Raw genomic sequence first — 56421 nt, forward strand, 5'->3', positions numbered from 1 at the left:
GGCCGCGATACATGCCGGTCTTCAAGTCGATGTGATGCGGGCGGCGCATCTCGCCGGAATTCTTGTCCTCGACATAGGTCGGGGCCTTCAGCGCATCGGCCGAACGGCGCATGCCGCGCTTGGACGGCGAAGTTTTTCGTTTTGGCACAGCCATGGAATTGCTCCATCTATCGGTAAAGGCCCGGCATGCTCTCGTTGAAGAGCCGTGCGATCCGGACCGGAATCTGAGAAAGTCGGCGAGCCTATACACGGCAAAGCCGCGATTGACCAGCCCGCCGCGAAATTTTTTGGATGATGCGGCGCTATGCCCGCCGATCCGTCAGCGGCGCTCCCGGGTAAGGCCTATTCGAGGCAACGCACATAGCCGCCGGACTTCGCCGCCCGCCGCTGGATCGTGCTGGCGAGCCGCTTCAGGCCGGGGCCTGGCCTGGCCGGGTCGCGGGCGGCCGGATTGGGCAGCGTCACCGCCAGCAGGGCTGCCTGGCGCGGCGTCAGCTCGCTGGCCGAAACGCCGAAATGGTGCTGCGCGGCGGCCTCTATACCGTAGACGTTCGGCGCCCATTCCGCGATGTTCAGGTAGATTTCCATGATCCGCCACTTGGGCATCACGATGTCGAAATAGACCGCCAGCGGCAGTTCGAGCGCCTTTCGCACTACCGAGCGGCCGTTCCACAGATAGAGGTTCTTCACCGTCTGCATCGGGATCGTGGAAGCGCCGCGCGTGGCCTCGCCGGCCAGCGCATCGTCGAGCACCACCTTCAATTCGCCGAGGTCGATGCCGTGATGCCCGCAAAACTGTCCGTCCTCCGACATGATGACGGAATGGGCGAGCACGGGCGTGATGTCTTCAAGCGGTACCCAGCGCCGGTCGTAGCCCGAAAACGTCGCCAGATCCTTGAGCATCAGCGTCGAGACCGGATGCACGAAGGGCAGGAGATAAACGAATGTCAGGACCACCGGCAGAAGCGCGAGCACGATCGCGCCCGTCACGGCGCGGCGAACCCACAGGCCTGTCGTGGCGCGCGATCTTCGTCTCCGCTTCGGCGCCATCGCCAGCCTCTCGGTCTCGGGATCGACTATCGGTTCGTCCAAGCCGCCTGCCTCTGCCTCTCTCTTGCACCCGGCATAATGGTGCTTGGCCTCCCGCGCAATGTCCGAGCCGGCAACAGGCGCGATTGCGGACGCTTGACCGGGTGCACGATTGCCGTAAACGGTCGAATCATGACGATTTCAGCCGATTTGCCGTTCGAGGCCATTCTCGAAGCGCGCGCCGAAGCGGTCGAGGCGCTGTTGCGGCGGCTGCTCGACGACCGCGCCCGCAGCGGCGAGATCGCGCGGCCGGCCGGCCTGATGGCGGCGATGCGGCACGGCGTGCTCAATGGCGGCAAGCGGCTGCGTCCTTTCCTGATGCTGGAAAGCGCTGCCCTCTTCGATCCCGAATCCGACAGCGATGCCGCGCTGCGGGCCGCCGCGGCGCTGGAATGCGTGCATTGCTACTCGCTGATCCATGACGATCTCCCGGCGATGGACGATGACGATCTGCGCCGCGGCCAGCCGACCGTCCACAGGGCCTTCGACGAGGCGACCGCCATCCTCGCGGGCGACGGCCTGCTGACGCTGGCCTTCGACATACTGGCCGATGACACAGCGGCCGAACCGCTTTCGGCGCAGACGCGGCTCGACCTTGTCCTTGGCCTTGCGCGCGCCGCAGGCGCCGGCGGCATGGTCGGAGGACAGGCGCTCGACCTGCAGGCGGAGCGCACGCCGCCGGACGAGACCGGCATCATCACGCTGCAGGCGATGAAGACCGGCGCATTGATCCGCTTTGCCTGCGAGGCCGGCGCGATCGTCGGCGGCGCGCCGGCGCCCGATCGCGAACGCCTGGCCGAATTCGGCTCGGCCATCGGACTGGCCTTCCAGCTTGCCGACGATCTCCTCGACCTCACCGCCAATGCCGAGACCATGGGCAAGGCGACGGGCAAGGACCAGGCGGCGGGCAAGGCGACGCTGGCGGCGCTACACGGTGTGGAATGGGCACGCAGCCAGCTTTCCGGCCTGATCGAACAGGCCCATGCGATACTGGAACCCTATGGCGAGCGTGCCGCGGTTCTGAAGTCGGCCGCAAGCTTCATAGCCGACCGGCGCAACTGACCGGCCTTTCCATCGCGCCATTACTTTCGGCTGCACGGGAAATAGTAGCCCAAAGCCTTGCGCTTGAACGTTTCTTTAATGGTAATGAGGCGTAATCCGGATCTGTAAAATTTTGCGTATGTGTCCGGAGAGTGCGTTGCCTGACTATTCATCGTTTATCCGGTCGATCCGGATCCGGTATCTTTCCGGGCTGCTTGCCTTCGCGCTGACCTCCGGCGCGATCATGTATGCGCTGAACGGCGTCAACGCCTTCCGGCACGATATAGACGAGATCAACGAGCAGATGGTCTCGCTCGCACGCGATCTGCGCAACGCCACCAACTTCGCCGAGACGACCACCACGGCATGGCGCGCCGAGACGCGCGACGCGCTCAAATCGGCCGCTCGCGGCCATGCTGAGCGCCTCAATTCCAGCATCGAGACGCTCACCGCGGCCGTTTCAAACGTCAGGTCGCGCTTGTCCAAGAAGACCGCGGACGAACTCGATTCCGCCTCCGTTAATGGCGACCTGTTCTGGTCGGCCCGCGATATGGTTCGCAATCTGGATGTGCTGGCCACGGCCCAGGCCCCGAATGAGGCCGCCAATCGCGAAATCGACAACCAGAACAAGTTTTTTGCCCAGCCGTCGCTGATCCGGGCAGGGACAGCGCTGGACGCCGAACACGAGCTGGTCGAGGCGCGCGGCAACAGGCTGCTGCTTTGGGCGAGCACCGCATTGCTGGCTGTGCTCGCGAGCGTCGCCATCTGGATATTCCGTCCGATGGAAAAGGCTATCCGCCGAGCTTTCGCCCAATCCTCGGAATCGCTGTTCAAGGCCGAGGCGGCCGACCGCGCCAAATCCGAATTCCTGGCCAATATGAGCCACGAGATCCGTACGCCGATGAACGGCGTGCTCGGCATGGCCGAACTGTTGGCCAAGACCGAACTCACGCCGCGCCAGAAGACATTCACCGAGGTCATCGTCAAATCCGGCAATGCGCTGATCACCATCATCAACGACATTCTCGATTTCTCGAAGATCAACGCCGGCCAACTGACGCTCGATCCGGCACCGTTCCGGCTGGCCGAGGCGGTCGAGGATGTGGCCACGCTGATGTCGGCCCGCGTCGCCGAGAAGAACCTCGAACTGATCGTCCGTGTCGATCCGCGCCTGCCCAGCGACCTTGTGGGTGACGTCGGCCGCTTCCGCCAGATCGTCACCAACATGGTCGGCAATGCGGTGAAGTTCACCGAAAAAGGCCACGTCCTGATCGACGTCTCCGGCGAGGTGGTCGACGAGACGGTCCAGCTCAAGGTTCGCGTCGAGGATACCGGCATCGGCATACCGGCCGACAAGCTCCAGACCGTGTTCGAGAAATTCGCGCAGGTCGACGGTTCGTCGACCCGCCGCCATGAAGGCACCGGGCTCGGGCTGGCGATCGCCGCGCGGCTGGTCGACCTGATGGGCGGCACGATCGGCATCGAGAGCGAGGTCGGCCGCGGCTCGGTGTTCTGGTTCGCCGTGCCGCTGCCGGCGCATGCGGCAGGCACGAAGAACGAGATCGTTCCGGTCGACGTCACCGGCGCGCGCGTTCTGGTTATCGACGACAATCCGGTCAACCGAGAGATTCTGCTCGAGCAGTTGAGAAGCTGGGGTTTCGACTGCGCGGCTGCTGAAAGCGGCGCCGTGGGCCTCGCCTTCCTCGACCGCGCCAGTCAGCTCGGAGCGGCGATCGACTGCATCATCCTCGACTACCAGATGCCCGGCATGAGCGGCGCGGACGTCGCCAAGGCGATAAGCTCCGACGTTCGGCTTTCCAGCATTCCCGTGGTGCTCTTGACCTCGGTCGACCATATCGATTTCGGCCGGCTGGTCGTCGAATACGGTATCGCCGCGCATCTCACCAAGCCCGCCCGCTCGGCCATGCTTCTCGGCACGGTGATTGCGGTGATCCAGCGCGCCCGCACCAATGTCGGCAAGGCGCATTTCGTCCGCGAGCCCGTACAGCAGTTGCAGAACGCCGTCGCGTCGGCCTTCACAGCGCTGCGTGGCGGGCCGGCCGCCAGTTCCGAACGCGATGCCGCCCTATCGGGCAATGCGCCGCTCGACATTCTGGTCGCCGAGGACAATGAGGTGAACCAGATGGTGTTCGGGCAGATCCTCTCCGGCCTCGGCCTCTCCTACCGCATCGCCGCCAATGGCCGCACCGCCGTCGAGATGCACCGTTCGCTGCAGCCGAAGCTGATCCTTATGGACGTCTCGATGCCGGAAATGAACGGCTACGAGGCCGCTTGCGCCATCCGGGAGTTCGAGAAATCCACCGGCGCGCACATCCCGATCATCGGCGTCACCGCGCATGCGCTGAAGGGCGACCGCGAGAAGTGCCTGGAAGCCGGCATGGACGACTACATCCCGAAGCCGGTCTCGCCCGACCGCCTCGGCGCCAAGATCGGCTCGTGGCTCAGCGAGACCGCGCTGGCGAAAACGGCTTAGTTTCAATGGCTTGCGAAGAGGCCGCCGGCTCTACCGGTTCCTCACCACGATACATGATCCGCCGGCGCCGCGCAGTTGCTGGCAGATGATGTCGGCATTGGCGCGGTTGTCGACGCCGATCCTCACGGCATAGATGCCGCGGCGGCCGATCGGCGTGCGCACGCGGCTAACGACCGGCTCGTAGTCGGCGAGCAGCGCGGAAAACCGCCCTTTCAGGCGCTGCCACTGCTTTATCGCGGCTGCGCGGCGGAAATTTCCCGCCACCTGGACGCCCCAGGGCTTGATGTTGACCGTCGCCATGGCGGTGACTGTGGATTGAATCACCGGCAGACGCCTGCATGCATCGCGAAAAGATTTTTTCGGATCAATGGGTTGAACGTTTCCGACGTAGCCGGTCTCGGAAAATTTGTACACAAAGTCGCCCATGATGTCGAAAACGTAGTCTTCGGTCTCGATCGGCAGGAATCCTCCGGAGTTTAGCCAGCGCGAGACGCGGTTCTCGCCGGCATTGTAGGCGGCCGCCGCGAGCCCGAGATTTCCGAAGCCCGATTTCAACTCGCCGAGGTATCGTGCGGAGGCCGGTATCGCCTTCTCGATGTCGAAGCTGTCGTCGAGCCCGCGCAGCGCAGCCGTGCCCGGCATGAACTGCGCGATGCCTTCGGCGCCGGCCGGGCTGACCGCGTTGGGGTCGAACCTGCTCTCCTTCCAGATCAGCCGCGCAAAAAAATCCTTGGGAAGGTTGTTACGCTCGGCATGGGTTTCGATCAGGTCGCAGACCCGGTCGATCGTAACAGGCGGTGGGCCGAGCGCCGATGACGGCTCGGCCCCAGCCGGAGCGCCGGCCGCAAGAACTGCCGTGTAGGCCAGGCACAGCTTTCGCCGGGCGACCCGCATCTTCTATTCCGCCGCGGCCTTGCCGCCGCGGCCGAAGCGCTGCTCGATATAGTCAGCGACCATCTTTTCGAATTCTTCGGCGATATCGGGGCCGCGCAGCGTGGCGGCCTTCTTGCCATCGATGAACACCGGGGCGGTCGGCATCTCGCCCGTGCCGGGCAAGGAGATGCCGATGTCGGCGTGTTTGGATTCTCCCGGCCCGTTGACGATGCAGCCCATCACCGCGACCTTCAACTCCTCGACGCCCGGATATTTCTCGCGCCAAAGAGGCATGTTCTTGCGCAGATCCGCCTGGATGTTCTGCGCCAGTTCCTGGAACACGGTCGAGGTGGTGCGGCCGCAGCCGGGGCAGGCCGCCACTGTCGGCACGAACTGGCGAAAGCCCATGGTCTGCAGAAGTTCCTGCGCCACCTGCACCTCGCGGGTGCGGTCGCCGTTCGGTTCGGGCGTCAGCGAGACGCGGATCGTGTCGCCGATGCCCTGCTGCAGCAATATGCCCATGGCCGCCGAAGAGGCGACGATGCCCTTGGAGCCCATGCCGGCCTCGGTAAGGCCGAGATGCAGCGCATGGTCGGAGCGCTTCGCCAGTTCGGTGTAGACTGCGATCAGATCCTGCACCTGGCTGACCTTGGCCGACAGGATGATCTTGTCGCGAGAAAGCCCGATCTCCTCGGCCGCGTGTGCGGAAAGCAGCGCCGACTGCACGATCGCCTCTCGCGTCACCTCCTGCGCGGTCAGCGGCGAGCCCTCCTTATGGTTCTCGTCCATCAGCCGGGTCAGAAGGTCGGCGTCGAGCGAACCCCAATTGACGCCGATGCGCACCGGCTTGTTGTAGCGGATCGCCATTTCGACGATGGCGCCGAACTGCTTGTCCTTCTTTTCCTTGAAGCCGACATTGCCCGGGTTGATGCGGTACTTGGCCAGCGCCTCGGCGCATTCGGGGTGATCGGCAAGCAGGCGGTGCCCGATATAGTGGAAATCGCCGACCAGCGGCACGTTGACGCCGAGCCGATCGAGCCGCTCGCGAATGCCCGGCACCGCGGCGGCGGCCTCGTCGCGGTCGACGGTGATGCGCACGATCTCGGAGCCGGCGCGGTGCAGCGCCGCGACCTGGCGAACCGTCTGGTCGACATCGGCTGTATCGGTATTGGTCATCGACTGGACGACGACCGGCGCACCGCCGCCGACGATCACGCCGCCGACATCGACGCCGACCGATTTGCGGCGGGCAAAGGGGGCGGAAAAATACCCGGTCATTTGGCCGGCCTCTTAAGCGAAAAATTCCGCCATGAGGTGGAGGACGGCGCTCATTATGTCAATGGCGAAGTAGCTTTGCAGGTCAGAGCGCGAGGTCCCAGGTCTGGCCGACAAGGTCCTTGCCGAAGGAATGGTGGCGCTCTTCCCCGGTCAATTGGAAGCCTGCCGCCTGATAGATGCGGCGCGCCGAGACGAGCACATCGTTGGTCCAGAGCGTCAGGGTCTTGTAGCCTTTGGCGCGCGCGAATCCGATGCACTCGTCGACCAGCCGGCGACCGATGCCAAGACCCCGCGCCGAAGGCTCGACATAGAGCAGGCGCAATTTCGCCACCTCGGCGGATTTGCGCATGAGAAAGACCGATCCGACCACTTCGCCCTCACGCTCCGCGATCCAGGCGTTCTCGTATTCCGGGTCGAACGACTTGACGAAGCCGGCGAGAATTTCGGCCGCCAGCGCCTCATAGCTTTCGTTCCAGCCATATTCCCGGGCGTAGAGGACACCCTGACGGTGGATGATCCAGCCGATATCGCCGACCTGTAGCGGCCGCAGGATGTAAGGCGTTGACGGTTCCCGATTTTGACCGAGCAGACGCTGCACCCTTTGCATGGCCGCAACAACGGCCTCGCGATGTTCGGCGGAAAGCCGGCCGAGCAGGCCCGCAACTTCTTCCCGCGACGCCCGGTCAAGGGGCTCGAATGCCTTGCGGCCGGCGTCCGTTATCGACAGCACGGACTGCCGCGCATCCGTCGGCGCCGGCGCCCTGGTCACAAACCCGCGGCTTTCGAATTTCTTCAGCAGGCGGCTGAGATAGCCGGCGTCCAGCCCCAGGTCGCGGCCGAGATCGGTTGCCGTCAGGCCGTTGCGGTGGGCGAGTTCGTAGAGCACCCGCGCTTCGGTCAGCGAAAAGGCGCTTTTGTGCAGCCGCTCCTCCAGCAGGCCGATCTGACGCGTGTAGAACCGGGTAAACGCCCGCACATCCGCGATCTGCTCTTTGGATGGCTGCTCTTTGGTCGGGATCGAAACTTCGGTCATCGGAGCCTCCGCTGCTCCGATCAATGTCACGCAAACAGTTGACTGAGTCAAGTAATTGCGCGGTGGCGTAGGCGGTTCAAAAACTTGTGACGACGCTGATGCCGAGGCCTTCGAACCTGTCCATGGCCATCAGCGCTTCCGGCACTTCGGCGAGGCTGATCTTGTGGCCGACAAGTTTTTGCGGCGAAAGCTTGCCGGTCGCGATCATGTCCATCATCGCGCCGTAGCGGAACGCCTGCATACCGTGGCTGCCGAGGATTTCCAGTTCGAACGCGATCAACTTGCTCATCGGCACCTGCGCCCTGGCGTGGTCGCCCAGCATCAGTCCGACCTGAACGTGGCGACCGCGCCGGCGCAGATTGGAGATCGAGTTGTAGCAGGTCACGGGGTGGCCGAGCGCGTCGATGGAGACATGCGCGCCGCCCTTTGTGATCTGCTTGACCGCGCGGACGACATTTTCGGTTTTCGCGGCGTTGACAGTGGCTACCGCGCCCATTTGCCTGGCGAAATCGAGCTTCTCGTCGGTCAGGTCGATTGCGACGACATTGGCGCCCATCGCGGTGGCGATCATGATGGCGGACAGGCCCACGCCGCCGCAGCCATGCACCGCGACCCATTCGCCGGGTTTGGTCCGGCCCTGGTCGACTATGGCGCGGAAAGAGGTAACGAAGCGGCAGCCGAGCGCGGCCGCCGTGGCGAAATCGAGCTCCTCCGGCAGGCGGACGAGGTTGGTGTCGGCGAAGTCGAGCGCGACATATTCGGCGAAAGAGCCCCAGGCGCTGAAGCCGGGCTGAAACTGACGCTCGCAAACCTGGTGGTTGCCCGAATTGCACTCGAAGCAATGGCCGCAGCCGGCCACGAACGGCACGGTGACGCGGTCGCCGATCTTCCAGTTTTTTACGTGCGCGCCGACCGCCTGGACCGTGCCGGCAAGCTCGTGGCCGGGGACATGCGGCAGCGTGATGTCGGGGTCGTGCCCCATCCAGCCATGCCAGTCGCTGCGGCAAAGCCCGGTCGCCTCGACCTTTACCACCACGCCGTCCGGCGTCGGCGTGGGATCGGGGACGTTCCGGATGGCGGGCGGCGTGCCGAACTGCTCGAAGACCACGGCTTTCATGTGCTTGTTCCCGACTGGCGCGTTGGACAATAGCCGGTATATCGCCCGGAGCGCCGGGGCACAAATGTCCCAAGTTGACGGGAAAGAGCGGATCGATCGTCATTGTCTGCTCTCCGGCGCGTAATGGAGGATGACAACACCTGACTTGAGCGTCCTCGTCTCCAGATGCTTCAGGGGTATCCGGTTCGGGCCGCCCTTGAAGAACGGCGTGCCTCTCCCGAGAATGACGGGGTTGATCCCGAGGTGATACTCGTCGATCAGGCCGTGCTCCATCAGGGTCGCCGTGAGGTCGGCGCTGCCGAACACGAAGATGTCTCCGCCGTCCCTGGTCTTCAGCTTGGAGACTTCTTCCGCGACATTGCCGTTGAAGAGCTTCGTGTTGTTCCAGTCGGCGCTTTTCAGCGTGCGCGAGAAGACCACCTTCTCGATCTTGTTCATGAAGTCCGCGATCCAGCCTTGCTCGGACGGCCAATAGGCTGCCATGAGCTCGTAGGTCACGCGGCCGAAGATCAGCGTGTCGGCCTTTTCCTGGGTCTCTCGAATGTAGTTCTCGAGTTCTTCTTCGAAGACGAACCAGCTGATGTCCCTGTCCGGACCTTCGAAGATGCCGTCGACGGTCACCATGTCCCATATGATCAGTTTTCTCATAGAACCCTCCTCGTCGTGTATCCCTTTGTGAATTCTCGGCCCTATCCCGCTAAGCGGAAGCGCATGTTGGTGATTTGCCCCGCTTCCGAGACCTCGGTCTTCTTCTCCAGCCTGACCGGCTCCGGGCCCTTCTGACTGAAGAGGCGGATGCCGTCGCCGATGAAGACTGGCGCGACATGGATGAGGACCTCGTCCACGAGCCCTAATTCGAACCGACGGGAAGTCGCAGCATTTCAGCGGGATGCGACGAAGCGTTCCAGTTTGCCCAGGGTTTGCAGTCCCAGTTCCACGGCACCGAAGCCCTTCGCCTCCTGGAACTCGGCAGCCGTGCTGAATACCATGCCCAGCGTTACCTTCGTTGCCCCGTCCTGATCCTCGAACGAGGCCCAGGCGTCGGCATGTTTCGGCCCGTTTTCGCCCCAATGCAGCGTATAGCCGATCCTCTCCTCGGGCCGGACCTCGTTATAGAGATGGTGGTTCGGGAAGACCGTGCCGTCAGGCGCGATCATGTCGAATACCCATTCGCCGCCCGCTCGCAAGTCGATCCTCTTCGTTCGACAGGAGAAGCCTTCCGGCCCCCACCATTGCGGCAGCGTTTCAGAGTTCATCCACGCGCCCCACACGATGGATCGCGGCGCCTGAATCACCCGCTGCAGCACCATGGTCCGTTCAGCCGCGCCTGCGAGGTTATCCAGCCCGGCGCCGAAGCCTTCCCGGTAGCCCGCCTCCATGTCCTGCGCCAGCGATGAAAGCTGCACCGTCACGACCAGCCGGCTGCGCTCGTGCGTTCCCGAGATATCCGCCGTCACCAGCGCGACCGATTGCGTCACGCCTTCGGATGAGATCACCTCGTAGTTCACGCTGCACAGCGCCGGCTGCAACGCCAGCCAGCCGCACTCGCAGCGGATGTCCGGATGGCCCTCTACCTTGCAGAGCGAGACCTCGCGTCCACCCACCCTGGTGTCGGCCTCCAAGAACTCCACGGTGACCGAGGGCGATGGCGCAGCCCAGATCGCCCGCGCGGCCGGGGCCGTCCATGCCTCCCACAGCACCGCCGATGGGGCGGCAATGTCCCGTTCGAAGGTGAGCGTCGCAAAGCGGCCCTTCCTATTATCAGGCACCGCACGGGTCGCACTGGTTGTAGCGAGGTTCTGTGTCATTCTTCGCTGTCCTTCATCATATTCATCACAAATGCATCGAACCGGTCGAGCCGAGCCTCCCAGATGGCCCGCTGTTCATCGAGCCATGTCCGCACCGGATCCAGAGCCTCGGGTACGATGGCGCAGGTGCGTATCCGCCCGTCCTTGGACGTGGTGATCAACCCTGCCTCCTCCAGCACGGAAAGGTGCCGCATCACCGTGGGCAGCCGCAGTCCCGTGGGGCCGGCCAGATCCGTTACCCGCGCAGGTGTTTCGGCGAGCCGGGTCAGGATCGACCGGCGGGTCGGGTCGGCGAGCGCGTGGAAGAGCAGCGAGAGATCAGGATCATGCTTAGCCATGTCGCTAACTATCGCCCATCTGCCGGTGACGCAAGCGAAAACTTCGTCAAGTAGCTAAGTTTTTTTCCGCCCAACGCGCCGAGTTCTTGGAGCAGGCGGCTTCCGTTGCCGAGTCCGCTGAGAAGTTGCTCGCAGCGATGCGAGCGCAGGCCCTGGAAAACGACGGCTCAAGTCGCGCAGCCGTCTTGTGCCTGTTCGCGACACCCGGTAGCGTTGCCGGCGATGGTTCCCCGAACGCGCGAGCGCAAGGGGTGAAAAGGGAACACGGTGCGGCTCTTTCGTTCGAGCCAATGCCGTGGCTGCCCCCGCAACTGTAAGCGGTGAGCAACGCTCGACAACGCCACTGATCAGACGATCGGGAAGGCAGAGCAATGCGGAGACCCGCGAGCCAGGAGACCTGCCATCGCGTGAGTACTCGAACCGGACGGGGTGTGCCGGGAGGAAATGACGTGCAGCGGTCTTCGGTCGGCACGATCAGCTTCCTTCCGTGATCTATCGGAAGGAAATGAGCGGTTGCAGAAGAACAATTCAGCCAAGCAGTGCGATTTCGTTGCGGTTTTCCGGCAGTCCGCCTCCGGAATCGGGCAGCGGCCATGACCGCGCCTTTGTTAACCGCACGCGCGCTCAGCTTTCGATCGCAGTCCGGGCGACTGCTCGTCGACAATGTCGATCTGCGAATAGCCGCCGGCGAGAGGCTGGCAATCACCGGACCGAACGGCGCGGGCAAGACCACGCTTTTGCGCATGCTTGCAGGCGCGCTCCGCCCGGCCAGCGGCGAGGTGCTTCTCGGCGACCGCCGTCTGAGCGACCTTTCCAGTGTCGAACGGGCGCGCAGCATCGCGATCGTCGGCCAGATCGACCAGCCCGATCCGCGTTTGTCGGTCGTCGACTACGTGTCGCTCGGACGTATCCCGCATTCCCCCAGCCGAAATAGACGCAACGAAGCCGAGATCGTGCGCAATGCGCTCGACCGCATCTCGATCGACCATTTCAAGGATCGCCCTATCGGCTCGCTTTCCGGTGGAGAGAGGCAGCGTGCGCAACTGGCCCGCGCCATCGCGCAGGAGCCGAAGATCCTCTTCCTCGACGAGCCGACCAACCACCTCGATCCCAGGGCGCGCGCCGAACTGCTCGATCTCGTATCCCGCCTGTCGATCACGGTCGTCGCGGTGCTGCACGATCTGCCCCTGGTCGCCTCCTTCGCCACCAGGGTCGCTGTCATGAACGAGGCCAGGCTTCACGCGCACGGCACGCCCCGCGAGACGCTGACGCAATCCGTCGTCCGGCAGGTTTTCTCGATCGACGTCTTCCGTTTGCGCCACCCGGCCGAGGATCGCGAACTGACGGTGTTCGACGTGCCAAAAATCCATCCTTTCCCATAACCGCACAAAGGAACCCGACATGAGGCGTTATTCCATTTCGCTCGCATTTGCGCTTTTCGCCGCCCCGGCATGGGCATTCCCGGTGACCGTCGACAATTGCGGAACACCTCTGACCTTCGAAAGCGCGCCCAAGCGCGCCGTCATCCAGGACCTCAACATGACTGAAATGGCGTTCGCACTGGGCCTGCAGCCCTCGATCGTCGGCCTGACCGGGATTACCGGCTGGTACAAGGTCGGCCCGGAATTTGCCGCGCAGCAGGGCTCCATTCCGGAACTGGCGCCAAAATATCCGACCATCGAGAACCTCGTGGCGGTTCAGCCGGATTTCTTCTTCGCCGGCTGGTATTACGGCATGAAGCCGGGTGGCGACGTGACCCCGGACACGCTCGCCCCCTACGGCATCAAGACGCTGGTGCTGACAGAAAGCTGCGTCCATCTCCAGAAGGACCGGCCCGCCGCCTCGCTCGACCTTCTTTTCGGCGACATGGAGAAGCTGGGAAAGATCTTCGGCAAGGAGCACGAGGCCGAAGCGCTGATCGCCAAATGGAAAAACGAGCTGGAAACGATCAAGGACAAGGCGCCCGCGGGTGAAACCCGGGTATTCCTCTACGATTCGGGCGAAGACAAGCCGTTCACGGCCGGCAAATTCGCGATTCCGACGGCGATGATCGAGGCGGCCGGCGGCAGGAACATCATGGCGGATCTGGAAACCAGCTGGGGCACGACCGATTGGGAGACGGTGGCGACGCGCAATCCCGAGTTCCTCATCCTGCTGGATTACCAGGATGACGCCGGATACCGGAAGCTGCTCGATTTCCTGAAGGCGCACCCGGCGATGAAGGAGACCGATGCGGTCAGGAACGAGCGGTTCGTCGCGCTGCGCTACGCCGAACTGACACCCGGACCGGCCAATATCGAGGGCATCCGCAAGATCGCCAAGGCAATGCACCCGGAAGCGTTTTGAGTCGGGCGATGAGCGCCAGATACCACCTGAGCATGGCGGCCGGGGCGGCTGCCATCGCCGCGCTGGCGCTGCTTTCGATCGCCTATGGCTCGACCGTCATCCCGGTTTCGGAGGTGATCGCCGCGCTGGCCGGCGCACTCGGTTTCGAGGGGGGAGACGTCTCCGGCCCGGTCGGCAGGATCGTCGTCGACCTCCGCTTGCCGCGGACGCTGCTCGCAATATCCGTCGGCTCCGGCCTCGGCATCGTCGGGGCTCTGCTGCAAACCGTGACCCGCAACGACCTCGCTGACCCTTTCCTGTTCGGCTTGTCCTCCGGGGCGGCCGCCGGCGCTGTCTCGGTCATCACCATTTTCGGTGACCGGTTCGGAGTCTGGACCTTGCCGGCGGCCGCCTTCACGGGCGGAATACTTGCCGCGGGCGTCGTTCTCCTGCTCGTCAGCCGCGTTCGCGGCCAGGGGCCGGAGCGGCTGATCCTCGCCGGCCTCGCCGTATCTTTCCTTTTCATCGCCCTTACCAACTACATGGTTTTCGCGGGCGACCAGCGCGCCGCGCACTCGGTCCTGTTCTGGACGATGGGCGGCCTCGGGCTCGCCCGCTGGGACAACATCTTTCTTGCGGCAGCCGGCAGCCTAACCATCCTGGCCTTCGCCCTCTACAACAACCGCAAGCTCGACGCGCTGCTGGCCGGCGAAAGCACAGCCGAAAGCCTTGGCGTCGACGTGGCGCGGTTTCGCGCCCTCGTCTTCATCGCCTCGGCATTCTCGACGGCGGTCCTGGTGTCGGTTGCCGGCGTCATCGGCTTCGTCGGCCTGATGATCCCGCATCTGGCAAGGCGCGCCGCCGGTCCGCTCCACGTCCGGCTGGCGGTCGCCTCCGCCGTGTTCGGCGCGGCGCTGATCCTGGCCAGCGACGTTCTGGCCAGGACCATGCTGCCGCCGCAGGAATTGCCGATAGGCATCGTCACCAGCTCGATCGGCGCACTCTTCGTGGTGGCCATGCTGCTGCGACGCGGAAGCTGACCGGCCTCCGCTTCGCAATTCTGCTGCAATGCAATATGTATATTGCGGCGCAATATCACGGAGAAGCATCATGACCGTCAGAAGGACTGCCATCGTCACCGGCTCGACCTCGGGCATCGGCCTGGCAATAGCCCATGCGCTTGCAGCCGAAGGCTGCAACGTCGTCGTCAACTCCTTTTCGGATACGCCGCAGGACCACGCGATCGCCGAGGCGATCGCCAAGGAGCATCCGGGCGAGGCCGTCTACATCAAGGCCGACATGTCGAATGCCTTCGAATGCCGGGCGCTGGTGGAGCGGGCGGCGGAGAAATTCGGCTCGGTCGACATCCTCGTCAACAACGCCGGCATCCAGCATGTCGCGCCGGTGGAAGAATTCCCGGTCGAGAAATGGGATGCGATCATCGCGATCAACCTCACTTCGGCCTTCCACACCATCGCAGCCGCTGTGCCCCTGATGAAAAAGGCCGGCGGCGGGCGCATCGTCAACATCGCCTCGGCGCACGGGCTGATCGCCTCGCCGTTCAAATCGGCCTATGTATCGGCCAAGCACGGCATTATGGGCCTGACCAAGACGGTCGCCCTGGAGCTGGCGCGCGACAAGATAACCTGCAATGCGATCTGCCCCGGCTATGTGCTGACGCCGCTGGTCGAGGCGCAGATTCCGGACCAGATGAAGGCGCACGGCATGGACCGCGAGACGGTCATCCGCGAGGTCATGCTTGACCGGCAGCCGACCAAGGAATTCGTGACCGTCGAGGAGATCGCGGCCGCGGTTTCGTTCCTGTGCTCGCCGGCCGCCGCCCAGATCAACGGCACGCACATCTCGGTCGATGGCGGCTGGACGGCGGAGTGAGATGGGGCATTCCCTTCTCCCCTTCCACGGGGAGAAGGTGGCCCGCCCCTCCGATAAACTCGGGAGGCCGGATGAGGGGCAGCGTCAACTGCCGAAAGTTTGCGCCGCCCCTCATCTGCCTGCCGGCATCTTCTCCCCGTTCACGGGGAGAAGGGCGCTTTCGCCACCGCTGCAACCACTTCCGCAACGCAGAAGGATGCATTCATGACCACCAACGGCCATGCCTCGGATAAAAAACCGATCAACATCGCGTTGCAGGGCGGCGGCTCGCACGGCGCGTTTTCCTGGGGCGTGCTCGACCGGCTGATCGAGGACGGGCGGCTGGAATTCGCCGCCATATCCGGCACCAGCGCCGGCGCGATGAACGCGGTGGCGCTCGCCGACGGCTGGGTGCGCGGCGGCGCCGATGGCGCGCGGCAGAAGCTTTACGATTTCTGGCGCGCCGTGGCGCAAAAGGGCCGCTTCAGCCCGGTGCAGCGCACGCCCTGGGATGTCGCCTGGGGCAACTGGTCGGTGGAGAACACGCCGGGCTATATCTGGTACGATGCGGTGTCGCGCATGCTTTCGCCCTATGTCGCCAACCCGCTCAACCTCAATCCGCTGCGCGATGCGGTCCGCGACGAGATCGACTTCGACAATGTCCGCGCCTGCAAGGCGATGAAGCTGTTCATCTCGGCGACGAATGTCGAAACCGGCCAGCTTCGCGTCTTCAACCCGGACGAGATCGACATCGACGTGATCATGGCCTCGGCCTGCCTGCCACAGCTTTTCCAGGCGGTCGAGATCGACGGAAAACCCTATTGGGACGGCGGCTACGGCGGAAATCCGGCGATCTATCCGTTCTTCAAGGCGACGGAGACCGAGGATGTGCTTCTGGTGCAGATCAACCCGGTGATCCGCGAGGGGACGCCGAAATCCGCCAACGAAATACAGAACCGCATCGACGAGATCACCTTCAATGCCGGGCTGCTGAGGGAATTCCGCGCCATTGCCTTCATCAAGGACCTGATCGCGGCCGGACGGCTGCCGCATGGCGAGTTCCGCGACATCCGCATGCATCGCATCGACGCGGACGAGGCGTTCAAGGATCTGTCGGCCTCTTCGAAGGTCAATGCCGAATGGGCGTTCCTCGAATATCTGCGCGATCTCGGCCGCACCGCCGCCAGCGACTGGCTCGAGGAGAACTACGATGCCGTGGGCGAACGGCCGACGCTCGACCTTTCCGGCGATCTCGACGAGGAGTACCGTCCTATGCGCAGCAAGGGTCTCGGCAAGCGGGTGCAGGAATTCATGGCGACGCACAAGAAGCCCGCAGCGGCACGGCGCAGGGCTTAGCGAATGCGTTAGGCCCGAATTGCGATCTCGACCACCCTGACCAGCCCGCGGGCGGCGACATGCTGCTCCTCGGGATCGGGAATGCGCATCTTCATGCCTTCAAGTCCGTCGAGCAGCAGAGCCGAGAGCAGCGGAGCCGACAGGCCCCGCGCCTGGAGGTCGACGCCGTTGCGCCGGGCTTCGTCCGCGACCGCGGCTTCCACGAGAGCGCCGAGCCGGCTGCGCCAGGTGGCATGGAGATCGCCCGCAAGCCTGCTCTTCATGTCGAGAATTTCGGCGCCGTGCGGGGACGCCGCGATGTGCCGCATCATCGCGATCAGGCACTCCTCGATCATCGTCATCATCCGCTCGGCGAAAGGCCCCTCGCGCCGCAGGATGACGCCTGCCTGCGCGACCGAACCTTCCAGAAGCTGCTCGGCGATGGCCCGGTAGATATCGGTCTTGTTCTTGAACAGGAGGTAGAGCGCCGGCCGCGACATTTCCGCCGCGCTGGCGATGTCGCCCATCGTCGTGCGTGAAAAGCCGTAGGCGAGGACGAGCCTCGTCGCGGCCTCGAGAATGCGGGCTCGCTTGGGGTCGGCGGGTTGGGCGTCTATCGTCATATTCTTCACTTCGTTAATTGTCTATTGACAAAATAACAGAATTTGTCAAGTTGTCAGAGATCGGCGTCTCGGCGCCCCCGGCAGTGGACGAAAACCAAGGGTATCCCCATGCGCCTCATCGTCGACGGAAAATCAATAGAGTTCGAAGCCGATCCTGAAATGCCGCTGCTGTGGGCGCTGCGCGATCTCGCTGGCAAGACCGGGCCGAAATTCGGCTGCGGCATCGCCGCGTGCGGCGCCTGCACGGTGCATATAGGCGGCGAGGCGGTGCGCTCCTGCTCGCTGCCGGTGGGCCAGGTCGACGGCGAGGTCACCACCATCGAGGGACTCGCGGCCAGCGGCAAGCTGCACGCGGTGCAGCAGGCGTGGCTGGACGAGCAGGTGGCGCAATGCGGCTACTGCCAGGCCGGCCAGATCATGAGCGCTGCGGCGCTGCTCGAAGCCAATCCCGACCCGACCGACCAGGACATAGACGAGGCGATGAACGGCAATCTCTGCCGCTGCGGCACATATCCGCGCATACGCGCGGCGATTAAGAAGGCGGCCGCCCTCAAGACGGCGGGGATATGACCATGGCCAGCGTGGCAAAAATCGCACGGCGGACGTTCCTCATCGGCGCGGCGGCTGTCGCCGGCGGCGTTGCGGTCGGCTACTGGTACATCTCCCGCCCCTATGCGAACCCGCTCGAAGGCGGGCTTGCCGAGGGCGAAGCGACCTTCAATCCCTATGTGAAGATCGCTCCCGACAACACGATCACGGTGATCGCGCCGCGCGCCGAGATGGGCCAGGGAATCTCCACGACGCTCGCGGCGCTGGTCGCCGAGGAACTGGATGTCCCGCTCGATATGGTCAAGGTCGAGCACGGCCCGGCATCCTTCGCCTACTATAACGCGGCCCTGCTGGAAGAGGGCGGTCCTTTCCCGTTCTACGACCAGAGCCTGATGGCGGAGACCGTGCGGGGGGCGCTCGGCGGCGTCTCCAAGGCGCTCGGTTTCCAGGGCACCGGCGGCTCGTCCTCGATCCGCGACGGCTTCGAGAAGATGCGGCAGGCGGGCGCGGCGGCGCGCTACGTGCTGGTCGAGGCGGCGGCAAGGAAGCTCGGCGTCGCCGCCTCGGAGCTCAGCACCGCCAATGGCGCGATCGAGCACAAGGCATCGGGCCGAGAGGTCGCTTATGGCGAGGTGGCCGCCGCTGCGGCCGCTATCGATCCGCCCGCGACTGTGCGGCTCAAGGACAAGGCCGACTGGAAGCTACTCGGCAAGCCGCAGCCGCGCGTCGACATGCTGGCCAAGGTGACCGGCGCGCCGATCTTCGGCATCGACGTGGTGCTGCCCGACATGCTCTTCGGCACGGTGAAGATGAGCCCCCGCTTCTGGACGAAGCCGGTCGAGGCCGACCTGTCGAAGGCGGAAAAGATGCCGGGCGTGGTGAAGATCGTGGCGCTGGAGACGAGCTACGGTCACGGCTTCGGCGTGGTCGCCGAAAACACCTGGGCGGCGTTCCAGGCGGCCGACGCCATTGAGGTCGAATGGGAGGCGGCCGAGTATCCGGCCGACAGCGCCGCGATCTCAAAGACGTTGCAGGATGCGCTGGCCTCGGGCGACGGCTCGGCGCTGCGCGACGACGGCGATGTCGACACGGCCTTCGCCGATGCGCCGCGCGAAAGGCTGGTCGAAGCGGCCTACGAGGTTCCCTATCTCGCCCATGCGTGCATGGAGCCGATGAACGCCACCGCCCGGTTCAAGGACGGCGTGCTCGAAATCTGGTCGCCCAACCAGATGCCGACGATAACGCGCTATCTCTGCTCGGAAGCGGCCGGCATCGAACGCGACAAAGTCAATGTCCACACCACGCATCTCGGCGGCGGCTTCGGCCGGCGCGGCGAGATGGACTTTTCCATCTACGCCGCGCTGCTGGCGAAGGAAGCGGCCGGCCGGCCGGTGAAGGTCACCTGGACACGCGAGGAAGACATCCGCCACGACACGTACCGGCCGGCTGCGGCAGGCAGGTTCCAGGCCCGGCTCGGCGACGACGGGCTGCCGGAAGCGCTCGACATGCGCATCGCTTCGCCCTCGGTGATCGGCAGCGCGCTGCGGCGCATGTTCCCTTCGATCTCGCCGCTAGGCCCGGACCGGACCATAACCGATGGCTCGCACAACCAGCCATACGCTATCTCGAACTATCGCGTGACCGGCATTGCAGCCGACATCGGCATTCCGGTCGGCTTCTGGCGATCGGTCGGCAATTCCTACAACGGCTTCTTCCATGAGAGTTTCATGGACGAGATCGCGACCGCCGGCAAAACCGACCCGGTCGAGCTTCGCCGGAAGCTGATGGCCGACTGGCCGACAGCCGTGAAGGTGGTCGAGAAAGTGGCGGCGATGGCCAAATGGGGTGAGCCGCTGCCCTCAGGCAGAGCGAAAGGCTTCGCGTTCACGCTCTCCTTCGGCGGCTGGGTCGCGGAGGTCGTGCAGGTGGCCGACACGCCGGCCGGCATCCGCATAGAGAAGGTCTGGATCGCCGCCGATGTCGGCACGGCGCTCGATCCGGGCATCATAGAGGCGCAGCTGGTTTCTGGCGCGGTTTTCGGCCTCTCCGCCGCCCTGGGTCAAGAAATCACCATTGCCGAGGGCATGGTCGAGCAGTCGAATTTCCATGATTTCGACGCGATGCGGATTTCCCAATGCCCCGCGTTCGAGGTCGCCATACTGGAGAATGCGGAACGGATGGGCGGCGTCGGCGAAATCGGTACGCCGCCGGCCGCGCCCGCACTCGCCAATGCAGTATTTACCCTTACCGGCAAGCGCATCCGCACGCTTCCGCTGTCGAAGGAGGTCGCATTCGCATGAGGTCATCGAATCATGCTGACTCCTGCTGCCATTCCCACTGGTTGCAATTTTCGGCACATCAGCGCGTCGGGAGACCGGGCGGAGGGCCTGGAAAATGTCAGGAAAATGCTACCTGTGATAGCGCCATGAATTTTTCTGACTGTTTCGCGGCGCGACTTTGATGTAGGTATCGCGCGCCTGCGGAGCGTCGCTTCGCGGAGCGATTGAACATGGCCCGGCGCGATACCATATCGGTGGCGCCCTTGCGGACGCGGTCTGGCCAGCCCGACAACGGAAAACGATAATGTCGAGATTCAGGTTCCACAAGCTTGCCGCGTTGGTTGTGCTAGCGGGTTTTGCCGCCTGGACCGCGACGGGGGAATTTTCCTCGGTGGGCAGCGCCGCCAATGAAGACGAGAAAAAGACGGAAGCCGCCGAACAGCCGGCTGCTCCGCTGCGCACGGTTGCGGTTGTGACGCCGCCGCGCGTGCAGCATGCGCGCGCGATCCGCGTTTCAGGCAGGACCGATGCGGAGAAGCGCGTCACGCTAGCCACCCGCGTCATGGGTGTCATAGAGAGCCTGCCGGTGAAGCAGGGCCAGCGCGTCGAGCGCGGCGACCTGGTGATTCGTCTGGACGCTCAGGACAAGGAAGCAGCGGTCCGGATGGCCGAAAGCGTGGTCACGCAGCGGCAGGCCGAGGCTGAAGCCGCCGAGCGGCTGGTGGGGGGCGGCAACGCGCCCAAGCTCCAGGCCGACCAGGCCCGCGCCGCGCTGGCTACGGCCAAGTCGCAACTGGAGAGCGCCAAGGCCGAACTTGCCCAGTACGAGATACATGCACCCTACAACGGCGTCGTCGACCGGGTTCCCGTCCAGCGCGGCAGCACCATCCTGGCGGGCGCCGAGGTGGCGACGCTGATCAATCTCGACCCGTTGCTCGCCATCGGCGAGGTGAGCGAACGCGATCTGCGCTATCTGAAGCTCGGCGACACGGCGGAGATACGGCTGGTCGACGGCACGACCGTGAAGGGCACGCTGCGCTACATCAGCCGCGATGCTTCATCCGCCACCCGCACGTTCCGCATTGAAGTGGCCATTCCCAACGAGAACAAGGAGCTGCCGGCCGGCATGACAGCCGAGATCAAGCTGCTCGCCGAGGCCGCCGACGCCGTGGCGCTGCCACGTTCGGTCGTCACGCTCTCCGCAGACGGCGATCTGGGCATTCGCGCCGTCGACAAGGACAACAAGGTCGTGTTCTTCCCGATCGATCTCGTCGACGACACGCCGAACGGTCTGGTGCTTGGCGGGATTCCGGCCGATGCCCGCGTCATCGTCGCCGGGCAGGATCTCGTCACCGAGGGCGACGCGGTAAAGGCCGTCGAAGCCGACCAGGAGACGATCAGGAACCTTGCCGCCGAAGCCGAAAGCGGGACCCTGTAAGCCGATGGATATCGTCAAGCTAGCGATACGCAATACGCGTCTGACGCTTTCGGTGCTGCTGTTCATGGTGATCGCGGGAGCGGTTGCCTATCAGTCGGTGCCCAAGGAGGCGGAACCGGACGTCGCCGTCCCGATCATGTATGTCAGCCTGGTGTATCAGGGCATCTCGCCGGAAGATTCCGAGCGCCTGCTGCTGCGCCCGGTGGAGCAGCAGCTGAAGAGCCTCAAGGGCCTCAAGGAGATGAAATCCGCCGCCTATCAGGGTGGCGGCTATGTGCTTGTCGAATTCGATCCGTCGACGGATCTCGGCGACGCACTGATCGACACCCGCAACAAGGTGCAGGACGCCAAGCGCGACCTTCCTGTCGGCGTCGAGGAGCCGACGGTCAACGAGGTCAATCTGTCCGAGTTTCCGGTCGTGTTCGTCACGCTGTCCGGCGACATACCGGAGCGCGTGCTGACGGCCGCGGCAAAGGCCCTGCGCGACCGCATCGAGGAAGTGCCCGGGGTTCTGGAGGGCGTGATCCAGGGCTCCCGAGACGAAATGGTCGAAGCCATCATCGATCCGATGAAGCTCTCGTCCTACGGGCTGCAGCTCGACCAGCTGATCCAGGGCATCGGCCAGTCCAACAGCCTGGTCGCCGCCGGCGCCATCGAAGGTTCCGAAGGCAAGTACGCCATCAAGGTGCCGGCCCTGATCGAGACGCCGCTGGATGTAGCCAACCTGCCCGTCGTCGCCGGCCCGAACGCGGTTGTGCGTGTGCGCGACCTGGCGACGGTGCGCTCAACATTCGAGGACGCGGAAACGATAGCCCGTCTCGACGGCAGGAACGCCATCGTCATCGAGGTCAAGAAGCGCATCGGCGCCAATGTGGTCGAGACGATCGAGGGCGCCCAGCGCGTCGCCGACCAGTACGTCGCCGAGAACAAGCAGACCTTGCCGGACCTGCAGGTCACCTACACCCAGGACAAATCGGTATTCGTCAAGCAGCTCCTGTCGGATCTGCAGAACCATGTGATGATCGCCGTCATCCTGGTGTTCATCGTCATTCTCTACGCGTTGTCCGGCCGCGCCTCTATGCTGATCGGCCTGGCGATCCCATCATCCTTCCTGATGGGCATCCTGCTGCTTGCGATGATGGGCTACACGATCAACATGGTCGTGCTGTTCTCGCTGATCCTGGCGGTCGGCATGCTGGTCGACGATGCCATCATCGTCACGGAGTTCGCCGAGCGCCGCATGTCGGAAGGCATGCCGAAGGAACAGGCTTTCGAACTGGCCGCCAAGCGCATGGCGGGCCCGGTCATCGCCGCCACGCTCACGCGCATCGCGGCCTTCTCGCCGCTGCTGTTCTGGCCGGGCATCGTCGGCGATTTCATGAAGTATCTGCCGATCACGCTGATCGTGACGCTCGCCGCCTCGATGGCCTATGCGCTGATCTTCGCCCCGGCAATCGGCGCGATCATCGGCAAGGCGCCGCTGCACACCGAGGAAGACCGCCGCGACGGGCTCTATATGGCGCTCGTCAAAAAGGCCGTGGCCTATCCGATCACCGTGCTCGTCCTGACGGTCGCGCTGCTGGGCGGAGGGCTCTACGCCTACACCCAGTATGGCAACGGCGTCGAATTCTTCCCGAACGTCGAGCCGGACTACGGCCTGCTCTACGTCCATGCCCGAGGCAATTTGTCGCTCGAGGAGATGGATGTGGCCACCCGCATCGTGGAAGGCCGCATCCTCGGCTGGCCCGGCCTGAAATCGGTCTACACCCGCGTCGGCAAGACGCGCGGCGGCGGAGCGGACGTTCCCGAAGACGTGATCGCGGTCATCAACTACGAATTCATCGACTTCCGCGAGCGCAAGTCCGCGCATCATATTCTGGACGATCTCCGTGTCGCCATGGCCGGCATTCCCGGCGTCGACGTCGAGGTGCGCACGCCCGACGCGGGCCCGCCCACCGGCAAACCGATCCAGGTACAGCTTTCCGCGGTCAATCCGGAAGGCCTCAACGAATATGCCGGGGAAGTCGCCGCGGCCGTGGCGAAGGTTCCCGGCGTAATCGAGCTGTCGGACGGCCTGCCGCCGCCCGGCATCGACTGGGCGCTTGAGGTCGACCGCTCAAAGGCGGCCCAATACGGCGTATCGCCCATGGCGGTCGGCACCGTGGTGCAGCTCGTCACCACCGGGCTTAAACTCACCGACTATCGGCCGGCGGGCGCCGACGACGCGGTCGACATCCGGCTGCGCCTGCCGGAAGACCGCCGCACGCTCGCAGCGCTCGACCAGCTACGCATCGAAACCGCAACGGGCTCGGTGCCTATCTCCAATTTCGTCACCCGCAAGCCGGAGCTGACGAGCGGCATACTGAACCGCATCGACGGCAAGCGGACCATCACCATCCAGGCCAACGTGGCGACGGGCTTTCAGGACGCCGCCGTGCAGGCGGAGGTCAGCAATGTCGTCGGCGCGATGGCCAAGCCCGGGATCGAGTGGAAGCTCGCCGGCTCGAACGAAGACAGCGCGGAGGCCAGCGCCTTCCTGATCAATGCCTTCGGCGCGGCGATCTTCCTGATCTTCATCGTGCTTCTGGCGCAGTTCAACAAGTTCACCAGCGTCGTGCTGGTGCTGACCTGCGTGGTCATGGCCGTCGTCGGCGCATTGCTCGGCATGCTGCTTACCGGCCAGACCTTCGTCATCGTGATGTCGGGGATCGGCTTCATCGCGCTGGCGGGCGTCGTCGTGAACAACAACATTGTTCTGATCGATACGTACGACCGCTTGCGCGAGGAAGGCTGGAGCAAATATGACGCCGTGCTGCAGACCTGTCGCGAGCGCGCGCGGCCCGTCGTGCTCACGGCGGTGTCGGCTATCCTCGGCGTGCTGCCCATCGCCTTCGGTCTCGGGCTGGAAATCTTCCATCACGAGATGACGATCAATGCGCCTTCGACCCAGTGGTGGATCGCCCTGTCTTCGGCGATCGTGTTCGGCCTGTCCTTCGCGACGGTGCTGACGCTGATCGTGACGCCGTCGATGCTGATGGTCTTCACCCGCGAGACCCAAAGGAAGAAGGGCAAACGCGGCTGGATCGCCCGGCTGTTCCGCCGCGGCGGCAAGGCCGCAGCGCCGGCAGCCGTCGAGCCGGTCGCCGTTCCGGGCGAGGTCGCTTTCCCGAAAGCCGCAGAGTAGGCGCAAGCCACGGTAGCAGTTTATGAGCCCCGCCGGGAACCGGCGGGGCCAATTGTGCATTGTTGTCTCATTGCAGCACCCGCTCCGAGGGAACATGCCATGACACTGACGACCATTTTGATCATCATTCTCATTCTTATCCTGATCGGCGCCGTGCCCGCCTGGCCGTATTCGCGCGCCTGGGGCTATGGTCCTTCCGGCATCGTCGGACTTATTCTGGTGGTGCTTCTGATCCTGCTTCTGATGGGGCGGATCTGACGTAATCTTCTGACGGTCCGATCAACGGAGAATGCTTCCGTGTTTGTTTCCACGGTCAGTCAATTTTGCAATCGTGGTTAAGCAACAGAGTTAAGCACGCCTTAACCTTTGCGTTTCATTATCCAAGAAGAATTCAATCTTGGGTCGCGCGCAACTTTGCGTCGCGAGGATGCGCAGGGGTATGGAAATGCACAATTTCGCAAAGAAGATTCTTGCGGCCATCATCGTGGCCGGAGCGGCGACGCCAGCAATGGCGGCCGACCTCTACGAGCCGCCGATCATCGAGGTGCCCACGCCGGTCTATGGCGGCTGGTACATTCGCGGCCATATCGGCATGAGCAACCAGGACTTCGATGGGCTGGATTCCAGCCTTTACGATAACCCGACCATCTCCGACTTCGGCTGGTACGACGAAGGCGGCTTCGCCTCTGCGCCGCTCTTCGGCGCCGGCATCGGCTACGAGTTCAACGACTACCTGCGCGGCGACCTGACTGTCGAGTATCGCGGCAAGTCCGACTTCGAAGCCCTCGACTGGGTGGATTCCACTGTCACCGGCCTGACCACCAACGATTTCCGCGCCAAGAAATCGGAATGGCTGATCATGGCCAACGCCTATGCCGATCTCGGCACCTTCTACAGCGTCACGCCATATCTCGGCGCAGGCATCGGCGCATCGCGCAACACGATATCGCATTTCCGCGACACCAACATAATTACCGGCGGCGGCGGCTATGCCGACGACGAGTCGGAATGGAACTTCGCCTGGGCGCTGCATGCGGGCCTGGGCATCGAGGCGACCGAAAGGCTGACCCTCGATCTCGGCTACAGCTTCGTCTCGCTCGGCGATGCAAAGACCGGAACCTTCCACAATGACGATCCGGCCTTCGATATCGACAATGACGGGTTCCAATTCAACGACATCTACTCGCACGACTTCAAGCTCGGCGTGCGCTACGCGCTCAACTAGGCGCCGCGCAGAAACCACGGAAGAGGCTCCTCCGGGAGCCTTTTTTGTTGGTTTCAGGCGGTCGCGGCGCGCAGCCTCAAAATAGCCGTTAACCTTAACCGGCACTTAACCACTATGGTTAACAATGCTTCTGACGGGGCGGGCTGGCTTTTTGGGCCTCGCCATTTCGGGAGTGTGGCTATGACCCAGAAATCGCGTATTCTTCTTTTGCTGGCCGCCGGGGCGCTCATGCCGCTCGCGCCGGCGCATGCGGCCGATTACGATCCGCCGATTTTCGTGGAGGAGGCAGCCGAGTTCGTCCCGGTCGAAGTGGGCTCGGGGTGGTACCTGCGCGGCGATGTGGGATACGTGCTTTCCACCGACATGGGGCGGGTCGACTACCGGACCTTCGATCCGATCACCGCGACTTATGGCAGCGCCTCCTTCGACACTCATGAACTGGACGAGGACTTCACCTGGGGCGGCGGCTTCGGCTACCGCTACAATGACTGGATTCGCGGCGACCTGACGGTCGACGGCTTTCGCGCCGATTTCGACGGCACGACATCGTCCGACGGCCCCTGCACTGGCGATCCGATCCTGGCCGGGACAGGCTGCCGTTCGGAGGATTCTTCTTCCGTGTCGGTCGTGAGCTTGATGGCCAACGGCTATATCGATCTCGGCACCTATGTCCGCGTGACGCCCTATGTCGGCGCAGGCGTCGGCTACAGCTATCTCTCCTGGGGCGGTCTCGACAGCACCAATTATTGCGTGGACGGCGTGAGCCCCTGCCCGGCGCCCGGCGGCGCGATCTCGAGCGCAGACCACGGTGGCGAGAAGGATTGGCGCTTCACCTACGCCTTCATGGCGGGCGCGGCATATGACCTCACCAAGAATCTGAAGCTCGATCTCGGCTACAAGTACCGCCACATCGACGGCGGCGACATGTTCGGCTGGGACGACTTCTCGGACGCAGCCGGCGCTTCCGGCATCCAGGGCACCGATGACGGCTTTTCGACCCACGAGGTCAAGGTCGGCTTGCGCTATGAACTCTGGTAGACGCGGCACAATTTCGGTGACCAACGCGGCGGGCTTCGGCCTGCCGTTTTTCGTTCACGGCCTGAATGCGACAAAAACATTTCTCTTGACGCCAGGAGCCTCAGGCAATATCGCCGTCCGTGGGCCACCCCTCCCCAACGAGGGGCCACTATCTGGAAGGATAGAACCACGATGACGACGCTTTCGAAGCCGGACTTGCGTCCGGCAAATCCCAATTTCTCCTCAGGTCCCTGCGCCAAACACCCCGGCTGGTCGCTCCGGGCGCTCGGCAATGCCGCGCTCGGCCGCTCCCATCGCGCAAAAATCGGCAAGACAAAGCTTGAGAACGCGATCGCGCTGACCCGCGAAGTGCTCCAGGTTCCGGCCGACTACCGGATCGGCATCGTGCCGGCTTCCGACACCGGCGCCGTCGAGATGGCGCTGTGGTCGCTGCTCGGCGAGCGCGGCGTCGATATGCTGGCCTGGGAAAGCTTCGGTGCCGGCTGGGTCACCGATGTGGTGAAGCAGCTCAAACTGCCGGACGTGCGCCTGTTCGAAGCGCCCTATGGCGAATTGCCCGATCTCGCTGCCGTCGATTTCGACCGCGACGTCGTCTTTACCTGGAACGGCACCACCTCCGGCGCACGCGTGCCGAACGGCGACTTCATCCCCGCCGGCCGCAAGGGCCTGACCATCTGCGACGCCACCTCGGCGGCCTTTGCGCAGCGTCTCGACTTTGCCAAGCTCGATGTCGCCACCTTCTCCTGGCAGAAGGTGCTGGGCGGCGAAGGCGCGCATGGCATGCTGATCCTGAGCCCACGCGCCGTCGAACGCCTGGAAACCTACAAGCCAGCATGGCCGCTGCCGAAAATCTTCCGCCTGACCTCGGGCGGCAAGCTGATCGAGGGCATCTTCAAGGGCGAGACGATCAACACGCCTTCCATGCTGGCGGTCGAGGACTATCTCGACGCGCTCCAATGGGCCAAATCGATCGGCGGGCTCGATGCCCTGATCGCTCGCGCGGACGCCAATGCGGCCGTCATCGCGGACTGGGTTACCGGTAATCCGGCCGTCGATTTTCTCGCTTCCGCCCCGGACACACGTTCCAACACCTCGGTTTGCCTGCGCTTCGTCGATCCGGCAGTCGCCGTCCTCGACGATTCCGGCCAGCAGGCCATCGTGAAAGGCCTGACCGGATTGCTCGAAGCGGAGAAGGTCGCCTACGACATTGCGAGCTACCGCGATGCGCCGCCGGGCCTGCGCATCTGGTGCGGGGCGACCGTCGAGACTTCCGATGTCGAGGCGCTGATGCCCTGGATCGACTGGGCCATCGCCATGCAGAAGGCCACGCTGAAGGCGGCTGCCTGACCGGTTCTTTCCTCCCCTTGCGGGGAGGTTGGCCCGAAGGGTCGGGTGGGGTGGTGACGAAGGTGCGGTCTTGCAGGAGACGCATGGCACCGAGCTTCAACCTTCCCCTCCCAGCATTCTTTCCACCCCCACCCGTCGGCTACGCCGACACCCTCCCCGCAAGGGGGAGGGAACGCCAATCGCAAAGGACACTCCCATGCCCCGCGTTCTCGTTTCCGACAAACTCTCCACCACCGCCGTCCAGATATTCAAGGATCGCGGCGTCGAGGTCGACTATCTGCCCGACATCGGCAAGGACAAGGAGAAGCTGCTCGAGATCATCGGCCAGTATGACGGCCTCGCCATCCGCTCCGCCACCAAGGTGACGGAAAAGCTGATCGCGGCCGCACCGAGGCTGAAGGTGATCGGCCGTGCCGGCATCGGCGTCGACAATGTCGACATACCGGCCGCCAGCCGCAAGGGCATCATCGTGATGAACACGCCCTTCGGCAATTCGATCACCACAGCCGAGCACGCCATCGCGATGATATTCGCGCTGGCGCGCCAGATCCCGGAGGCAAACGCCTCCACCCATGCCGGCAAATGGGAAAAGAACCGCTTCATGGGCGTCGAGATCACCGGCAAGACGCTCGGCATTATCGGCTGCGGCAATATCGGCTCGATCGTCGCCACGCGCGGCGTCGGGCTGAAGATGCACGTCATCGCCTTCGACCCGTTTCTTTCCGAAGACCGCGCCTCGGAACTCGGCGTTGAGAAGGTCGATCTCGACACGCTGTTCGCCCGCGCCGACTTCATCACGCTGCACACGCCGCTGACCGACAAGACGCGGAACATCATCAATGCCGACACGATCTCCAGGATGAAGAACGGGGTCCGCATCATCAACTGCGCCCGTGGCGGGCTTATCGTCGAGGCGGATCTGATCGCGGCGCTGAAGAGCGGCAAGGTGGCCGGGGCCGGCATCGACGTGTTCGAGACCGAGCCGGCGACGGAACACCCGCTGTTCGGCATGGAAAATGTCGTCACCACGCCGCACCTCGGCGCCTCCACGACGGAAGCGCAGGAAAACGTGGCGCTGCAGATCGCCGAGCAGATGTCGGACTATCTGGTCAAGGGCGCGGTCTCCAACGCCATCAACATGCCCTCGATCACCGCCGAGGAAGCGCCGCGGCTGAAACCCTTCGTCAAGCTCGCCGAGGTGCTGGGCGCATTTGTCGGCCAGGTGACTGAAGACCCGATCAAGGAGGTGGAGATCCTGTTCGACGGCGCCACCGCCACGATGAACACGCGCGCCCTTGTCAGTGCTGCGCTCGCCGGACTGATCCGGCCGCAGGTTTCCGACGTGAACATGGTGTCGGCGCCGATCATGGTGAAGGAACGCGGCATCATCGTCGCCGAGGTCAAGCGCGACAAATCGGGCGTCTTCGACGGCTACATCAAGCTCACGGTGACGACCGAAAAGCAGACGCGCTCGATCGCCGGAACCTGCTTTTCCGATCACAAGCCGCGTTTCATTCAGATCAAGGGCATCAATCTAGACGCCGAAGTCGGCCAGCACATGCTCTATACGACCAACCCCGACGCCCCCGGCATCATCGGGCTGCTCGGAACCATTTGTGGCAACAACAACGTCAACATCGCCAACTTCCAGCTCGGCCGCAACCGGCCGGGCGGCGACGCCATCGCGCTGCTCTATCTCGATGCGCCGTTCCCCGAAAAGGCGCTGGCGGAACTGCGGGCCAACAAGTCGATCGATTCGGCCAAGCGGCTGCAGTTCGATGTGGGGAGCGTGTGAGAGGGCATCGGCATTAGCGATTAGCTAGTCGGACGATACGGCCCACGGATCGACAAGCGGAATGTCGAGGCCGTGGAAATCCTTCATGTTGCGTGTGGCCAAAGTAGCGCCATTGGCCAGCGCTATGCCGGCGATCTGGATATCTCCGATACCGACATTCTTGCCGCGGCGTTGCTGTTTCAGTGCAACATTCGAGGCGTGCTCGGCCGATGAAGCGTCGAAGGGCAACAATCGTCCCTTGAGGAGGTCGCCTAGCAAACGGTCAAAACCGTCCGTCAGCATTTCCTGTCGTTTCCCGAGGGGCATGAGAAGCAACCCTGTGCGGATCTCCATGAGCGAGACTGCTGTCGTCCACAGATCGGACGCTCGTTTAGCGTCCACCCAATCAACGATCGGCGCATTCGTCTCCGGTCGCATAAGGGCGGAGATAACGTTCGTATCAAGAACGATCATTCGTCGAAGTTGACCGGACGGAGAGGCTCATTCAGCTTGCGCTCGAACGGTTCCTCATTGTCCGGAACGTTGCGAAAGAGCGCCGCGATCTTTGAACCCAACCCGTACTCGTCCTTATCGCCTCTCAACAATTCCGCTCGTAAAATCGAGCGCGCTTCCTGCTCCATGCTGACGCCATGCCGCTTGGCGCGCTCCTGCAGTTTACGCTTCACGTCGTCGTCCAGCTTCCTGACCAACAGTTGACCCATGGAAACCTCCTATTGATAGCATGATAGCAGAATTCGGCAAGCGTTCAAGAATCTTCACCCCGCCATCTTCCGTCCGCTATGCTCCGCGAGCCATATGCCGCCGACCACCATGATCAGGGCCAGGCCGTGATAGGCGTAAAAATCCTCGCCGAGGAGCAGGATCGACAGCAGCGTGCCGAAGATCGGCACCAGGTTGATGAACAGGCCGGCGCGGTTGGCGCCGATCAATTCAACGCCGCGAATGTAGAATATTTGCGCCAGGATCGACGGGAACAGAACCGTATAGATGACGATCGCCCATCCTTGCGCATCCGGCACGATCGCGTTTGCGGTCCAGAATTCCGCCAGCGCGAAGGGAATGCAGGTGACGAAGGCGGTGCCGGTGAGCATGATCATCAAGCTCTGCCAGTGGATCATCGGCCTGAAGCGCAGCGCCACCGTGTAGGCGGCATAGACGAGTGCTGCGATCAGCATCAGCAGGTCGCCGAAATTGACGTCGAGATGCAGCAGCGCGACCGGATCGCCATGACTTGCGGCCACGGCCACACCGGCCAACGAAAGGACGAAGCCGACGATCTGCGCCCATGTCACCCGCATGCGGAACAGAAGGAAATTGCCCGCGAAGATCAGCATCGGAATGCCGGCCTGCTCGATCGAGGCGTTGATGGCGCTTGTGTAGATAAGCGCTGTATAGAGCGCCATGTTGAACGCGGTGAAGCCGAGCGCGCCGAGCGCCGTTAGATAGAGCAGACGCCGGCGCACCTTGCTCCAGTCGGCCCTGAGCCGCGGCCAGCCTATTGCGAGCAGGATCGCCATTGCGAGCCCCCAACGCAGCGTCGTGAGCAGCATCGGCGACACATGGCCCACGGCCAGCTTGCCGGCAACGGCATTGCCGCCCCAGAACAGGGTGGTGAGGCCGAGCAGCAGGTAAGCGTTTTTGGTCACGGGGGGGGTCCGAAGGATAAGGCCTGCCGACCTAGGCCGCGCCACACGTCAAGTAAAGGACGCCAGACGCGGAAAATCTTGTGCCTGCGAGCACTTGGCGCGCCAAAGAATGGTCGCGCTCAGCGTTTCGTGACGTTATAGAGGCCTGTCGTTTCGTTGCACTAGCAGCCGCTCTGGCGGCGTCTGAAGGGAATAATCATGGCCAATGTGGTGGTCGTCGGCTCGCAGTGGGGCGACGAAGGCAAGGGCAAGATCGTAGACTGGCTGTCGGAGCGCGCCGATGTGGTGGTGCGCTTTCAGGGCGGCCACAATGCCGGGCACACGCTGGTCGTCGACGGCAAGGTCTACAAGCTGTCGCTGCTCCCGTCGGGCATCGTGCGCCAGGGCAAGCTCTCCATCATCGGCAATGGCGTCGTCTTCGACCCGCACGCATTCGTGGCCGAATCGGCGAAGCTGAAGGCTCAAGGCGTCACCGTTACGCCCGAATGCCTGAAAATTGCCGAAAATACCGCGCTTATCCTGTCCTTGCACCGGGAGCTTGACGGGTTTCGCGAAGACGCGGCCTCGAATTCGGGCACGAAAATAGGGACAACCCGCAGAGGCATCGGGCCGGCCTACGAAGACAAGGTCGGCCGCCGCGCCGTGCGGGTTATGGATCTGGCGGATTTGGACACTCTTCCCCTCAAGGTCGATCGGCTCTTGACGCATCACAATGCGCTGCGGCGCGGGCTCGGTCATCCGGAGGTCTCGCATGAGGCGATCATGCAGGAACTGACTTCGGTCGCCGACGACATCCTGCCCTACATGGACCGGGTCTGGAAGATCCTCGACGACAAGCGCCGCGCCGGCGCGCGCATACTGTTCGAGGGAGCCCAGGGCACACTGCTCGACATCGACCACGGCACCTATCCGTTCGTCACCTCGTCCAATACCGTCGCCGGTCAGGCCTCGCCCGGGGCGGGCATCGGGCCCGACTCGATCGGCTATGTGCTCGGCATCACCAAGGCCTACACCACGCGGGTCGGCGAGGGGCCGTTTCCGACCGAGCAGGACAATGAGGTCGGCGAGTTCCTCGGCACCCGTGGTCATGAATTCGGCACCGTCACCGGCCGCAAGCGACGCTGCGGCTGGTTCGACGCGGTTCTGGTGCGGCAGGCGGTGGCGGTCAACGGCATCAACGGCATCGCGCTGACCAAGCTCGATGTGCTGGACGGCCTCGACGAGATCAAGGTCTGCACCGGCTACCGCCTCGACGGCGCGCTTATCGATTATCTGCCGGCGAGCCAGGGCGCCCAGGCGCGCGTCGAACCTGTCTATGAGACGCTGGAAGGCTGGAAAGGCACGACCAAAGGCGCACGTAGCTGGAACGACCTGCCGGCACAGGCGGTGAAGTATGTCCGGCACATCGAGGAACTGATCGGCGCGCCGGTGGCGCTGCTCTCCACAAGTCCGGAACGGGACGACACGATACTTGTGACCGACCCGTTTCAAGACTAGATTTTGGCCCTTTCCGGGGCTCGCGGCCGCCTTGAAGGCGCGATCCGGAAGAAGGAATTCACAGGTCGACAAGCATGGCAGATTTCGTAGCGGTTCTGAGAAAGACGCTGGACGGGTTGAACGACGCCACTCCGCAAATGCGCGAGAAGGTGTACGACAAGGCGCGCTCGACCATCGCCGCGAAACTCGCCGCGATGAACCCGCCGCCGCCGGAAGGCGTGATCGACCGCCAGAAGCGCGCGCTTGAGGATGCGATCGCCAGCATCGAGCGGGAATATGCCGCCCAACATGCGTCCAACGACCCGCTGGCCGAACTCGAGAATGTTTTCGCGTCGTTGAAGAATCCCGAGCCGCGGCCGCTCCGGCAGGAGCCGCCTCCTGCGCCAAGGGCTGCCCCTCCGCAGCCGGTACCCGCGCCCGCGCCGGTACCCATGCCTGGACCTGTTCCCGCACCGGAGTCAGTGTCCGAACCCGAGCCTCCGCATGCGGAAGAAGCTCCGCCATTGGCGGGCAGCCCGCAACTGGGTCCGGAGATGGAGCGCGACGACGCTTTCCACGAAGACGACAGCGATCGCGAACCGGAAGTCATCGCTCCGGACCGCCCCTATGAGCGCCGGCGCAGTTATGGCGGCCTCGTCGCGGCGGGCATAGCGCTCGCCGTCCTCGCTGGCGGCGGCTATGGCGTCTGGCTGAACAAGGACGCTTTCAGCGACATTCTGGGATTGGAGCGGTCCGGCCCGATGGCCGGAGCGCCGGTTGAGACCAGGCGGCTCGTCGAACCTGAAGCCGAGCCAGAAACGGAAATGGCCGCAGCGCCTCCGACTGAGGCGCCGCCCGCCGCCGCTCCCGCCGAAAGCAAGTTCACGCAGCGGCTGACCAGCGATGGCGGCGAAGTCGATCCCGGTCCGGCCGGCGGCGAGGCCGCTATCGGCGAAGGCACTTCCGTCGCTGCGGCGACGCAGCCGCCGAGCGCGCCTGCAACGCCCGAGCCGGCCGCGCCGGCTGACCAGAACGAGGCTACGGAGCCGGCGGCGCCTTCAACCCCGCCGCTGGGGGCCGCTGAAGGCGAAACGCCGGCCGAACCCGCTCCTTCGGCCTCTCAGCCGTCGGTAGCCGTCGGCCAGAGGGCGATCTTCTATGAGGAGCGCACCAATGTTGCCGAGGGCTCGGCCGAACCGGGCTCCATCGTCTGGTCGCTGGTGCAGGAATCGCCCGGCGGCGACCTGCCGCCCGAGCCGGCGATCCGCGCCGAGGCCACAATCCCCGGCAAGGACGTGCAATTGCGCATGACCATCCGCCGCAACGCCGACCAGACGCTGCCGGCAAGCCACATCATCGAGGTGATCTTCCTGACACCGGAAGGCTTCGAGGGCGGCGGCATCGACAATGTGCTGCGTGTTTCGATGAAGGGTTCCGAGCAGGAGGCGGGCAGCCCGCTGATCGGCATTCCGGCCAAGATCGCCGACGGCTTCTTCCTGGTGGCGCTCAACGACTCCAAGCCCGAGATCGACGCCAATCTTACGCTTTTGCGCCGCCAGAGCTGGATCGATGTGCCGGTCATATACAAATCCGGCCGCCGCGCGCTCTTCACCATGGAGAAGGGCATACCCGGCGCGAAAGTATTCGATGAGGCGATGAAGGCCTGGCAGGCCGCCAGCGCCGGCTGATCAAGCGCGCCGCTTGAGCGGTGCGTTTCAGAAACCCTGGAACAGCATGTCGAGCGCGCCGACGATCTGGTCGTGATACCTCGACAAGCTGTCTTCACGCCTCGTCAATTCCTGGACCGGCACCGCGGACAGAAGCTGCGTAGCCAGCACATATTTCTGGCCACCAATCTCAAAGATCGGATTGAGCCGCTTTACTGGAGGCGGCGTCGTTCCTGCGGGCAGCAGCGGAATGACGACACGAGTTTTCAGATGATCCAGAAGATCCGTCTGCACGTTGAGCAGATAGCCTTCGGCGCCGACGCTGGAAAACAAGTCGTAGCGGGCCATCAGAATTGACGGTACTTCGCCAGCGGCAGTCCGTTACGCTCGACATACTCGTTCCAGGCTTCGATCACCTCGCGGTTCTCGATCTTCCATAGCCGCGCCTTCTCCTCGGCCACTGCATCCGCAATGCTCTTTTCGGCGACGCGTGAGATATTGATGTCGAGGTTCTTTGCTTCCGCCACCAGCCGCGCGTCGAGCGAGAGATTGGTTGATTTTCGCTGCACGGAACGGGCTTCGCGTGTCATCACATGTCTCCCCGATTGATGCGCATAATCTATGCGCATCAATCGGCGATCGCAACGTCCCTCAGCCTTCCAGTTCCTCCCTCAGCATCTCCAACTCCAGCCACTCCTCCTCCATAGCGGCGAGCGTGGCGCGCTCCTTATCGAGCGCAGCGATGGTTTTCTGGAAGCCCTTCGAGTCGCGCTCGTAGAAGGCAGGATCGGCTATGTTGTTTTCCAGCGCCGAGATCGATGCCGACACGGCCGCCATTCTTTTCGGCAAATTCTCCAGCGCGAATTTCTGCTTGAACGACAGCTTTTTTGCCGGCCCCTTCGCCGGTGCGGCGTTGGCGCGGGATGCTTCCGCCGGAGCCTTGGCCACGGCGCGCCGGTCATCGAGCTTTGTGCCGCCCCGCTGCGCCAGCATGTCCGAATAGCCGCCCGCATATTCGATCCAGCGACCGTCGCCATCCGGTGCGATGATGCTGGTCACAGTGCGGTCGAGGAAATCGCGGTCATGGCTGACCAGGATGACCGTGCCCGCGAAGCCCGCGACGAGTTCCTGGAGAAGCTCCAGCGTCTCCATGTCGAGGTCGTTGGTAGGTTCGTCCAGAACCAGGAGGTTGGCCGGACGGGCCAGCACCCGCGCCAGGATCAGCCGCGCCCGCTCGCCGCCCGAAAGCTCGCGCACCGGCGTGCGCGCCTGCTCGGCCTTGAACAGAAAGTCCTTCATGTAGGAGACGACGTGGCGCTCCTCGCCATTGATAACCAGGGTCTCGCCGCGCCCGTCGGTGAGGAAGTGCGCCAGCGTCTCCTGCGGGTCGACCGCCTCGCGCTTCTGGTCGAGGGTGGCGGTTTCGAGATTCGTGCCGAGGCGTACGGTGCCGGCATCGGGCTTCAATTCGCCGGTCAGCATCTTCAGCAGTGTCGTCTTCCCCGCCCCGTTCGGCCCGACCAGGCCGATCCGGTCGCCGCGCTGAATGCGCGTCGAAAAACCCTTCACGACAGTCAGGTCGCCGAAGCTCTTCTCGATATTCTTCGCTTCGATGACCAGCTTCCCGGATTCGGCCGCGTCGCTGGCGGCCATCGTAGCGACGCCCTCCGCGCCGCGATGGCCGCGAAAGCGCTGCCGCATAGACTGGAGTTCGCCGAGCCGGCGCATGTTGCGCTTACGCCGGGCTGTCACGCCATAGCGTAGCCAATGCTCCTCACGAACGATCTGGCGGCCGAGCTTGTGCTGCTCGCGCTCCTCCTCTTCGAGGATCGTGTCGCGCCATTCCTCGAAATGCGCGAAACCCTTTTCCAGCCGGCGGCTCTGGCCGCGGTCGAGCCAGACGGTGGTCCGCGAGACGCGCTCCAAGAAGCGGCGGTCATGCGAAATCACGATCAGCGCCGACGACGAGCGGACCAGCTCCTCTTCCAGCCATTCGATGACCTGCAGGTCGAGATGGTTGGTCGGCTCGTCGAGCAGCAGAATGTCGGGTTCAGGCGCCATGACGCGGGCGAGCGCCGCACGCCGCGCCTCGCCGCCGGAAAGATCGTTCGGATTTTCCTCGCCGGTCAGGCCGAGATGCTCCATCAGATAGGTGGCGCGGTAGGGATCGTCGGCCGGCCCGAGTCCAGCCTCGACATAGGCGCGGACGCTGGCGAAGCCTTCCATGTCGGGCATCTGCGGCAGATAGCGGATCGTGGCCGACGGCTGGCGGAACACCTCGCCATCCTGCGGCTCGACCATGCCGGCGGCGATCTTGAGCAGCGTCGACTTGCCCGAGCCGTTGCGGCCGACCAGCGCGATGCGCTCGCCTGCAGAGGCCGAAAGCGACGCGCCGTCGAGCAGTGGCGTGCCGCCAAAAGTCAGCCTGACGCCGTCGAGATTGAGAAGCGGTGGCGCCATGTCGTTCAGTGTTCCGGAAACGGGTAGGGATGGGCGAGGAGGACGGCGCGGCCGCGTTCCAGCGAAATGCGCAAGCGCCCGCGCGTCTCATTGGAGATCGTCAGTGACGAGCCGAACGCCACTTCGACACGGTCGAGCGGCCATTTTGCGCCCTCGACAGACAGTCCGGCGAGTTCGGAGAAACCGAGAATGGAAAACAGCGTGCCGTCTTCGTAGTCGAACTCGGCCGCGCCCGGCAGCAGCGGAAATCCTTCCTGCGCGCCGCTGGTCAGCGACACATCCATGCCGGCTTCCGCAAGCCGGACCGCCAGCGCTAGGTGCAGGAATTCGTGATCAGCGCGCTGCCCGCCGAACGCGCCGCACAGCACCAGCGAGGTTGCGCCGAGGCCGAGAGCTTCGGCGATGGCCAGTTCGCCGTCGGTCTTGTCCTTCTCGTGCGGGAAGGTCTTGCGTGGAATGTCGGCGTAGTGCGCCGGCAGCACGGGCGGAACCGAATCGAAGTCGCCGACCCAGAGTTCCGGCGCAACGTCGAGCGCGGAAGCATGCCGGATCCCGGAATCGGCCGCTATCACCCGCGCGCCAGCGACCTGCGCGTCGAGACGCGGCGTGTGGACGAGGCCGCCGCCGAGGAGGATTGCAAATCTGCTCATGGCGGTGGCCCTTATCACGCGCCGCCCCCGAAACGGAAGGCGGCGATTGCGCGCCGCTCCGCAAACAAGCGCTTGCTCTGCCCGTCCGGCGGCCCTATGTCTGGAAATGCTCTAACGGGGTGCCGGATGCGACGTTTCGCATGCCGGCTGAGAGGCAGATCGCCAACCCGCTGAACCTGATCCGGTTTGCACCGGCGGAGGGATTAGATGCTTCGGACGCCCGGCGCTTCAATTCCCTTTCAACACGTATGAAGGAGGCGCCGATGCGCATTTTGTTATCCCTTGTCTCAGGACTCGCGATTTCCGCCGCTGCCGTTCCGGCCTTCGCGCAGGAAAAGCTCACCATCTACACCTATGAGAGCTTCACCGCCGAGTGGGGTCCGGGGCCGCAGGTCGAAAAGACCTTCGAGGCGGAATGCGCCTGCGACCTCGAATTCGTCGCGGTCGCAGACGGCGTGGCGCTGCTCAACCGCGTCAGGCTGGAAGGCGCTTCAACCAAAGCCGACATCGTGCTCGGCCTCGACACGAACCTGACCGCCGAAGCCGAGGCGACCGGCCTGTTTGCGCCGTCCGGCATCGAACTCGGCAACGTGAACGTGCCCGGCGGCTGGACCGACGACGTCTTCGTGCCGTTCGACTACGGCTATTTCGCCGTTGTCTACGATACGGAGAAGCTTGAGAACCCACCGAAGAGCCTGAAGGACCTCGTCGAGGGAGATCCGGAACAGAAGATCGTCCTCCAGGATCCGCGCACCTCAACGCCCGGCCTCGGCCTGCTGCTCTGGGTCAAGGCGGTCTATGGCGACGACGCGCCCGAGGCGTGGGCGAAACTTCGGAAGCGCGTGCTGACGGTCACGCCGGGCTGGAGCGAATCCTACGGCCTGTTCACCAAGGGCGAAGCACCGATGGTGCTGTCCTACACCACCTCGCCCGCCTACCACGTCATTGCGGAGAACACGCAAAAGTACAAGGCGGCAGCTTTCGAGGAGGGCCACTATCTCCAGGTCGAGGTGGCCGGCATCACCACCACCGGCGCGAAGAACCCGCTGGCGCAGAAGTTCATGGCGTTCATGACCGGGCCCGGGTTCCAGGATGTCATCCCCGAAACCAACTGGATGTTCCCCGCGGGCCGGACCGAGAAGCCGCTCAACCCGGCCTTCGCCGATCTGGTGCAGCCGGCAAAGACGCTTGCCTTCAGCCCCGAGGAGGTCGCCGAGAACCGCAAGGCCTGGGTCGACGAGTGGCTGGCGGTGATGAGCGAATAGCAGCTTAACTGAACCGTAATGACCTTACGTTGCCCCCCTCTGTCCTGCCGGACATCTCCCCCACAAGGGGGGAGATTGGTCTTCAGTCGCGACACCGCCAATCTTCGAGATAGCAGAATTGGCACCGGGCCTGATGAAGGCGTAATCTCCCCCCTTGTGGGGGAGATGTCCGGCAGGACAGAGGGGGGCAACGTAGAGCACTACGCTATTTCGTGCTGTGCCACACGATACCCCCAGAACGCCTAGAGCAGGATGGGCACCTCCCGTTCGACCAACCCCCGCATCGCCGCCGGCATCCTTGCACTGGCGGCGATCACAACCCTGATCGGCGGCGCGTTTGCTGGACTGGTTGTCGAGGGCGTGCAGGACACTTCCGGCGCGCTCGCCGCGTTCGATCCCTACCTGTTCCGCGTCGTGCGCTTCACGCTCTGGCAGGCATTGCTGTCGACCGCGCTGTCCGTCATTCCGGCGATCTTCGTCGCCCGCGCTTTATCGCGCCATCCAAACTTCCCGGGCCGCGCCCTGATCCTCCGCCTCTTTGCAGTGCCGCTGGCGCTGCCGGCCATCGTCGCCGCGCTCGGCGTGCTGGCGCTCTACGGCCGAGCCGGCTATTTCGCAGACCTCTTCGGTAGCATCTCTGGCCAGAGCTGGCCGGGCATTTACGGCCTGTCGGGCATCCTCGTCGCGCATGTCTTCTTCAACCTGCCGCTGGCGACGCGGTTTTTTCTCGAAGCGCTCGACATCGTGCCCGCCGACCAGTGGCGGCTCGCCAGCCAGCTCGGCATGGGCGCAAGATCCGCCTTTCGTCTGATCGAATGGCCGGCGATGCGCGCCAGCCTTCCGGGCATCGCAGGGCTGGTCTTCATGCTCTGCATCACCTCTTTCACCATCGTCCTGACGCTGGGCGGCGGGCCGCGCGCCACCACGCTCGAAGTGGCGATCTACCAGTCGCTGCGCTTCGACTTCGATCCCGCGCGCGCCGTCGCGCTTACAGTGCTGCAGATCGCGCTGACCATGGCGGTGGTTGCCGCGCTGATGCGGCTCGGCGCCAATCTTGCCGGAGACGCCAATCTGTCGGTCGCGCCGCGCCGCTTCGTCTCCGCGAGCAAGCAGGAGACAGCGTTCAATTCCGTGCTCCTCGCACTCGCGCTGCTGTTCGTCGCCGGCCCGATGCTGGCGACGGTCATTGCCGGGCTCGACGCCGAGCTTCTCCGTCTCGCCGGCGAAACCGCCGTGCGGCAGGCGACGGGAACCAGCATCGTGCTCGCCTCGCTTGCGGCGCTTCTGTCGGCGGCGCTGGCGCTGTCGCTGGTCATGGCGCGGCGGGCGCTGGCGCTCCGGCGCGGAAAGCAACACCAGACACTGCTGGAAAGCGTGGTCGACACGGGCGCAGGTTTCGTCCTCGTCGTGCCGCCGATCGTCATCGGCGCCGGATGGTTCGTGCTCTTGCGTCATTTCGGCGATGTCTTCGCCGTGGCGCCCGTCATGGTCGTGACCGTCAATGCCGTGATGGCGATGCCCTTCGCCATCCGCGCCATCCGTCCGGCCCACGATGCGGCGAGCGAACGCCATGAGCGCCTGTGCGCGCAACTCGGCATAAGCGGCTGGAACCGGCTCCGGCTGGTGGAATGGCCGGTGCTGCGGCGGCCGCTGATGACCGCGCTCGCCTTCGCCATGGCCCTGTCGCTCGGCGATCTCGGCGTGATAGCGCTGTTCGGCAGCGATGCTGTGCAAACCCTGCCCTACCTGCTTCTGGCGCGCATGGGCAGCTACCGCACCGACGACGCCGCCGGGCTTGCCCTGCTGCTCGGCCTGCTCTGCCTGGCGCTGATGATGCTCGCCGACCGGCTCGGAAAGGATTTTCTCCCGCGATGACCACAGGCGCTGCAATCCGGCTCGACCATGTCGCCTTCAGCTATGGCGAGGCGGCGATGAATTTCGACGCCGCGATCGAAGCGTCCGCCATCACTGCGGTGATGGGCCCCAGTGGTTCCGGGAAATCGACGCTGCTCAATCTGATTGCCGGCTTCGAGACGCCGCAGGCTGGCCGCATCCTGATCAGCGGAATGGATGTCACTCGTCTTGAACCCGCCGCACGGCCGGTGTCGATGGTATTCCAGGAAAACAATCTGTTTGCCCATTTGAGCGTCGAGCAGAATGTCGGGCTCGGCCGCTCGCCGGCGCTCAGGCTGGCGGCGGAGGATCGCGAAGCGGTTGCCGGCGCGCTCGACCGAACCGGGCTTGCCGGCAAGGAGAAGCGCCTGCCGCGCGAGCTTTCCGGCGGCGAGCGCCAGCGCGTGGCGCTAGCCCGCGTCCTGGTGCGCGACCGCCCCGTCCTGCTGCTGGACGAGCCGTTCGCGGCGCTCGGCCCGGCGCTGCGCGACGACATGCTCGATCTTGTCCAGGGCGTGCATGAAGAACGCAAAATGACCGTGGTTCTCGTCACCCACCGGCCGGAGGACGCGCGCCGCGTGGCGCAACGCATGATTTTCCTCGACAATGGAACCGTCGCTGCCAGCGGCGAGACGGAGTTTTTCTTCGAGCCGGATGGACCTGCGGCGTTCAGGCGTTATATCGGTACGGAACAGAAGGTGGCTCTCCCACCCGAAATCGCCCGGAAGACGACATAATTTGCAGGCAAACCGCGCTTGAACTTTCCTGCGTGATTTGCATATGCGGTTCTTGTTCGGTTCCGTGTAACGTTGATCAGTCATCATGCTCCGGATTGCCGCGAGAAAGGAACACGTTCTGCCGACTTGCCAGACCACGGAAGCGATCTCGCCTAAGCCGGCGCGCATCACTGCGCGCTTCGGCATGGCGGTGGCGTTGGCCGCGCTGGTCGCGGGCTGCCAGTCGATGACGCCCGACATCAAGGAATCCGCCTTCCAGCCCTCCAACAATCCTGTCACGGTCGACAATGTCTCGCGCAACGACAGGCTGGCCGAACTCGCGCGATCCCAGCACCCGCGCATTCTCGCCACCTATGGCGGCGAATATTCCGATCCCAAGCTGGAGCGCATGGTGGCCAAGGTGGTTGGCAATCTGACCACGGTTTCCGGCAACCCGACCCAGGCTTACCGCATCACTATCCTCAACTCGCCGAACGTCAACGCCTTCGCGCTGCCGGGCGGTTATCTCTATGTGACGCGCGGGCTGCTGGCGCTGGCCAATGATTCGGCCGAGCTTGCCGCCGTCATCGCGCACGAGATGGGCCATGTCACCGCAAATCACGGGCTGCAGCGCCAGCAGAAGGAGGCAGAGGAGGTGCTGGCGACCAAGGTGGTCACCGATGTTCTCGGCGAAAACCCGAACGCCAAGGTGGCGCTGATCCGCGGCAAGCTTCGCCTGGCGCAGTTCTCGCGCAACCAGGAGCTGGAAGCCGACGCCATCGGCATCAGGGCCAGCGGGCAGGCCGGCTTCGATCCGTTCGCTGCGGGCCGTTTCCTGCAGTCGATGGCTGCCTACAGCGAGATGCGCAGCGTCAGCGGCGCCAGCGATCCGAACCTCGACTTCCTCGCCAGCCATCCGAATGCGCCGCAGCGCATCGAACTCGCCCAGCGGCATGCCCGCCAGTTCGGCACGCAGGGTACCGGCGTGACCGACCGCGATTCCTTCCTGGCCGGCATTGACGGGCTGCTGTTCGGTGATACGCCGGAAGAAGGCTATGTGCGCGGTAACACATTCATGCATCCAGGGCTCGGCGTCTCGTTCTCGGTGCCGGCCGGTTTCGTCATTGACAATTCGGCCGCGGCGGTCACCGCCACCGGCCCGAGCGACATGGCGATCCGCTTCGACGGAGTCTCGATCGACGCCAACGTATCGCTCACCGACTACGTCCGCAGCGGCTGGGTCGCCGGCCTGGACGAGGCCAGCGTGCGCGCCGTGACCATCAACGGCAACCAGGCGGCGGTAGCCAGCGCCCGCGCCGAAGGCTGGCAGTTCGATATCACGGTCATCCGCGCCGGCGGCCAGGTCTATCGGCTGCTTACGGCCGCGCCCTTGGCCAACACCTCGCTCGACCCGGTCGCGCGGGCGGTGAGCGGCAGCTTCAAGGCGCTGAGCGCCAGCGAAAAGGCAGCGCTCAAGCCGCTGCGCATCCGCGTCGTCACTGTCAGGCCCGGCGACACGGTCGGCTCGCTTTCCGCCCAGATGGCCGGGGTCGACAAGAAGCTGGAACTGTTCCGGCTGCTCAACGCGTTGTCGCCGGGGGCGACGGTGTCTGCCGGCGACAAGGTCAAGATCGTCTCGGATCGTTAGGGCCTTCGCCAGGGCGCACTATCGCGTAACGGTCAGCACCGTCCGGTTCGAAAGAGCGGGCAACAGCCGGGCCATCACCTTGGCCGTAACCGCGACGCAGCCTTGCGTCGGTGTGAATCCCGGCCTTGCGAGATGGAAGAAGATGGCGCTGCCGCGTCCGCGCCGGCGCGGTGCGATGTTCCAGTCGAGCACGATGCAGACATCGTAGAGCCTGTCTTCGCGCAGCATGTGTTCGTGGCTGGCGGCATAAGGCAGCTTCACCGGGCGGTTGTAGTTGCGGTCGTCCGGAACCTCGCACCAGCCGAGCGACGCATCGATCGGGGTCATGGCCAGCCGAGAATTCCCGGGCGCAAACCGGTCGCGGCGGAAGTAGCCGGAAAGAATGCGCATGCGCGCCAGCGGGGTCGCGCCATCGCCTTCGTGCTTGCGCGAGGATATGCCGCCGCGGCCGATAGCGCACGGAAACACCGTGCCGCCGGCATTCAGGAGCCCTTTGCAGCGGTCGCCCGGCTTCGCCCGCACGGTCAGCGCCAAAAGGCCGCCCCGCAATTTTGCCCCGGCCCCATTGCGTTCACGTTTTTTAGAGTATGATCGCATTGCGAAGCAAATCACCGTGATTGGCTGTTCCGACGGCCACGTTCCGCATAAACGATGAACGGTCAACAGAATTTCTTTTAGAAACAACGGATTGATACATGACATCCCGAACTATCCTGATCGTTGACGACGATGAAGACCTGCGCGCCACACTTGTCGAACAACTGTCTCTCTACGAGGAATTCGACGTCCTGCAGGAAGCCACCGCGGCCAAGGGCGTTGCGGTGGCCCGCGCAGGGCTCATCGATCTCCTGGTAATGGATGTGGGCCTGCCGGACATGGACGGTCGCGAAGCCGTCAAACTTCTGCGCAAGGGCGGTTACAAGGCCCCCATCATCATGCTGACTGCCCACGACACCGATTCCGACACCATTCTTGGTCTCGAGGCGGGCGCCAATGATTACGTGACGAAGCCGTTTCGCTTCGCCGTCCTGCTCGCCCGCATCCGCGCCCAGTTGCGCCAGCACGAGCAGAGCGAGGACGCTACCTTTTCGGTCGGTCCCTATACGTTCAAGCCCAGCCAGAAGCTGCTGATCGACCAGCGTGGGGCAAAGGTGAGGCTTACTGAAAAGGAAGCTTCGATCATCAAATATCTCTATCGCGCCGACCAGAAGGTGGTGACCCGCGACATCCTTCTCGAGGAAGTCTGGGGCTACAATTCCGGCGTCACCACGCACACTCTGGAAACGCACGTTTACCGGCTTCGCCAGAAGATCGAGCGCGATCCTTCCAATGCAGAAATTCTTGTGACAGAAAGCGGCGGATACAAGCTGGTTCCGTAACCGGTTCTTCGGCGGTGGGGGCTGCCGAAGGAGGGAGGGATCAGCGCCGTGAATCGGGGACACAATGGCGCTGGATGACGAAATTCGCATCCTGTCCGGCGTGAGGCTTTTTGAGGGCTTCAGCCAGGAACAGCTGCGTCTGCTCGCCTTCGGCGCCGAAACCATGCATCTTGCGGCTGACAGGAAGCTCTATCGCGAAGACGACGAGGCCGATTCCGCCTATGTCGTGATCAAGGGGACGATAAGCCTGTTTCGCGAACAGGGCGACCAGCGCATTCCCGTCGGCACGGCCGAAGCCGGGGCAATGCTGGGCGAACTGGCCCTGATCGCCGACACCAGACGGCTCACAAGCGCTGCGGCTGCGACTGATGCCGAAATCCTGCGGCTGAACCGGAAGATGTTCCACCGCATCCTGGAAGAGTACCCCGAGCTCGCAATCACGCTGCGCCAGCGCATCGTCGACGATCTGCAGGCGCTCGTCCGCCGTATCGAAGCCGTCGCAGCGCGTTTCGAGAACTAAAGTCTCTCAATCGAGATCGAAACGCGCGATAACCGGCACATGGTCGGATGGCCGGTCCCATCCGCGCGCCTCGCGCAGGATCTCGACACTAGAGAGACTTTCCGTCAGGTTCGACGACGACCAGACATGGTCGAGGCGGCGTCCGCGGTCGGAGAGCTCCCAATCCTGGGCGCGATAGCTCCACCAGGTATAGAGCTTCTGGTCGAGCGGCACATTGAGCCGCGTCAGGTCTACCCAGTCGCCGGCCTTGCGCATGGCTTCGAAGCTCTCAGTCTCCACAGGCGTATGGCTGACGACATTGAGAAGCTGCTTGTGCGACCAGACATCGTGTTCCAGAGGCGCGATGTTCAAATCACCAACCAGAATCGACCCCGAAAGCTCATTATATTCGGCGCGGATCGCATTCATTTCGGATACGAAATCAAGCTTGTGGCGGAACTTCCAGTTGATCTCCGGATCGGGTTCGTCGCCTCCGGCCGGAACGTAGAAATTGTGCACCAGCAGCGATTTTCCGCCCGCTCCAATACGCACCGAAAGATGCCGGCAGTCGCCCTTCAGGCAGAAATCGCGCTTCTCAATTGTTTCGATCGGCCGGCGCGCGATTGTCGCCACACCATGATAGCCCTTCTGGCCGCTGATCGAGATGTGCTCATAGCCGAGCTTGCGAAAAGCGGCGAAAGGAAACAGATCGTCGGGACATTTCGTTTCCTGGAGACACAGAATATCGGGCGCGCGCTCGAGCAGAAGCCGCTCCACGATCGGCATGCGCAGCCGTACGGAATTGATGTTCCAGGTGGCGATGGTGAATGTCATGAGGATATCCGGACGAGAAACAAGGTCCGGAAACTGGCAGCGCGGCGCTCGGATTACAAGCAGGCGGCCCGGGCAAGCGGGCGCTGCCGCGCCTTTCCACAGCTAAAGCCGCCCGGGACTCTCGCGGACGCAGGCCAGCAACTTGCTAGCGGCTGGAATTCTTGTTCTTGTTCAGGTCGATATTGCGTTTGTAGTCGATCTTGAACAGATTCTGATCGATCTTCACGCCCTGCCGCACGTTGAAGATCATCACCGTCGTGTCCTTGCCCTGGGCGTCGGTAATGGTCCACTGGCGCAAATCGTAGGATTTCGGATCGAACATCATGGTGATGCGCGAATTGCCGAAAACCGATTTGTCGGCGAGCTGGATCGTCGTCAGGTCGTCCTCCTCCTTCACGCTCCGGACCTTGTTGCCGGACAGGTCGATGCGCTCGTCAAGCAGCAGCTTCAGCGGCGTCTTCGACAGCGGATAGAGGTCCATCGTGTTCATCTTCTTGTTGTCGAGCACGACGGACTGGCCGTCGGAGATCACCTTGAAGCCGGATGAACCGTCATAATTGAAGCGGATCTTGCCGGGACGTTCGATGTAGAACTTGCCGCCGGTCTGTTCGCCGCGCGGCCCGAACTGCACGAATTCGCCGGTCATGGTGCGGACACTGGCAAAGTGGTCGGCGATCTTCTGCGCCGCTTCGGAGGCCGCGGCATGGGCTGGGGCGACAAGGGCCGCCGACTGGAGGGCGAAGCCGCCCGCGGCTATGAGGGCCAGGCCAAGAAATGCACGTCGCGTGGCGGAGCCGCGGGTCGGATTCGGGGTCTCGTTTGTCATGACGGTGGTCACTTTCGCGTTCATCAAAACTTGCGCCTGTCGATATTGAGTTAGTTGGGCTTAAGTTTGGCGGCGGCAAGAGCTGCTAGAACTTGTCCTCCTCGGTCGGCACCAGGATTTCACGCTTTCCGGCGTGGTTGGCCGGGCCGACGATGCCTTCCCTCTCCATCTTCTCAATGATCGAGGCGGCGCGGTTATAGCCGATGCCGAGCCGGCGCTGGATATAGCTCGTAGAGGCCTTGCCGTCGCGCAGCACCACCGAGACCGCCTGATCGTAAGGATCATCGGAATCCTCGAAATTGCCGCCGCCGGAACCACCGCCGCCCGAGCGCGAACCGCCGTCCTCGTCGTCCTCGTCGTCGTCCTCGGTGATCGCGTCCAGATATTCGGGCACGCCCTGCAGCTTGAGGTGGGCGACCACCTTCTCGACCTCGTCGTCCGAAACGAAAGGCCCGTGCACGCGCTGGATGCGCCCGCCGCCGGCCATGTAGAGCATGTCGCCCATGCCGAGCAGTTGCTCGGCGCCCTGCTCGCCCAGGATGGTGCGGCTGTCGATCTTGGAGGTGACCTGGAACGAGATGCGGGTCGGGAAATTGGCCTTGATCGTGCCGGTGATGACGTCGACGGAGGGGCGCTGCGTCGCCATGATGACATGGATACCGGCCGCGCGCGCCATCTGTGCGAGCCGTTGCACCGCGCCTTCGATGTCCTTGCCGGCGACCATCATCAGGTCGGCCATCTCGTCGATGATGACGACGATGAAGGGCATCGGCTCGAGATCGAGATTTTCCGTTTCGTAGATCGCCTCGCCGGTCTGCTTGTCGAAGCCGGTCTGGACCGTGCGCGAGATGCGTTCGCCCTTCTTCTCGGCCATGGCCACGCGCTGGTTGAAGCCGTCAATGTTGCGCACGCCGACCTTGGACATCTTGCGGTAGCGGTCCTCCATTTCCCGCACCGTCCATTTCAGCGCCACAACCGCTTTCTTCGGGTCGGTTACGACGGGCGTCAGCAGGTGCGGGACGCCGTCATAGACGGACAATTCCAGCATCTTCGGATCGATCATGATCAGCCGGCATTCCTGCGGCGTCATGCGGTAGAGCAGCGACAGGATCATCGTGTTGATCGCCACCGATTTGCCCGAGCCGGTGGTGCCGGCGACGAGCACGTGCGGCATCTTGGCGATATCGACGATCACCGCCTCGCCATTGATCGTCTTGCCGAGCGCCAGCGCGAGCTTGGCCTTGGTCGTCTCGAAATCGCGGCTGGCCAGGATTTCGCGCAGATAAACCGTTTCGCGCTTGGCGTTGGGCAGTTCGATGCCGATGGCGTTGCGCCCAGGCACGACGGCGACGCGAGCGGCGATCGCGCTCATGGAACGAGCGATGTCGTCGGCAAGGCCGATGACGCGCGACGATTTGATGCCCGGCGCCGGCTCCAGTTCGTAGAGCGTCACCACCGGACCCGGGCGGACATGGATGATCTCGCCCTTGACGCCGAAATCCTCCAGCACGCCTTCAAGCAGCCTTGCATTCTGCTCCAGCGCGTCTTTCGACAGCGAAGCGTCGCGCACCACGTTCTTCGGCTCGCTCAGGAAATGCAGCGTCGGCATCTCGAATTTGGAGGAACCGATCAGCGAAGCCTGCGCCTCGCGCTGCACCCGCGCGCCCGGCGCCGGACGCGGAGCGGGACCTTCCACCCGAACCGGCGAAGGCGAGCGGAAATTCTGCACCTGCGGGCTGCCGGTGTGCCCTTCGTCCATATCGAGCGAGAAATCCGCGACCTCGTCACCATCCGGGTCGATGGAAGGCGCGCGCCCGTCGGACACCATGGCGGCGAAGAATTCAGGCTCGACCCGCGCACGGCCCTTGGCGCTGACCCTGGCTTCGGCCATCTCGGCAAACTCGACGCGCTCGGCAGCGCGCCGCCAGCCACTCTGCGGGCGAATTTCATCGTCGAATCCGTCATCGCGTCTGCGGCGATTTGCTGCCCGGCGGCGAAAGTACGCCCGGATCGAAAGCCACCAATGGGTGATGGCGCCGAGGGCGAGGATGCCTTCGTCGTCATCGTCGTCGTCGTTGCCGAGAGCCAGATTGTCCAGCTCGCGCTCTTCGCGGAGCGGGGCCTGGTCCATCGGCGCGAAGCCGTTCCGGCGCGACAGCAGCCCCGAACCGTATGCCGAGAGCCAGACGGCGGGGCCGGCAAAGCCCATCACCAGCAGGCTGGCGACCCAGCCCGTCGGATAGCCGCCAGTCGCGAGCGACGGCAGCTTCAGCACCATGTCGCCGAACACGCCGCCCAATCCGGAGGGCAGCGGCCAGGTCGGCGGCGCCACCACGCAGCCGGCGATCGCGGCCAACAGCAGCGAAGCGCCGAACCAGGCCAGCGCCCGCCGCGGCATCCTGTCGACGCCGCGCGCCGTGGCGAAAAAGAACCCCCAGATCACCGCCGGGACCAGCGCGGCGACCGAAGACAGGCCGTAGAACTGCATGGCCAGGTCGGAAAAGACGGCGCCGGGATAGCCCATCGCATTGGTCACCGGATTTGCGGTGGCATGGCTGAAACTCGGATCGGCGACATTCCACGTCCCGAGGCTGGCAAGGCCGAAGACGACGAAGGCGAAAAGCGCCAGGCCGACCGCACGGCCGACCTGCCGGCGCGCGAATGCCTGAAAGCCGTGCCCCGTATCGGTCAGCGCGAATTGTGTGGCTGAACGCATTCCCGTTCCCCGTCCGCAATAAATGTCGCCCGATAACAAACCTCGGGCAGATTCGGCTTCCAGCCTATCGGTGGGAAGGTTAAGGCCGCATTAACCATGCATTTTGTCCCTGGGGCGCATGCCTCTGCGGCGCGCCCGCGCTTCCGCCACGAAAAACGGCGCATTTTCATCAAGCCGCTGATGGCGGCTTGATGGTTCTTCTTACTGAAAGGGCGGCTTGGCGGCCGAACATGCTGCGTCCGATCCGCCCGGCAGGTCAGGCGTCTAGCAACGCGCGGTGTAGATCGAGCCGTCCGAACGCCGGTATTGGCAATACTGCGGACGTGGAGTGGTCGCTGTACCGACGGCCGCTCCCAGAAGTGCGCCGGCGCCGGCGCCCACGACGGTGGACTTGGTATTGCCGCCGATGGCCTGGCCGGCGAGAGCGCCGACACCGGCGCCAACCAACGCGCCGGTTCCGGCGCGCTGTTCCTGTTCGCTCGTTGCGCAAGCGGCGAGGGACATCGCCAGAAGGGTGGAGGCGACGATAGCAAGCTTGCGAGATCTCATGATGCTGCTCCTCGAATATGCCCGCCCTCGCCGGGGATATTTCGACAATCGGCGTCCAGCGTCAACCTCGTGTTGACGATCGCTCCTCGTGGCCTTGGAGCTGCGGGGCATGGCACATTTCGAGTGCACCGGGAGACAAAAAGAACCCGGCCGGAGCCGGGTTCAGGTGCGGGAGACTTTTGCCACCCGACGGGATTTCTGCTGCTACCGGGACTAGGCCCGATAGCGATCAGCTGTGGTAGGCGACCTCGCCATGCGAGGTGAGGTCGAGGCCCTGCGATTCGGCTTCGACGGTCGGGCGCAGGCCGACGATCGCGTCGACGAGCTTGTAGAGGATCGCCGAGACCACGCCGCACCAGACGATGGTGACCAGCACGGCCAGGATCTGGGTCCAGACCTGTCCGCCCATGGTCACGCCTTCGGCATAGCCGATGCCGCCGAGCGAGGCCGACGCAAAGACGCCGGTTCCGATCGCGCCGACGATGCCGCCGATGCCGTGGATGCCGAACACGTCGAGCGAGTCGTCATAGCCGGCTTTGATCTTCACCACCGTGACGAAGTAGTAGCAGAACGCGCTGGCTATGGCGCCGAGCACGATCGCGCCAACCGGGCCAATCAGGCCGGCGGCGGGCGTGACCGCGACCAGGCCGGCGATCATGCCGGACGCCGCGCCGAGCATGGAGGCCTTGCCGCGGGCCAGCGATTCGATGCCCACCCAGGCTATGATTGCGCCGGCAGTGGCGGTGAAGGTGTTGATCATTGCAAGCGCCGCGCCGCCAGTGGCTTCGAGGTTGGAGCCGGCGTTGAAGCCGAACCAGCCGACCCACAGGATCGAGGCTCCGACCATGGTAAGCGTCATCGAATGCGGCGCCATGTTGTCGCGTCCGTAGCCGCTGCGCTTGCCGACCATGATCGAGCCGATCAGGGCCGCTATGCCGGCATTGATGTGCACGACCGTGCCGCCGGCGAAATCGAGCGCGCCCCAGCCGAACAGAAGTCCGCTCGCATCCCACACCATATGGGCGATCGGGAAGTAGACGAACGTCACCCAGAGCACGACGAAGAGCAGAACCGCCGAGAATTTGATGCGCTCGGCGAAGGCGCCGATGATAAGCGCCGGCGTAATGCAAGCAAACGTCATCTGGAAACAGATGAACACGAATTCGGGGATGACGACGCCTTCCGAGAAGGTAGCGGCGGTGCTGTCGGGCGTCACGCCAGCCAGGAACACCTTGCCAAGGCCGCCCCAGTAGGGGCTGGTGCCGCCGCCGAAGGCGAAGGAATAGCCATAGAGAACCCAGACGATCATGACGACGGCCACGATCATCGTGCACTGCATGAGCACGGAAAGCATGTTCTTGGCGCGGACCAGGCCGCCGTAGAACAGAGCGAGGCCCGGAAGGATCATGAACAGGACGAGGATGGTCGATAGCATCATCCAGGCCGTGTCGCCCTTGTCGGGCACGGGCGCGGCGGCTGCGGCCGCATCGGCCGCGGCAGGCGCTGTTTCCTGGGCGAAGGCGGCAAGTGTGCCGAATGCCGTCAGCGCTAGTGCGCCGAGCGCGGCAGTGCGCGCCAGCGGCGCAAGATTCTCTGAAATTTTCATTGGTGTCTCCCTGACTGCTGGCGGCTCAAAGCGCGTCGGTGTCTGTTTCGCCGGTGCGGATGCGCACGGCATGATCGATCGAGAAGACGAAGATTTTTCCGTCGCCGATCTGCCCGGTCTTGGCCGCGGCGGTGATCGCTTCGACGGCCTTGTCGACAAGATCGGTTGCGACCGCGACTTCGATCTTGATCTTCGGCAGGAAGCTGACTGCGTATTCGGCCCCGCGATAGATTTCAGTATGCCCCTTCTGACGCCCGTAGCCTTTGACTTCGGTGACAGTCAGGCCCTGAATCCCGACGGCGGTGAGCGCTTCGCGCACCTCGTCGAGCTTGAACGGCTTGATGATTGCCATCACGATTTTCATAAGGTTTCACCCTTTGCTGATGCGGATCCCCGCAATTGCGCGACATCGCCGAGCCGCCAGAGGCAGCCGATGAGTATTGAGCGCAATTCAAGCTCCGTGCCAGTTGGCGCGGGACCGCGTTAACCGTTTGGAAATCAAAGGATAAGGGGGATTGAGGGACTGCGCGGTAAGCAGACGCGTCAAATCGGCTGCTCAAAGAATAGGCAATTTTTAAAAATTGCCTATTCGGCGGGCTGATGCCTCAATCTTATCAGTCCCTCCTGGGCGACGGAGGCGATCAGCGTGCCGTCTCGCCCATAAAGCGCGCCGCGGGTAAAGCCGCGCGAACCCTGCGACGAAGGGCTGTCCTGGGTGTAGAGAATCCAGTCGTCGAGCCGGTGCGGACGATGGAACCACATCGCATGGTCGAGGCTCGCAGCCTGGATGTCCGGGTCGAACACCGCCCGCCCATGCGCGAAGGTGGAGGTGTCTAGCAGGGTCATGTCGGAGAGATAGGCGAGCACCGCGGCCTGCGTAGCCCTGTCCGCCGGCACCGGCCCGGCGGTGCGGATCCAGATATTCTGTTCCGGGGCGAGCTTCTCGCGGCTGGTATAGTGCTTGAGCATGACCGGTTTCATGTCGATGGGCCGATCGCGCTCCCAGTAGCGCTTGATGCCCTCCGGCACGGCGTCGCCGTATTTGCCGATGAGTTCCTGCTGCGTCATCAGGGCGTCGGGCGCCGGCACGTCGAGCGGCATCGGGACCTGGTGCTCCAGGCCGTGCTCTTCGCCCTGGAACGACGCCTCGAGCGAGAAGATAGCGTGGCCGTGCTGGATGGCCACTACCCTGCGCGTGGTGAAGCTGCCGCCATCGCGGATGCGGTCCACCTCGTAGATGATGGGCACCTTGGTGTCGCCGGGACGCATGAAATAGCCGTGCAGCGAATGGACGTGGCGGTCGGGATTGACCGTCCGCTGGGCCGCAACCAGCGCCTGCGCGATGGTCTGGCCGCCGAACACCCTTTGCCAGTCGAGCTTGGGACTGCGACCACGATAGAGGTTGTGTTCGAGCTTCTCGAGGTCGAGAATGGACAGAAGCTCTTGCATGGCCGCCGACATTTCAGGCCTTTTGGAACCGCGTGGAACTGCCCGGGTTCGAACAGGAACGGCGGAGCAAGTCAAGCCGGCCCGGAACACGGAGGAATGTGAGGATGCCATACAAAAGACCGGCAGAAGTGCGGCCTCCCCTCGACGTACTGGTGGCCGGAGCGGGCTATGTCGGGTTGGCCGCGGCGGTCTCCATGAAGCAGGCGAGACCGAATCTGGCGATCGCGGTGGTCGACGCCGCGCCCGAAGGCGTCTGGGAAAAGGACGGCCGAGCCTCGGCGATTGCCGCCGCCGCCTGCCGAATGCTCTCCCGGCTCGGATGCTGGGACGAGATAGAGCTGCAGGCCCAGCCCATCAACGACATGGTCGTGACCGATTCGCGCACCAGCGACCCGGTACGCCCGGTGTTCCTGACCTTCGGCGGCGAGGCGGCATCGGGCGAGCCTTTCGCGCACATGGTCACGAACAAGACGCTCAACGGCGCGCTTCGCCGGCGGGTCGCCGAACTCGGCATCGACGTCATCGAGGGCGTGGCCGTCCGCGCCTTCGAGACCGGCATCGCCAATGTGCTGGTGCACCTTGCGGACGGCATCACGCTCGAGGCACGGCTGCTGGTCGCAGCCGATGGCGTCAATTCGCGGCTGCGCGACATGGCCGGCATCAAGACGGTGAAATGGGAGTACGGGCAGTCCGGCATTGTTTGCACGGTGGCGCATGAACGGCCGCACAATGGCCGCGCCGAGGAACATTTCCTGCCGGCCGGCCCCTTCGCCATCCTGCCCTTGATGGGCAACCGCTCGTCGATCGTATGGACCGAGCGGACGGAGGACGCCGAAAAGCTCGTCAATGGCGACGAATTGGTCTTCGAGATCGAGTTGGAGCAGCGTTTCGGCCTCAAGCTCGGCGAAATCCGCGTCGAGGACAAGCCCCGCGCCTGGCCGCTCGGCCTGACCCTGGCGCGAGCCTTCGTGAAGCCGCGTTTCGCGCTCTGCGGGGACGCCGCGCACGGCATCCATCCGATCGCCGGGCAGGGGCTCAACCTCGGCTTCAAGGATGCGGCGGCGCTCGCAGAAACCGTCGTCGAGGCCGACCGTCTGGGGCAGGACATCGGCGCGCTCGACGTCTTGCAGCGCTATGAGCGCTGGCGGCGTTTCGATACGGTGCAGATGGGCATCACCACCGACGTCTTGAACCGGCTGTTCTCCAACGACTTCGCACCGCTGCGGACCATCCGCGACATTGGTCTCGGGCTGGTCGACCGCATGCCGGTGATCAAGGGGTTCTTCATCCGCCAGGCCTCCGGCCTGTCGGGCGCCATGCCTAGGCTGCTCCGGGGCGAACCCATCTGACTGCGAGCGGCCGGAGCGAAATGTATCCTGACACTGGGCTGTCAGGTACTTACCGCAGGGGCGGTGGCGAACTAGAATGGGGTTCTGTAGTTGGAGTTTGTCTCAACAGAGGAGAAACGCCGATGACCACCGCAGAGCTTGCCAAGGAATTCACCGAGCTTCTCAAGCAGGGCAACGACGAAGCCGCCGCTGCGAAGTACAATGCCGACGACATCGTCAGCTATGAAGCCATGGAGGGGCCAATGGCTGTCTGCCACGGCAAAGAGGCCGTGAAGCAGAAGGGCGATTGGTGGCGTGCCAACCACGAAGTTCACGGCGGTTCGATCGACGGCCCCTTCGTCAACGGCGATCAATTCGCCCTCCGTTTCAAGTACGACATTACGCCCAAAGCGACCGGTGAGCGTGTCATGATGGATGAGGTCGGCCTGTATACGGTCAAAGGCGGCAAGATTACCGAAGAGCGCTTCTACTACTAGGGGCGGATAGACGAATCGTTAAGAGTCGAGCCCGCCGCTCCGGGAGGCTGGAGCGGCGGGCTTTGCCATCTGTGCTATCGGGGTCGAGCGGGCTCAGGCGCCTGCACATCTTTCCTAGAAAATTGCAGCGCGCTTGTAGCTTGCGTGAAGCCAAACGCTATATTTGCTCTCGTGGCCGCGGCGCCGCCCCAACTCAGCCCAAGGAGAATTCGATGGATCGACACGCAACAGCCGTCTGGAAAGGCGCTCTGAAAGATGGTTCCGGCACACTGGACAGCCAGAGCGGCGCGATCGCAAAGCTGCCCTATTCGTTCAAGGGCCGGTTCGAGGACGAGAGCGGCAAGTCGGGCACCAATCCGGAAGAACTGATCGCCGCCGCTCATGCCGGCTGCTACGCCATGCAGCTTTCGCACTTCCTCGCCGAAAACGGCACCCCCGCCGAAAAGCTCGACGCCAAGGCGGTGGTGACATTGATTCCCGGTACCGGCATCACCGGCAGCGCGCTGACGCTGGTCGGCGCCGTGCCCGGCATCGACGAGGCGAAATTCAAGGAACTGGCGGAAAAAGCCAAGGCGGAATGCCCAGTTTCCAAGGCGCTCGGCGCTATCAAGATCTCGTTGGACGCCCGCCTCGGCTGAGCCATCGATACAAATGAACACGGGCGCTCCATTCGAGCGCCCGTTCTCTTTCCGTCCTTGCGCGTCAGTGGCTCGCAATACCCTGATGCGCGGCCTGGCCCCAAAGCTCTTCGAGGCGCGCATCGCGGCCGCAGGCGTTGCGGTAGTATTTGTAGCGGAGCGGGTTCTTCTTGTAATAATCGAGGTGATAGCCTTCGGCCTGCCAGAAGGCGCCGGCCGCCTCGATCGGCGTCACGATGGGCCGGCCGAGCGCGGCTTCGGCTTCCGCCTTGGATTTATCGGCCGCGGCTTTCTGCGCCTTGTCGGCCACATAGATGGCGGTGGTGTAGGCGTGGCCGCGATCGCAGAACTGGCCGCCATCGTCGGTCGGATCGACCGAACGGAAAAACACGTCCACGAGCTTTCCGAAGTCCGTCCTGGCCGGATCGAACTCGATCTTCACCACTTCGCGGTGGCCTTCGTGATTCTGGTAGGTGGGATTTTGCAGCGTTCCACCCGAATAACCCGAAGTCGTCGAGATCACGCCCGGCACGTAGTCGAAATCGCTCTCGACGCACCAGAAGCAGCCGCCGGCGAAGATGGCGGTCTGCGTTTCAGC

At 63.9% G+C, this 56421-nt stretch carries 54 protein-coding genes and 2 riboswitches (2 of these 56 cut by a window edge); of the genes, 27 read left to right on the forward strand and 27 right to left on the reverse strand.

The features are described 5' to 3' along the window. A protein-coding gene (gene rpmF / locus G6N73_RS01125) for a 50S ribosomal protein L32 (RefSeq protein WP_008834724.1) crosses the window boundary here: on the reverse strand, positions 1-154 show its 5' portion. The gene continues 29 nt to the left of window position 1, outside the view; the window shows 154 of its 183 coding nt (coding positions 1-154); it begins with the start codon at positions 152-154; the stop codon falls past the left edge of the window. 188 nt (positions 155-342) lie between these two features. Then, on the reverse strand, positions 343-1092 hold the full coding sequence (locus tag G6N73_RS01130; RefSeq protein WP_425484029.1) for a biosynthetic peptidoglycan transglycosylase: 750 nt from the start codon (positions 1090-1092) through the stop codon (positions 343-345). A gap of 129 nt (positions 1093-1221) precedes the next feature. Here G6N73_RS01130 and G6N73_RS01135 point away from each other — a divergent pair, with 129 nt between their 5' ends. Then, positions 1222-2151, forward strand: a complete 930-nt coding sequence (locus G6N73_RS01135) for a polyprenyl synthetase family protein (protein WP_165022038.1) — start codon at positions 1222-1224, stop codon at positions 2149-2151. A gap of 136 nt (positions 2152-2287) precedes the next feature. Continuing rightward, complete coding sequence (locus tag G6N73_RS01140) at positions 2288-4624, forward strand: response regulator (protein WP_165022042.1); 2337 nt, start codon at positions 2288-2290, stop codon at positions 4622-4624. 30 nt (positions 4625-4654) lie between these two features. Here the strand turns inward: G6N73_RS01140 and G6N73_RS01145 are convergent, their stop codons facing one another. The 8 genes from G6N73_RS01145 to G6N73_RS01180 form a co-directional block, all read right to left on the reverse strand. Next, positions 4655-5518 (reverse strand): lytic transglycosylase domain-containing protein, encoded by an 864-nt coding sequence (locus G6N73_RS01145; RefSeq protein ID WP_165022045.1) that lies wholly within the window; start codon positions 5516-5518, stop codon positions 4655-4657. A 3-nt stretch (positions 5519-5521) separates the two neighbouring features. Continuing rightward, the gene (ispG, locus tag G6N73_RS01150) at positions 5522-6775 is read right to left on the reverse strand and encodes a flavodoxin-dependent (E)-4-hydroxy-3-methylbut-2-enyl-diphosphate synthase (protein ID WP_165022048.1); all 1254 of its coding nucleotides are present in this window, start codon (positions 6773-6775) and stop codon (positions 5522-5524) included. Positions 6776-6857: 82 nt separating this feature from the next. Beyond that, positions 6858-7808 (reverse strand): bifunctional helix-turn-helix transcriptional regulator/GNAT family N-acetyltransferase, encoded by a 951-nt coding sequence (locus G6N73_RS01155; RefSeq protein WP_165022051.1) that lies wholly within the window; start codon positions 7806-7808, stop codon positions 6858-6860. 76 nt (positions 7809-7884) lie between these two features. Then, the gene (locus G6N73_RS01160; protein WP_165022054.1) at positions 7885-8925 is read right to left on the reverse strand and encodes a zinc-dependent alcohol dehydrogenase family protein; all 1041 of its coding nucleotides are present in this window, start codon (positions 8923-8925) and stop codon (positions 7885-7887) included. A gap of 99 nt (positions 8926-9024) precedes the next feature. Further along, entirely contained in the window at positions 9025-9573 is a 549-nt protein-coding gene (locus G6N73_RS01165; protein ID WP_165022057.1) for a dihydrofolate reductase family protein, read from the reverse strand. 41 nt (positions 9574-9614) lie between these two features. Further along, positions 9615-9770 (reverse strand): dihydrofolate reductase family protein, encoded by a 156-nt coding sequence (locus G6N73_RS01170; RefSeq protein WP_165022061.1) that lies wholly within the window; start codon positions 9768-9770, stop codon positions 9615-9617. Between the two features lie 36 nt (positions 9771-9806). Then, entirely contained in the window at positions 9807-10733 is a 927-nt protein-coding gene (locus tag G6N73_RS01175; protein ID WP_165022064.1) for an SRPBCC family protein, read from the reverse strand. Then, positions 10730-11071: an ArsR/SmtB family transcription factor gene (locus tag G6N73_RS01180; RefSeq protein WP_165022067.1), complete on the reverse strand. Its 342-nt coding sequence runs from the start codon at positions 11069-11071 to the stop codon at positions 10730-10732. The genes G6N73_RS01175 and G6N73_RS01180 overlap by 4 nt, the downstream gene beginning before the upstream one ends. Positions 11072-11277: 206 nt before the next feature. Next, a riboswitch (cobalamin riboswitch) is annotated at positions 11278-11490 on the forward strand. Between the two features lie 174 nt (positions 11491-11664). Here G6N73_RS01180 and G6N73_RS01185 point away from each other — a divergent pair. The 5 genes from G6N73_RS01185 (at position 11665) to G6N73_RS01205 (ending at position 16624) form a co-directional block, all read left to right on the forward strand. Further along, positions 11665-12453, forward strand: coding sequence for an ABC transporter ATP-binding protein (locus G6N73_RS01185; protein ID WP_165022070.1), 789 nt, complete (start codon positions 11665-11667; stop codon positions 12451-12453). Positions 12454-12472: 19 nt separating this feature from the next. Continuing rightward, positions 12473-13417 carry an ABC transporter substrate-binding protein gene (locus tag G6N73_RS01190; RefSeq protein WP_165022073.1) on the forward strand — a complete coding sequence of 315 codons (945 nt, stop codon included), beginning with the start codon at positions 12473-12475 and terminating at the stop codon, positions 13415-13417. 8 nt (positions 13418-13425) lie between these two features. Beyond that, positions 13426-14436 carry a FecCD family ABC transporter permease gene (locus tag G6N73_RS01195; protein WP_165022076.1) on the forward strand — a complete coding sequence of 337 codons (1011 nt, stop codon included), beginning with the start codon at positions 13426-13428 and terminating at the stop codon, positions 14434-14436. Positions 14437-14506: 70 nt separating this feature from the next. After that, a complete protein-coding gene (locus G6N73_RS01200) occupies positions 14507-15289 on the forward strand; it encodes a 3-hydroxybutyrate dehydrogenase (protein ID WP_165022078.1) in 783 nt (260 codons plus the stop codon). A gap of 204 nt (positions 15290-15493) precedes the next feature. Then, entirely contained in the window at positions 15494-16624 is a 1131-nt protein-coding gene (locus tag G6N73_RS01205) for a patatin-like phospholipase family protein (RefSeq protein ID WP_165022081.1), read from the forward strand. Positions 16625-16632: 8 nt separating this feature from the next. On the opposite strand, the gene G6N73_RS01210 is transcribed toward G6N73_RS01205, so the two are convergent. Beyond that, complete coding sequence (locus G6N73_RS01210) at positions 16633-17226, reverse strand: TetR/AcrR family transcriptional regulator (RefSeq protein ID WP_165022084.1); 594 nt, start codon at positions 17224-17226, stop codon at positions 16633-16635. A gap of 108 nt (positions 17227-17334) precedes the next feature. On the opposite strand from G6N73_RS01210, the gene G6N73_RS01215 reads away from it, so the two are divergent. From G6N73_RS01215 to serA, 9 genes are all read left to right on the forward strand, one after another. Further along, positions 17335-17796 (forward strand): (2Fe-2S)-binding protein, encoded by a 462-nt coding sequence (locus tag G6N73_RS01215; protein ID WP_165022087.1) that lies wholly within the window; start codon positions 17335-17337, stop codon positions 17794-17796. Positions 17797-17798: 2 nt separating this feature from the next. Further along, positions 17799-20075: a xanthine dehydrogenase family protein molybdopterin-binding subunit gene (locus G6N73_RS01220; RefSeq protein WP_165022090.1), complete on the forward strand. Its 2277-nt coding sequence runs from the start codon at positions 17799-17801 to the stop codon at positions 20073-20075. Between the two features lie 283 nt (positions 20076-20358). After that, positions 20359-21492, forward strand: a complete 1134-nt coding sequence (locus G6N73_RS01225) for an efflux RND transporter periplasmic adaptor subunit (protein WP_206078587.1) — start codon at positions 20359-20361, stop codon at positions 21490-21492. 4 nt (positions 21493-21496) lie between these two features. Next, the gene (locus tag G6N73_RS01230) at positions 21497-24676 is read left to right on the forward strand and encodes an efflux RND transporter permease subunit (RefSeq protein ID WP_165022093.1); all 3180 of its coding nucleotides are present in this window, start codon (positions 21497-21499) and stop codon (positions 24674-24676) included. Between the two features lie 99 nt (positions 24677-24775). Further along, positions 24776-24934 (forward strand): DUF3309 family protein, encoded by a 159-nt coding sequence (locus G6N73_RS01235; protein WP_165022096.1) that lies wholly within the window; start codon positions 24776-24778, stop codon positions 24932-24934. A 181-nt stretch (positions 24935-25115) separates the two neighbouring features. Further along, positions 25116-25901 (forward strand): outer membrane protein, encoded by a 786-nt coding sequence (locus tag G6N73_RS01240; RefSeq protein ID WP_165022099.1) that lies wholly within the window; start codon positions 25116-25118, stop codon positions 25899-25901. Between the two features lie 180 nt (positions 25902-26081). Beyond that, positions 26082-26939 (forward strand): outer membrane protein, encoded by an 858-nt coding sequence (locus G6N73_RS01245; protein ID WP_165022102.1) that lies wholly within the window; start codon positions 26082-26084, stop codon positions 26937-26939. A 171-nt stretch (positions 26940-27110) separates the two neighbouring features. Beyond that, on the forward strand, positions 27111-28286 hold the full coding sequence (locus G6N73_RS01250; RefSeq protein WP_165022105.1) for a phosphoserine transaminase: 1176 nt from the start codon (positions 27111-27113) through the stop codon (positions 28284-28286). A gap of 196 nt (positions 28287-28482) precedes the next feature. After that, positions 28483-30081 (forward strand): phosphoglycerate dehydrogenase, encoded by a 1599-nt coding sequence (serA, locus tag G6N73_RS01255; RefSeq protein ID WP_165022108.1) that lies wholly within the window; start codon positions 28483-28485, stop codon positions 30079-30081. Between the two features lie 24 nt (positions 30082-30105). On the opposite strand, the gene G6N73_RS01260 is transcribed toward serA, so the two are convergent. Genes G6N73_RS01260 through G6N73_RS01270 form a run of 3 tightly spaced genes read right to left on the reverse strand, consistent with a single transcriptional unit; the run spans position 30106 to position 31727 of the window. Continuing rightward, the gene (locus tag G6N73_RS01260; RefSeq protein WP_165022111.1) at positions 30106-30534 is read right to left on the reverse strand and encodes a type II toxin-antitoxin system VapC family toxin; all 429 of its coding nucleotides are present in this window, start codon (positions 30532-30534) and stop codon (positions 30106-30108) included. Next, the gene (locus G6N73_RS01265; protein WP_165022114.1) at positions 30531-30782 is read right to left on the reverse strand and encodes a FitA-like ribbon-helix-helix domain-containing protein; all 252 of its coding nucleotides are present in this window, start codon (positions 30780-30782) and stop codon (positions 30531-30533) included. The genes G6N73_RS01260 and G6N73_RS01265 overlap by 4 nt, the downstream gene beginning before the upstream one ends. Before the next feature lie 54 nt (positions 30783-30836). Then, the gene (locus tag G6N73_RS01270) at positions 30837-31727 is read right to left on the reverse strand and encodes an EamA family transporter (protein ID WP_165022117.1); all 891 of its coding nucleotides are present in this window, start codon (positions 31725-31727) and stop codon (positions 30837-30839) included. A 198-nt stretch (positions 31728-31925) separates the two neighbouring features. On the opposite strand from G6N73_RS01270, the gene G6N73_RS01275 reads away from it, so the two are divergent. Together G6N73_RS01275 and G6N73_RS01280 are read left to right on the forward strand one after the other, a co-directional pair. After that, on the forward strand, positions 31926-33224 hold the full coding sequence (locus G6N73_RS01275) for an adenylosuccinate synthase (RefSeq protein ID WP_165022120.1): 1299 nt from the start codon (positions 31926-31928) through the stop codon (positions 33222-33224). A 74-nt stretch (positions 33225-33298) separates the two neighbouring features. Continuing rightward, entirely contained in the window at positions 33299-34891 is a 1593-nt protein-coding gene (locus G6N73_RS01280; RefSeq protein WP_165022123.1) for a hypothetical protein, read from the forward strand. A gap of 27 nt (positions 34892-34918) precedes the next feature. Here the strand turns inward: G6N73_RS01280 and G6N73_RS01285 are convergent, their stop codons facing one another. From G6N73_RS01285 to G6N73_RS01300, 4 genes are all read right to left on the reverse strand, one after another. After that, the gene (locus tag G6N73_RS01285; RefSeq protein ID WP_165022125.1) at positions 34919-35218 is read right to left on the reverse strand and encodes a CcdB family protein; all 300 of its coding nucleotides are present in this window, start codon (positions 35216-35218) and stop codon (positions 34919-34921) included. Continuing rightward, complete coding sequence (locus G6N73_RS01290; protein ID WP_165022128.1) at positions 35218-35460, reverse strand: type II toxin-antitoxin system CcdA family antitoxin; 243 nt, start codon at positions 35458-35460, stop codon at positions 35218-35220. The genes G6N73_RS01285 and G6N73_RS01290 overlap by 1 nt, the downstream gene beginning before the upstream one ends. A 61-nt stretch (positions 35461-35521) precedes the next feature. Continuing rightward, positions 35522-37330, reverse strand: coding sequence for an ABC-F family ATP-binding cassette domain-containing protein (locus G6N73_RS01295; RefSeq protein ID WP_165022131.1), 1809 nt, complete (start codon positions 37328-37330; stop codon positions 35522-35524). 5 nt (positions 37331-37335) lie between these two features. Beyond that, a complete protein-coding gene (locus G6N73_RS01300; RefSeq protein WP_165022135.1) occupies positions 37336-37980 on the reverse strand; it encodes a thiamine diphosphokinase in 645 nt (214 codons plus the stop codon). A 105-nt stretch (positions 37981-38085) separates the two neighbouring features. Further along, a riboswitch (TPP riboswitch) is annotated at positions 38086-38200 on the forward strand. A 43-nt stretch (positions 38201-38243) separates the two neighbouring features. On the opposite strand from G6N73_RS01300, the gene thiB reads away from it, so the two are divergent. The 4 genes from thiB to G6N73_RS01325 all read left to right on the forward strand — a co-directional run bounded on the left by thiB (position 38244) and on the right by G6N73_RS01325 (position 43502). Continuing rightward, complete coding sequence (gene thiB / locus G6N73_RS01305; RefSeq protein WP_165022138.1) at positions 38244-39245, forward strand: thiamine ABC transporter substrate binding subunit; 1002 nt, start codon at positions 38244-38246, stop codon at positions 39243-39245. 252 nt (positions 39246-39497) lie between these two features. Next, a complete protein-coding gene (gene thiP, locus G6N73_RS01315) occupies positions 39498-41120 on the forward strand; it encodes a thiamine/thiamine pyrophosphate ABC transporter permease (protein WP_165022141.1) in 1623 nt (540 codons plus the stop codon). After that, the gene (thiQ, locus tag G6N73_RS01320) at positions 41117-41875 is read left to right on the forward strand and encodes a thiamine ABC transporter ATP-binding protein (protein ID WP_165022144.1); all 759 of its coding nucleotides are present in this window, start codon (positions 41117-41119) and stop codon (positions 41873-41875) included. The genes thiP and thiQ overlap by 4 nt, the downstream gene beginning before the upstream one ends. Positions 41876-42059: 184 nt before the next feature. Continuing rightward, on the forward strand, positions 42060-43502 hold the full coding sequence (locus G6N73_RS01325; protein WP_206078610.1) for a M48 family metalloprotease: 1443 nt from the start codon (positions 42060-42062) through the stop codon (positions 43500-43502). Positions 43503-43520: 18 nt separating this feature from the next. On the opposite strand, the gene G6N73_RS01330 is transcribed toward G6N73_RS01325, so the two are convergent. Continuing rightward, positions 43521-44114, reverse strand: a complete 594-nt coding sequence (locus G6N73_RS01330) for a L,D-transpeptidase family protein (protein ID WP_165022147.1) — start codon at positions 44112-44114, stop codon at positions 43521-43523. 83 nt (positions 44115-44197) lie between these two features. Here G6N73_RS01330 and G6N73_RS01335 point away from each other — a divergent pair, with 83 nt between their 5' ends. Both G6N73_RS01335 and G6N73_RS01340 read left to right on the forward strand, forming a co-directional pair. Continuing rightward, on the forward strand, positions 44198-44881 hold the full coding sequence (locus tag G6N73_RS01335) for a response regulator transcription factor (protein ID WP_165022150.1): 684 nt from the start codon (positions 44198-44200) through the stop codon (positions 44879-44881). 64 nt (positions 44882-44945) lie between these two features. Then, complete coding sequence (locus G6N73_RS01340) at positions 44946-45401, forward strand: cyclic nucleotide-binding domain-containing protein (protein WP_165022153.1); 456 nt, start codon at positions 44946-44948, stop codon at positions 45399-45401. A 6-nt stretch (positions 45402-45407) separates the two neighbouring features. Here G6N73_RS01340 and G6N73_RS01345 read toward each other — a convergent pair whose 3' ends face one another. From G6N73_RS01345 to tesB, 7 genes are all read right to left on the reverse strand, one after another. Further along, on the reverse strand, positions 45408-46214 hold the full coding sequence (locus tag G6N73_RS01345) for an exodeoxyribonuclease III (RefSeq protein ID WP_165022173.1): 807 nt from the start codon (positions 46212-46214) through the stop codon (positions 45408-45410). 145 nt (positions 46215-46359) lie between these two features. Next, positions 46360-47040: an outer membrane lipoprotein carrier protein LolA gene (locus G6N73_RS01350; protein ID WP_165022781.1), complete on the reverse strand. Its 681-nt coding sequence runs from the start codon at positions 47038-47040 to the stop codon at positions 46360-46362. Positions 47041-47125: 85 nt separating this feature from the next. Continuing rightward, on the reverse strand, positions 47126-49756 hold the full coding sequence (locus G6N73_RS01355) for a DNA translocase FtsK (RefSeq protein WP_165022176.1): 2631 nt from the start codon (positions 49754-49756) through the stop codon (positions 47126-47128). Between the two features lie 264 nt (positions 49757-50020). Then, a complete protein-coding gene (locus tag G6N73_RS01360; RefSeq protein WP_165022179.1) occupies positions 50021-50305 on the reverse strand; it encodes a YMGG-like glycine zipper-containing protein in 285 nt (94 codons plus the stop codon). Between the two features lie 229 nt (positions 50306-50534). Beyond that, a complete protein-coding gene (locus tag G6N73_RS01365; protein WP_165022182.1) occupies positions 50535-51911 on the reverse strand; it encodes an ammonium transporter in 1377 nt (458 codons plus the stop codon). A 25-nt stretch (positions 51912-51936) separates the two neighbouring features. Continuing rightward, positions 51937-52275, reverse strand: a complete 339-nt coding sequence (locus tag G6N73_RS01370; RefSeq protein ID WP_165022185.1) for a P-II family nitrogen regulator — start codon at positions 52273-52275, stop codon at positions 51937-51939. 221 nt (positions 52276-52496) lie between these two features. Then, positions 52497-53372 (reverse strand): acyl-CoA thioesterase II, encoded by an 876-nt coding sequence (gene tesB / locus G6N73_RS01375; protein ID WP_165022188.1) that lies wholly within the window; start codon positions 53370-53372, stop codon positions 52497-52499. 92 nt (positions 53373-53464) lie between these two features. On the opposite strand from tesB, the gene G6N73_RS01380 reads away from it, so the two are divergent. From G6N73_RS01380 to G6N73_RS01390, 3 genes are all read left to right on the forward strand, one after another. Beyond that, positions 53465-54709, forward strand: coding sequence for a ubiquinone biosynthesis hydroxylase (locus G6N73_RS01380; protein ID WP_165022191.1), 1245 nt, complete (start codon positions 53465-53467; stop codon positions 54707-54709). 122 nt (positions 54710-54831) lie between these two features. Continuing rightward, a complete protein-coding gene (locus G6N73_RS01385) occupies positions 54832-55185 on the forward strand; it encodes a nuclear transport factor 2 family protein (RefSeq protein ID WP_165022193.1) in 354 nt (117 codons plus the stop codon). 212 nt (positions 55186-55397) lie between these two features. Then, positions 55398-55823: an OsmC family protein gene (locus tag G6N73_RS01390; protein ID WP_165022195.1), complete on the forward strand. Its 426-nt coding sequence runs from the start codon at positions 55398-55400 to the stop codon at positions 55821-55823. Between the two features lie 64 nt (positions 55824-55887). Here G6N73_RS01390 and msrA read toward each other — a convergent pair whose 3' ends face one another. Next, positions 55888-56421 carry the 3' portion of a peptide-methionine (S)-S-oxide reductase MsrA gene (msrA, locus tag G6N73_RS01395; RefSeq protein WP_165022198.1) on the reverse strand. The gene runs 75 nt beyond the window's last position, so 534 of the gene's 609 nt are visible here — the last part of the coding sequence; its start codon lies off the right edge, out of view; it ends in the stop codon at positions 55888-55890.

This window comes from Allomesorhizobium camelthorni, from assembly GCF_011045125.1.
In the GTDB taxonomy this organism is placed as follows: Bacteria; Pseudomonadota; Alphaproteobacteria; order Rhizobiales; family Rhizobiaceae; genus Allomesorhizobium; species Allomesorhizobium camelthorni.

Bases quoted from the DNA above. Each gene is read 5' to 3' on its own strand.
- G6N73_RS01135 (WP_165022038.1), top strand. From the start codon at position 1,222: ATGACGATTTCAGCCGATTTGCCGTTCGAGGCCATTCTCGAAGCGCGC.
- G6N73_RS01145 (WP_165022045.1), bottom strand. From the start codon at position 5,518: ATGCGGGTCGCCCGGCGAAAGCTGTGCCTGGCCTACACGGCAGTTCTT.
- ispG (WP_165022048.1), bottom strand. From the start codon at position 6,775: ATGACCGGGTATTTTTCCGCCCCCTTTGCCCGCCGCAAATCGGTCGGC.
- G6N73_RS01155 (WP_165022051.1), bottom strand. From the start codon at position 7,808: ATGACCGAAGTTTCGATCCCGACCAAAGAGCAGCCATCCAAAGAGCAG.
- G6N73_RS01160 (WP_165022054.1), bottom strand. From the start codon at position 8,925: ATGAAAGCCGTGGTCTTCGAGCAGTTCGGCACGCCGCCCGCCATCCGG.
- G6N73_RS01165 (WP_165022057.1), bottom strand. From the start codon at position 9,573: ATGAGAAAACTGATCATATGGGACATGGTGACCGTCGACGGCATCTTC.
- G6N73_RS01175 (WP_165022064.1), bottom strand. From the start codon at position 10,733: ATGACACAGAACCTCGCTACAACCAGTGCGACCCGTGCGGTGCCTGAT.
- G6N73_RS01180 (WP_165022067.1), bottom strand. From the start codon at position 11,071: ATGGCTAAGCATGATCCTGATCTCTCGCTGCTCTTCCACGCGCTCGCC.
- G6N73_RS01185 (WP_165022070.1), top strand. From the start codon at position 11,665: ATGACCGCGCCTTTGTTAACCGCACGCGCGCTCAGCTTTCGATCGCAG.
- G6N73_RS01190 (WP_165022073.1), top strand. From the start codon at position 12,473: ATGAGGCGTTATTCCATTTCGCTCGCATTTGCGCTTTTCGCCGCCCCG.
- G6N73_RS01195 (WP_165022076.1), top strand. From the start codon at position 13,426: ATGAGCGCCAGATACCACCTGAGCATGGCGGCCGGGGCGGCTGCCATC.
- G6N73_RS01200 (WP_165022078.1), top strand. From the start codon at position 14,507: ATGACCGTCAGAAGGACTGCCATCGTCACCGGCTCGACCTCGGGCATC.
- G6N73_RS01205 (WP_165022081.1), top strand. From the start codon at position 15,494: ATGACCACCAACGGCCATGCCTCGGATAAAAAACCGATCAACATCGCG.
- G6N73_RS01210 (WP_165022084.1), bottom strand. From the start codon at position 17,226: ATGACGATAGACGCCCAACCCGCCGACCCCAAGCGAGCCCGCATTCTC.
- G6N73_RS01215 (WP_165022087.1), top strand. From the start codon at position 17,335: ATGCGCCTCATCGTCGACGGAAAATCAATAGAGTTCGAAGCCGATCCT.
- G6N73_RS01220 (WP_165022090.1), top strand. From the start codon at position 17,799: ATGGCCAGCGTGGCAAAAATCGCACGGCGGACGTTCCTCATCGGCGCG.
- G6N73_RS01225 (WP_206078587.1), top strand. From the start codon at position 20,359: ATGTCGAGATTCAGGTTCCACAAGCTTGCCGCGTTGGTTGTGCTAGCG.
- G6N73_RS01230 (WP_165022093.1), top strand. From the start codon at position 21,497: ATGGATATCGTCAAGCTAGCGATACGCAATACGCGTCTGACGCTTTCG.
- G6N73_RS01235 (WP_165022096.1), top strand. From the start codon at position 24,776: ATGACACTGACGACCATTTTGATCATCATTCTCATTCTTATCCTGATC.
- G6N73_RS01240 (WP_165022099.1), top strand. From the start codon at position 25,116: ATGGAAATGCACAATTTCGCAAAGAAGATTCTTGCGGCCATCATCGTG.
- G6N73_RS01245 (WP_165022102.1), top strand. From the start codon at position 26,082: ATGACCCAGAAATCGCGTATTCTTCTTTTGCTGGCCGCCGGGGCGCTC.
- G6N73_RS01250 (WP_165022105.1), top strand. From the start codon at position 27,111: ATGACGACGCTTTCGAAGCCGGACTTGCGTCCGGCAAATCCCAATTTC.
- serA (WP_165022108.1), top strand. From the start codon at position 28,483: ATGCCCCGCGTTCTCGTTTCCGACAAACTCTCCACCACCGCCGTCCAG.
- G6N73_RS01260 (WP_165022111.1), bottom strand. From the start codon at position 30,534: ATGATCGTTCTTGATACGAACGTTATCTCCGCCCTTATGCGACCGGAG.
- G6N73_RS01265 (WP_165022114.1), bottom strand. From the start codon at position 30,782: ATGGGTCAACTGTTGGTCAGGAAGCTGGACGACGACGTGAAGCGTAAA.
- G6N73_RS01275 (WP_165022120.1), top strand. From the start codon at position 31,926: ATGGCCAATGTGGTGGTCGTCGGCTCGCAGTGGGGCGACGAAGGCAAG.
- G6N73_RS01280 (WP_165022123.1), top strand. From the start codon at position 33,299: ATGGCAGATTTCGTAGCGGTTCTGAGAAAGACGCTGGACGGGTTGAAC.
- G6N73_RS01285 (WP_165022125.1), bottom strand. From the start codon at position 35,218: ATGGCCCGCTACGACTTGTTTTCCAGCGTCGGCGCCGAAGGCTATCTG.
- G6N73_RS01290 (WP_165022128.1), bottom strand. From the start codon at position 35,460: ATGACACGCGAAGCCCGTTCCGTGCAGCGAAAATCAACCAATCTCTCG.
- G6N73_RS01295 (WP_165022131.1), bottom strand. From the start codon at position 37,330: ATGGCGCCACCGCTTCTCAATCTCGACGGCGTCAGGCTGACTTTTGGC.
- G6N73_RS01300 (WP_165022135.1), bottom strand. From the start codon at position 37,980: ATGAGCAGATTTGCAATCCTCCTCGGCGGCGGCCTCGTCCACACGCCG.
- thiB (WP_165022138.1), top strand. From the start codon at position 38,244: ATGCGCATTTTGTTATCCCTTGTCTCAGGACTCGCGATTTCCGCCGCT.
- thiP (WP_165022141.1), top strand. From the start codon at position 39,498: ATGGGCACCTCCCGTTCGACCAACCCCCGCATCGCCGCCGGCATCCTT.
- thiQ (WP_165022144.1), top strand. From the start codon at position 41,117: ATGACCACAGGCGCTGCAATCCGGCTCGACCATGTCGCCTTCAGCTAT.
- G6N73_RS01325 (WP_206078610.1), top strand. From the start codon at position 42,060: ATGGCGGTGGCGTTGGCCGCGCTGGTCGCGGGCTGCCAGTCGATGACG.
- G6N73_RS01335 (WP_165022150.1), top strand. From the start codon at position 44,198: ATGACATCCCGAACTATCCTGATCGTTGACGACGATGAAGACCTGCGC.
- G6N73_RS01340 (WP_165022153.1), top strand. From the start codon at position 44,946: ATGGCGCTGGATGACGAAATTCGCATCCTGTCCGGCGTGAGGCTTTTT.
- G6N73_RS01345 (WP_165022173.1), bottom strand. From the start codon at position 46,214: ATGACATTCACCATCGCCACCTGGAACATCAATTCCGTACGGCTGCGC.
- G6N73_RS01350 (WP_165022781.1), bottom strand. From the start codon at position 47,040: ATGACAAACGAGACCCCGAATCCGACCCGCGGCTCCGCCACGCGACGT.
- G6N73_RS01355 (WP_165022176.1), bottom strand. From the start codon at position 49,756: ATGCGTTCAGCCACACAATTCGCGCTGACCGATACGGGGCACGGCTTT.
- G6N73_RS01360 (WP_165022179.1), bottom strand. From the start codon at position 50,305: ATGAGATCTCGCAAGCTTGCTATCGTCGCCTCCACCCTTCTGGCGATG.
- G6N73_RS01365 (WP_165022182.1), bottom strand. From the start codon at position 51,911: ATGAAAATTTCAGAGAATCTTGCGCCGCTGGCGCGCACTGCCGCGCTC.
- G6N73_RS01370 (WP_165022185.1), bottom strand. From the start codon at position 52,275: ATGAAAATCGTGATGGCAATCATCAAGCCGTTCAAGCTCGACGAGGTG.
- tesB (WP_165022188.1), bottom strand. From the start codon at position 53,372: ATGTCGGCGGCCATGCAAGAGCTTCTGTCCATTCTCGACCTCGAGAAG.
- G6N73_RS01380 (WP_165022191.1), top strand. From the start codon at position 53,465: ATGCCATACAAAAGACCGGCAGAAGTGCGGCCTCCCCTCGACGTACTG.
- G6N73_RS01385 (WP_165022193.1), top strand. From the start codon at position 54,832: ATGACCACCGCAGAGCTTGCCAAGGAATTCACCGAGCTTCTCAAGCAG.
- G6N73_RS01390 (WP_165022195.1), top strand. From the start codon at position 55,398: ATGGATCGACACGCAACAGCCGTCTGGAAAGGCGCTCTGAAAGATGGT.